At 62.7% G+C, this 54,817-nt stretch carries 55 protein-coding genes, 1 tRNA gene and 1 other RNA gene (1 of these 57 cut by a window edge); 35 read left to right on the top strand and 22 right to left on the bottom strand.

Features of this window, described 5'->3' with window-relative positions:
* Positions 1–264, top strand: partial view of an RlmE family RNA methyltransferase gene (locus AACZ65_RS07720; RefSeq protein WP_339669581.1) — the 3' portion only. Its footprint begins 453 nt before the window's first position; only the last 264 of its 717 coding nucleotides appear in the window; its start codon lies beyond the left edge, outside the window; its stop codon occupies positions 262–264.
* A 4-nt stretch (positions 265–268) separates the two neighbouring features.
* Here the strand turns inward: AACZ65_RS07720 and AACZ65_RS07715 are convergent, their stop codons facing one another.
* Entirely contained in the window at positions 269–472 is a 204-nt protein-coding gene (locus AACZ65_RS07715; protein ID WP_339669579.1) for a hypothetical protein, read from the bottom strand.
* 245 nt (positions 473–717) lie between these two features.
* Between AACZ65_RS07715 and AACZ65_RS07710 the strand changes: the two genes are divergently transcribed.
* From AACZ65_RS07710 to selD, 5 genes are all read left to right on the top strand, one after another.
* Positions 718–1,581 carry a xanthine dehydrogenase family protein subunit M gene (locus AACZ65_RS07710; RefSeq protein ID WP_339669577.1) on the top strand — a complete coding sequence of 288 codons (864 nt, stop codon included), beginning with the start codon at positions 718–720 and terminating at the stop codon, positions 1,579–1,581.
* Positions 1,578–2,057, top strand: a complete 480-nt coding sequence (locus tag AACZ65_RS07705; protein ID WP_037274807.1) for a (2Fe-2S)-binding protein — start codon at positions 1,578–1,580, stop codon at positions 2,055–2,057. The genes AACZ65_RS07710 and AACZ65_RS07705 overlap by 4 nt, the downstream gene beginning before the upstream one ends.
* Entirely contained in the window at positions 2,057–4,303 is a 2,247-nt protein-coding gene (locus tag AACZ65_RS07700; protein ID WP_339669575.1) for a xanthine dehydrogenase family protein molybdopterin-binding subunit, read from the top strand. The genes AACZ65_RS07705 and AACZ65_RS07700 overlap by 1 nt, the downstream gene beginning before the upstream one ends.
* Positions 4,303–4,548, top strand: coding sequence for a MoaD/ThiS family protein (locus AACZ65_RS07695; protein ID WP_339669573.1), 246 nt, complete (start codon positions 4,303–4,305; stop codon positions 4,546–4,548). Before AACZ65_RS07700 ends, AACZ65_RS07695 begins: the two co-directional genes overlap by 1 nt.
* A gap of 73 nt (positions 4,549–4,621) precedes the next feature.
* Positions 4,622–6,799, top strand: a complete 2,178-nt coding sequence (selD, locus tag AACZ65_RS07690) for a selenide, water dikinase SelD (protein WP_339669571.1) — start codon at positions 4,622–4,624, stop codon at positions 6,797–6,799.
* Positions 6,800–7,003: 204 nt separating this feature from the next.
* Here the strand turns inward: selD and mnmH are convergent, their stop codons facing one another.
* Together mnmH and AACZ65_RS07680 are read right to left on the bottom strand one after the other, a co-directional pair.
* Positions 7,004–8,038 (bottom strand): tRNA 2-selenouridine(34) synthase MnmH, encoded by a 1,035-nt coding sequence (gene mnmH / locus AACZ65_RS07685; protein ID WP_339669569.1) that lies wholly within the window; start codon positions 8,036–8,038, stop codon positions 7,004–7,006.
* 134 nt (positions 8,039–8,172) lie between these two features.
* Positions 8,173–9,510: an NAD(P)/FAD-dependent oxidoreductase gene (locus AACZ65_RS07680; protein ID WP_037274818.1), complete on the bottom strand. Its 1,338-nt coding sequence runs from the start codon at positions 9,508–9,510 to the stop codon at positions 8,173–8,175.
* A 163-nt stretch (positions 9,511–9,673) separates the two neighbouring features.
* Here AACZ65_RS07680 and AACZ65_RS07675 point away from each other — a divergent pair, with 163 nt between their 5' ends.
* Positions 9,674–10,975 (top strand): ABC transporter substrate-binding protein, encoded by a 1,302-nt coding sequence (locus AACZ65_RS07675; RefSeq protein ID WP_339669566.1) that lies wholly within the window; start codon positions 9,674–9,676, stop codon positions 10,973–10,975.
* A 21-nt stretch (positions 10,976–10,996) separates the two neighbouring features.
* On the opposite strand, the gene AACZ65_RS07670 is transcribed toward AACZ65_RS07675, so the two are convergent.
* Positions 10,997–11,719, bottom strand: coding sequence for an FCD domain-containing protein (locus AACZ65_RS07670; RefSeq protein ID WP_037274824.1), 723 nt, complete (start codon positions 11,717–11,719; stop codon positions 10,997–10,999).
* A 399-nt stretch (positions 11,720–12,118) separates the two neighbouring features.
* Here AACZ65_RS07670 and AACZ65_RS07665 point away from each other — a divergent pair, with 399 nt between their 5' ends.
* The 6 genes from AACZ65_RS07665 (at position 12,119) to AACZ65_RS07640 (ending at position 17,339) form a co-directional block, all read left to right on the top strand.
* Positions 12,119–13,408 (top strand): ABC transporter substrate-binding protein, encoded by a 1,290-nt coding sequence (locus AACZ65_RS07665; protein WP_339669563.1) that lies wholly within the window; start codon positions 12,119–12,121, stop codon positions 13,406–13,408.
* Positions 13,409–13,476: 68 nt separating this feature from the next.
* Positions 13,477–14,346: a branched-chain amino acid ABC transporter permease gene (locus AACZ65_RS07660; protein ID WP_037274831.1), complete on the top strand. Its 870-nt coding sequence runs from the start codon at positions 13,477–13,479 to the stop codon at positions 14,344–14,346.
* Entirely contained in the window at positions 14,339–15,316 is a 978-nt protein-coding gene (locus AACZ65_RS07655) for a branched-chain amino acid ABC transporter permease (protein ID WP_339669560.1), read from the top strand. Before AACZ65_RS07660 ends, AACZ65_RS07655 begins: the two co-directional genes overlap by 8 nt.
* Positions 15,313–16,080 (top strand): ABC transporter ATP-binding protein, encoded by a 768-nt coding sequence (locus AACZ65_RS07650; protein WP_339669558.1) that lies wholly within the window; start codon positions 15,313–15,315, stop codon positions 16,078–16,080. Before AACZ65_RS07655 ends, AACZ65_RS07650 begins: the two co-directional genes overlap by 4 nt.
* The gene (locus AACZ65_RS07645) at positions 16,073–16,777 is read left to right on the top strand and encodes an ABC transporter ATP-binding protein (protein WP_339669894.1); all 705 of its coding nucleotides are present in this window, start codon (positions 16,073–16,075) and stop codon (positions 16,775–16,777) included. The genes AACZ65_RS07650 and AACZ65_RS07645 overlap by 8 nt, the downstream gene beginning before the upstream one ends.
* Complete coding sequence (locus AACZ65_RS07640; RefSeq protein WP_339669556.1) at positions 16,728–17,339, top strand: tetratricopeptide repeat protein; 612 nt, start codon at positions 16,728–16,730, stop codon at positions 17,337–17,339. The genes AACZ65_RS07645 and AACZ65_RS07640 overlap by 50 nt, the downstream gene beginning before the upstream one ends.
* A gap of 78 nt (positions 17,340–17,417) precedes the next feature.
* Here the strand turns inward: AACZ65_RS07640 and AACZ65_RS07635 are convergent, their stop codons facing one another.
* The gene (locus AACZ65_RS07635) at positions 17,418–18,272 is read right to left on the bottom strand and encodes a DMT family transporter (RefSeq protein ID WP_339669554.1); all 855 of its coding nucleotides are present in this window, start codon (positions 18,270–18,272) and stop codon (positions 17,418–17,420) included.
* Between the two features lie 145 nt (positions 18,273–18,417).
* Between AACZ65_RS07635 and tdm the strand changes: the two genes are divergently transcribed.
* Both tdm and AACZ65_RS07625 read left to right on the top strand, forming a co-directional pair.
* On the top strand, positions 18,418–20,787 hold the full coding sequence (gene tdm, locus AACZ65_RS07630) for a trimethylamine-oxide aldolase Tdm (RefSeq protein WP_339669552.1): 2,370 nt from the start codon (positions 18,418–18,420) through the stop codon (positions 20,785–20,787).
* Positions 20,788–20,832: 45 nt separating this feature from the next.
* The gene (locus AACZ65_RS07625) at positions 20,833–21,273 is read left to right on the top strand and encodes a cyanoglobin (protein ID WP_339669550.1); all 441 of its coding nucleotides are present in this window, start codon (positions 20,833–20,835) and stop codon (positions 21,271–21,273) included.
* A gap of 308 nt (positions 21,274–21,581) precedes the next feature.
* Here AACZ65_RS07625 and glnT read toward each other — a convergent pair whose 3' ends face one another.
* From glnT to AACZ65_RS07590, 7 genes are all read right to left on the bottom strand, one after another.
* Positions 21,582–22,910, bottom strand: coding sequence for a type III glutamate--ammonia ligase (gene glnT / locus AACZ65_RS07620; protein WP_339669548.1), 1,329 nt, complete (start codon positions 22,908–22,910; stop codon positions 21,582–21,584).
* A 73-nt stretch (positions 22,911–22,983) separates the two neighbouring features.
* Positions 22,984–24,327, bottom strand: coding sequence for an FMN-binding glutamate synthase family protein (locus AACZ65_RS07615; RefSeq protein ID WP_297537753.1), 1,344 nt, complete (start codon positions 24,325–24,327; stop codon positions 22,984–22,986).
* An 11-nt stretch (positions 24,328–24,338) separates the two neighbouring features.
* Positions 24,339–25,016 (bottom strand): protein GlxC, encoded by a 678-nt coding sequence (locus AACZ65_RS07610; RefSeq protein ID WP_339669546.1) that lies wholly within the window; start codon positions 25,014–25,016, stop codon positions 24,339–24,341.
* 1 nt (position 25,017) lies between these two features.
* Positions 25,018–25,914, bottom strand: coding sequence for a glutamine amidotransferase family protein (locus AACZ65_RS07605; RefSeq protein ID WP_297537748.1), 897 nt, complete (start codon positions 25,912–25,914; stop codon positions 25,018–25,020).
* Between the two features lie 150 nt (positions 25,915–26,064).
* Positions 26,065–26,280 (bottom strand): hypothetical protein, encoded by a 216-nt coding sequence (locus AACZ65_RS07600; protein ID WP_037274857.1) that lies wholly within the window; start codon positions 26,278–26,280, stop codon positions 26,065–26,067.
* A gap of 11 nt (positions 26,281–26,291) precedes the next feature.
* Complete coding sequence (locus AACZ65_RS07595; protein ID WP_339669543.1) at positions 26,292–27,665, bottom strand: ammonium transporter; 1,374 nt, start codon at positions 27,663–27,665, stop codon at positions 26,292–26,294.
* Between the two features lie 81 nt (positions 27,666–27,746).
* On the bottom strand, positions 27,747–27,890 hold the full coding sequence (locus AACZ65_RS07590) for a hypothetical protein (RefSeq protein ID WP_206018464.1): 144 nt from the start codon (positions 27,888–27,890) through the stop codon (positions 27,747–27,749).
* 21 nt (positions 27,891–27,911) lie between these two features.
* Here AACZ65_RS07590 and AACZ65_RS07585 point away from each other — a divergent pair, with 21 nt between their 5' ends.
* From AACZ65_RS07585 to AACZ65_RS07570, 4 genes are read left to right on the top strand one after another with little or no spacing between them, the layout of a single operon-like run.
* Entirely contained in the window at positions 27,912–29,057 is a 1,146-nt protein-coding gene (locus AACZ65_RS07585) for an aminomethyltransferase family protein (RefSeq protein ID WP_339669539.1), read from the top strand.
* A gap of 54 nt (positions 29,058–29,111) precedes the next feature.
* Positions 29,112–29,720, top strand: coding sequence for a dimethylamine monooxygenase subunit DmmA (dmmA, locus tag AACZ65_RS07580; RefSeq protein ID WP_037274866.1), 609 nt, complete (start codon positions 29,112–29,114; stop codon positions 29,718–29,720).
* Entirely contained in the window at positions 29,717–30,703 is a 987-nt protein-coding gene (locus tag AACZ65_RS07575; RefSeq protein ID WP_339669537.1) for a PDR/VanB family oxidoreductase, read from the top strand. Before dmmA ends, AACZ65_RS07575 begins: the two co-directional genes overlap by 4 nt.
* Before the next feature lie 13 nt (positions 30,704–30,716).
* Positions 30,717–31,784: a DUF3445 domain-containing protein gene (locus AACZ65_RS07570; protein WP_339669535.1), complete on the top strand. Its 1,068-nt coding sequence runs from the start codon at positions 30,717–30,719 to the stop codon at positions 31,782–31,784.
* A 90-nt stretch (positions 31,785–31,874) separates the two neighbouring features.
* On the opposite strand, the gene AACZ65_RS07565 is transcribed toward AACZ65_RS07570, so the two are convergent.
* Positions 31,875–32,522: a helix-turn-helix domain-containing protein gene (locus AACZ65_RS07565; RefSeq protein WP_339669534.1), complete on the bottom strand. Its 648-nt coding sequence runs from the start codon at positions 32,520–32,522 to the stop codon at positions 31,875–31,877.
* 146 nt (positions 32,523–32,668) lie between these two features.
* Between AACZ65_RS07565 and AACZ65_RS07560 the strand changes: the two genes are divergently transcribed.
* Positions 32,669–33,667 (top strand): helix-turn-helix domain-containing protein, encoded by a 999-nt coding sequence (locus AACZ65_RS07560; RefSeq protein ID WP_297537733.1) that lies wholly within the window; start codon positions 32,669–32,671, stop codon positions 33,665–33,667.
* A gap of 40 nt (positions 33,668–33,707) precedes the next feature.
* Here the strand turns inward: AACZ65_RS07560 and AACZ65_RS07555 are convergent, their stop codons facing one another.
* Together AACZ65_RS07555 and AACZ65_RS07550 are read right to left on the bottom strand one after the other, a co-directional pair.
* Positions 33,708–34,046, bottom strand: coding sequence for a TfoX/Sxy family protein (locus AACZ65_RS07555; protein ID WP_037275011.1), 339 nt, complete (start codon positions 34,044–34,046; stop codon positions 33,708–33,710).
* A 19-nt stretch (positions 34,047–34,065) separates the two neighbouring features.
* Positions 34,066–34,142: transfer RNA gene (locus tag AACZ65_RS07550), tRNA-Ile, on the bottom strand.
* Positions 34,143–34,254: 112 nt separating this feature from the next.
* Here AACZ65_RS07550 and purM point away from each other — a divergent pair.
* The 3 genes from purM (at position 34,255) to rnd (ending at position 37,142) form a co-directional block, all read left to right on the top strand.
* Positions 34,255–35,301: a phosphoribosylformylglycinamidine cyclo-ligase gene (purM, locus tag AACZ65_RS07545; protein WP_339669530.1), complete on the top strand. Its 1,047-nt coding sequence runs from the start codon at positions 34,255–34,257 to the stop codon at positions 35,299–35,301.
* On the top strand, positions 35,298–35,891 hold the full coding sequence (gene purN, locus AACZ65_RS07540) for a phosphoribosylglycinamide formyltransferase (RefSeq protein ID WP_339669528.1): 594 nt from the start codon (positions 35,298–35,300) through the stop codon (positions 35,889–35,891). The genes purM and purN overlap by 4 nt, the downstream gene beginning before the upstream one ends.
* A 90-nt stretch (positions 35,892–35,981) precedes the next feature.
* Entirely contained in the window at positions 35,982–37,142 is a 1,161-nt protein-coding gene (gene rnd, locus AACZ65_RS07535) for a ribonuclease D (protein WP_339669526.1), read from the top strand.
* Positions 37,143–37,162: 20 nt separating this feature from the next.
* On the opposite strand, the gene AACZ65_RS07530 is transcribed toward rnd, so the two are convergent.
* A complete protein-coding gene (locus AACZ65_RS07530) occupies positions 37,163–37,699 on the bottom strand; it encodes a hypothetical protein (RefSeq protein ID WP_339669525.1) in 537 nt (178 codons plus the stop codon).
* Positions 37,700–37,807: 108 nt separating this feature from the next.
* Here AACZ65_RS07530 and AACZ65_RS07525 point away from each other — a divergent pair, with 108 nt between their 5' ends.
* Positions 37,808–38,218, top strand: a complete 411-nt coding sequence (locus AACZ65_RS07525; protein WP_037274885.1) for a SufE family protein — start codon at positions 37,808–37,810, stop codon at positions 38,216–38,218.
* A gap of 63 nt (positions 38,219–38,281) precedes the next feature.
* Here the strand turns inward: AACZ65_RS07525 and AACZ65_RS07520 are convergent, their stop codons facing one another.
* Both AACZ65_RS07520 and AACZ65_RS07515 read right to left on the bottom strand, forming a co-directional pair.
* Positions 38,282–38,923 (bottom strand): DUF1638 domain-containing protein, encoded by a 642-nt coding sequence (locus AACZ65_RS07520; RefSeq protein WP_339669523.1) that lies wholly within the window; start codon positions 38,921–38,923, stop codon positions 38,282–38,284.
* Between the two features lie 64 nt (positions 38,924–38,987).
* Entirely contained in the window at positions 38,988–39,692 is a 705-nt protein-coding gene (locus AACZ65_RS07515) for a corrinoid protein (protein ID WP_037274891.1), read from the bottom strand.
* Positions 39,693–39,901: 209 nt separating this feature from the next.
* On the opposite strand from AACZ65_RS07515, the gene AACZ65_RS07510 reads away from it, so the two are divergent.
* On the top strand, positions 39,902–40,981 hold the full coding sequence (locus tag AACZ65_RS07510; RefSeq protein ID WP_339669520.1) for a PA0069 family radical SAM protein: 1,080 nt from the start codon (positions 39,902–39,904) through the stop codon (positions 40,979–40,981).
* On the opposite strand, the gene AACZ65_RS07505 is transcribed toward AACZ65_RS07510, so the two are convergent.
* The 3 genes from AACZ65_RS07505 to AACZ65_RS07495 all read right to left on the bottom strand — a co-directional run bounded on the left by AACZ65_RS07505 (position 40,963) and on the right by AACZ65_RS07495 (position 42,716).
* The gene (locus AACZ65_RS07505; RefSeq protein WP_339669518.1) at positions 40,963–41,208 is read right to left on the bottom strand and encodes a methionine synthase; all 246 of its coding nucleotides are present in this window, start codon (positions 41,206–41,208) and stop codon (positions 40,963–40,965) included. The genes AACZ65_RS07510 and AACZ65_RS07505 overlap by 19 nt on opposite strands.
* Before the next feature lie 16 nt (positions 41,209–41,224).
* Positions 41,225–42,235 carry a betaine--homocysteine S-methyltransferase gene (gene bmt / locus AACZ65_RS07500; protein WP_037275021.1) on the bottom strand — a complete coding sequence of 337 codons (1,011 nt, stop codon included), beginning with the start codon at positions 42,233–42,235 and terminating at the stop codon, positions 41,225–41,227.
* A 166-nt stretch (positions 42,236–42,401) separates the two neighbouring features.
* Positions 42,402–42,716 carry a DUF1476 domain-containing protein gene (locus AACZ65_RS07495; RefSeq protein ID WP_339669515.1) on the bottom strand — a complete coding sequence of 105 codons (315 nt, stop codon included), beginning with the start codon at positions 42,714–42,716 and terminating at the stop codon, positions 42,402–42,404.
* A gap of 162 nt (positions 42,717–42,878) precedes the next feature.
* Between AACZ65_RS07495 and purC the strand changes: the two genes are divergently transcribed.
* The 6 genes from purC (at position 42,879) to AACZ65_RS07465 (ending at position 50,827) form a co-directional block, all read left to right on the top strand.
* Positions 42,879–43,640: a phosphoribosylaminoimidazolesuccinocarboxamide synthase gene (gene purC / locus AACZ65_RS07490; protein WP_037274904.1), complete on the top strand. Its 762-nt coding sequence runs from the start codon at positions 42,879–42,881 to the stop codon at positions 43,638–43,640.
* A gap of 11 nt (positions 43,641–43,651) precedes the next feature.
* Complete coding sequence (gene purS / locus AACZ65_RS07485) at positions 43,652–43,891, top strand: phosphoribosylformylglycinamidine synthase subunit PurS (RefSeq protein WP_008280818.1); 240 nt, start codon at positions 43,652–43,654, stop codon at positions 43,889–43,891.
* Positions 43,891–44,559: a phosphoribosylformylglycinamidine synthase subunit PurQ gene (gene purQ, locus AACZ65_RS07480; RefSeq protein ID WP_037274909.1), complete on the top strand. Its 669-nt coding sequence runs from the start codon at positions 43,891–43,893 to the stop codon at positions 44,557–44,559. The genes purS and purQ overlap by 1 nt, the downstream gene beginning before the upstream one ends.
* A gap of 45 nt (positions 44,560–44,604) precedes the next feature.
* A complete protein-coding gene (locus tag AACZ65_RS07475; RefSeq protein WP_339669510.1) occupies positions 44,605–46,365 on the top strand; it encodes an ATP-binding protein in 1,761 nt (586 codons plus the stop codon).
* 6 nt (positions 46,366–46,371) lie between these two features.
* Positions 46,372–47,706 (top strand): sigma-54 dependent transcriptional regulator, encoded by a 1,335-nt coding sequence (locus AACZ65_RS07470; RefSeq protein WP_339669508.1) that lies wholly within the window; start codon positions 46,372–46,374, stop codon positions 47,704–47,706.
* 403 nt (positions 47,707–48,109) lie between these two features.
* A complete protein-coding gene (locus AACZ65_RS07465) occupies positions 48,110–50,827 on the top strand; it encodes an Rne/Rng family ribonuclease (RefSeq protein WP_339669506.1) in 2,718 nt (905 codons plus the stop codon).
* A gap of 186 nt (positions 50,828–51,013) precedes the next feature.
* Here the strand turns inward: AACZ65_RS07465 and AACZ65_RS07460 are convergent, their stop codons facing one another.
* Positions 51,014–51,244 (bottom strand): sulfurtransferase TusA family protein, encoded by a 231-nt coding sequence (locus AACZ65_RS07460; RefSeq protein WP_339669504.1) that lies wholly within the window; start codon positions 51,242–51,244, stop codon positions 51,014–51,016.
* Positions 51,245–51,337: 93 nt separating this feature from the next.
* On the opposite strand from AACZ65_RS07460, the gene AACZ65_RS07455 reads away from it, so the two are divergent.
* The 4 genes from AACZ65_RS07455 to ssrA form a co-directional block, all read left to right on the top strand.
* On the top strand, positions 51,338–52,090 hold the full coding sequence (locus AACZ65_RS07455; protein WP_339669503.1) for a cytochrome c biogenesis protein CcdA: 753 nt from the start codon (positions 51,338–51,340) through the stop codon (positions 52,088–52,090).
* Positions 52,091–52,144: 54 nt separating this feature from the next.
* On the top strand, positions 52,145–53,347 hold the full coding sequence (locus tag AACZ65_RS07450; protein WP_339669502.1) for a hypothetical protein: 1,203 nt from the start codon (positions 52,145–52,147) through the stop codon (positions 53,345–53,347).
* Positions 53,344–54,705 (top strand): cytochrome P450, encoded by a 1,362-nt coding sequence (locus tag AACZ65_RS07445; protein WP_339669501.1) that lies wholly within the window; start codon positions 53,344–53,346, stop codon positions 54,703–54,705. Before AACZ65_RS07450 ends, AACZ65_RS07445 begins: the two co-directional genes overlap by 4 nt.
* 7 nt (positions 54,706–54,712) lie before the next feature.
* Positions 54,713–54,817: a transfer-messenger RNA gene (gene ssrA / locus AACZ65_RS07440) on the top strand; the annotation flags it as partial.

Raw genomic sequence — 54,817 nt, 5'->3', positions numbered from 1 at the left:
TCGGATATGGCGGCCTCAAGCTCTGGTCACAAGCAGACGGACCATTTGCGGATCATCGCGCTCTGCGAAGCGGCGGCCTATCTGGCGTTTGACGTGCTGGAAGTGGGCGGCACCTTCGTGTCCAAGGTGCTGGCGGGCGGGGCCGAGGGCGAGTTGCAAAAGCTCTTGAAGCAACGGTTCGAGAAGGTGGCCAACGTCAAGCCGCCTGCGTCGCGCGCCGACAGCTCGGAGAAATTCGTGGTGGCCACTGGCTTTCGCGGCTGACGCCTCAGCGGGGTGCGCGCTCATCCGGGGCGATGGAGCGGGCGGCGGCGGCGGCAAAGAGATGCAGGTCGGCGGGATCGGTTTCGGCGAGGTCCGCAACCCTGCGCGAGACGTGGTGCGCCATGCTGCGCTGCCGGATCAATTCGAACAAGAGTGCGTGGCGCGCGCGGTCGAGTTTGGGGCGGGGCCGCGGATCGGACTGGGACATGAATTACCTCGTGAGAACGCTCGAACACGTGAATGCAAATGTCTTGCCAAAGGATTGCGGCGATTTTAGCGCCATATCGGTGCGGCGGTAAGGCGTTTTGCGCAAGTGATCACGCGTGGCGCGGGCAGGCGGCGAGGCGTCGGCAAGCGATTTGCGTCTGGGCGCGAGTTGCGGGATAGTCGGCGCAAACAGGGCCGAGTCAGGCAGAGGTCTGGCCGGTGCAGCAACAGGAAAGGATGGCCGGAATGCGATATGAGGCACCTCAGGATGTCGAGGCCGCAGTGCGGATCCTCGCGGCGGAGCAGGGGGCGTATGTGCTGGCGGGGGGCACCGACCTCTTGGTCAAACTGCGCTCTGAGATGGTCGAGCCGGAGGTGGTGGTCGACATCAAGCGCATCGCAGGCATGAAAGCGATCACCGCCGAGGATGGTGGCTGGCGGATCGGGGCTGCGGTTTCCGGCGCCGAGATGGGCGAGCATGCGGGGCTGGTCGCGGATTGGCCCGGTGTGGTTGAGGCGGCGGGTCTCATTGGCTCGACGCAGGTGCAGGGGCGGGCGACCTTGGCGGGCAATCTCTGCAACGCCTCGCCTGCGGCGGATTCGGTGCCGGCGATGGTGGCGGCGGGGGCCGTGGCGCGCGTGGTTGGCCCCCAGGGCACGCGCGACGTGGCAGTGATTGATATTCCCAAGGGGCCGGGCAAGACGACGCTGGCGGCGGGCGAGTTCATTGCCTCGGTATTTTTGCCGGCGCGGGGCGCGCGGTCGGGCGATGCCTATCTGCGGTTCATCCCGCGCACCGAGATGGATATTGCGGTGGTGGGGTGCGGGATTTCACTGAGCCTGGATGCGGAGGGCCGGGTGACGGCGGCGCGTGTGGCGCTTGGCGCGGTCGGGCCCAAGGTCATTCTGGTCGAGGCGGCGGCGGCGGCGATCAAGCGCCGGGTTCTGGACGAGGCCACATTGAGCGATCTGGCCGAAGCCTGTTCGGCGGCGGCGACGCCAATCGAGGACAAGCGCGGCACGGTCGATTTCCGCCGCCATGTGGCGGGCGTTTTGGCCCGTCGCGCGGCGGTGATCGCAGAGGCGCGGGCGAAAGGAGAAAAAGCATGAGCCGGATTCATGTGACGACCAAGATCAACGGCGACGAGACAGAGTTTCTCTGCGATGCCGAGGCGACGCTGCTGGATGTGCTGCGCGACGAACTGGGCTTGACGGGCACCAAGGAGGGCTGCGGCACCGGCGATTGCGGGGCGTGTTCGGTGACGGTCGATGGGCGGCTGGTCTGCTCTTGTCTGATGCTGGGAGCCGAGGCCGAGGGTCGTGAGATTGCCACGATCGAGGGCATGGCGGCGGGCGAGGTGCTGCATCCGCTCCAGCAGAAGTTTATCGAGATGGCGGCGCTGCAATGTGGCATTTGCACGCCGGGCATCCTTGTGGCGGCAAAATCGCTGCTCGAGCGCAACCCGGACCCGTCCGAGGAAGAAGTGCGCTATTGGCTGGCGGGTAATCTCTGCCGCTGCACCGGCTATGACAAGATCATCCGCGCTGTGATGGAAACGGCGGCGGACATGCGGAGGGCGTCGTGATGGCACTGGATGACACCAAGAAAATCAAGGATTTCAAGGTTGTGGGCACCCGGCCTAACCGCCCTGACGGCATCGACAAGGTGACGGGGCGCGCGCGTTTCGGGGCCGACATGGTGGCGCCGGGGATGCTCACGGGCCGTATCCTGCGCAGCCCCCATGCCCATGCGCGCATCCTGCGGATCGACACGAGCAAGGCCGAGGCATTGCCGGGGGTCAAGGCCGTGGTCACGCGCGCCGATTTCGACGATGTGCCGGATCACGTGGCCGATGTGATCGACAATTGCATGGCGGGCGACAAGGCGCTCTACGACGGGCATGCGGTGGCGGCGATTGCCGCCACTTCGGCGGCAGTGGCGCGCAAGGCGCTGAAGCTCATCGAGGTGGAATATGAGGTTCTGCCGCATGTGACGGATGTGGACGCGGCCATGCGGCCCGGCGCGCCGGTGCTGCATGAGGGTGCACAGCAGGAAACGGTGCCCGAAGGGTATTCCGGCAACGTGATCTCGCGCGTCGAGTTCGGGCACGGCGATATTGAGGCGGGATTGGCCAAGGCCGACCGCGTGGTCGAGCGGACCTATCGCACCGGGGCCACGCATCAGGGCTATATCGAGCCGCATGCCTGTCTTGCGACGATGAGCGCCGATGGTCAGGGCGATCTCTGGGTTTGCACCCAAGGGCACTACATGGTGCGCAACGTCTGTGCGGCGATCCTCGGACTGGAGCAGGGGCAATTGCGGGTCACGGCCAGCGAAATCGGCGGTGGCTTTGGTGGCAAGACAGTGGTTTTCCTTGAGCCGGTCGCGTTGATGCTGGCCAAGAAATCGGGCCGCCCGGTCAAGATGGTGATGAGCCGGTCCGAAGTGCTGCGCGCCACGGGGCCAACGGCCTCGACCTCGATTGATGTGCGTATCGGGATGAAGAAGGATGGCCGGATCACGGCGGCCTTTGCCGAGTTGCGCTATCAGGGCGGCGCCTATACGGGCTCGCCGGTCGATATGGGCGCGATGTCGGCCTTTGCGCCCTATGATCTGGAGAACGTCAAGACCGTGGGCTGGGACGTGGTGACGAACCGGCCCAAGGCGGCCGCCTATCGCGCCCCCGGCGCGCCGATGGCGGCCTTTGCCGTGGAGAGTGCGATTGACGAATTGGCCAAGGGCTTTGGCCTAGATCCGCTGGCGGTGCGGTTGATGAACGGGGCAAAGGAGGGCACGCGCGCCTCTTATGGACCGACCTATCCGGCGATTGGTCTGATGGCCACGCTCGAGGCGGCGCATACGCATCCGCATTGGACGGCCCCCTTGGGCGAAAACCAGGGGCGCGGTGTGGCCTGTGGGTTCTGGTTCAACTTTGGCGGCGATACCTGCGTCAGCCTCAATGTGACGCCGGACGGGACGGTGACGGTATCCGAGGGCAATCCCGATATCGGCGGCTCGCGCGCGTCGATGACGATGATGGCCGCCGAAGAGCTGGGTATTCCCTATGATCAGGTGCGGACGATTATTGCCGATACCGGATCGCTGGGCCAGAACGAGGTGACGGACGGTAGCCGCGTGACCTTTGCCGTGGGTCTGGCGACGATCGAGGCGGCGCGCGCCGCCAAGCGCGAGATGTGCCGCCGCGCCGCGATGATCTGGGGTATCGACGAAGAGGCGGTGGAATGGGAAGACGGGGCCGCGCGTCCTGCTGGCCCCAATGCCGGGAAATTCCCCCCCATGACCATCAAGGAAATCGCCGCCGTCGCCAGCAACACGGGCGGGCCGATTGCCGGGCACCATGAGGTGACAGCCGAGGGGGCGGGTGTCAGCTTTGGCACGCATATGGTGGATGTCGAGGTGGATCCCGATACCGGCGCCACCAAGATCCTGCGCTACACGGTGTTTCAGGATGCCGGGCGCGCGGTGCATCCGGCCTATGTCGAGGGGCAGTTTCAGGGGGGTGCCGTGCAGGGTATCGGCTGGGCGCTCAACGAGGAATATATCTATGGTGAGGATGGCATCCTGCAAAACGCAGGATTCCTTGATTACCGGATTCCCGTGGCCTCTGACCTGCCGATGATCGACACGGTGATTTTGGAAATCCCCAATCCCGGCCATCCCTACGGGGTGCGCGGTGTGGGCGAAACGCCGATTGTGCCGCCCTTGGCGGCGGTGGCCAATGCGGTATCGGCGGCGGCGGGCGTGCGAATGACGCAGCTTCCGATGTCGCCGCCGCGTGTTCTGGCCGCGATTCAGGCGGCGAAGGGCTGATGGTCAAGGTCGTGCTCTGGGGGTCTCTGGCCGAGAGCGCGGAAGGCCAACGCGAGGTGGCGGTCGAGGCCGCCACCTTGCGCGAATTACTTGACGGGCTGGTTGAGACTTTCCCCGGCCTGCGCGCGGAGTTGGAGCGTGGCGTGTCGGTGTCGATCGACGGGCGCGTCTACAATGACAGTTGGTTCACGCCGATTCAGCCAGATAGCGAAGTTGTGTTGCTCAAGCGGCTTAAGGGTGGCTGAGGCGCGCGCATTCGCCGCTTTTCCTGTGCGGTGGCTTGGCCTATGCCGGTAGCCGAAAACCGGAGAATTTCCCATGATGCCTGCCTCTGTTCCCCTGACCCGTGATCTGGTGCTGATCGGGGGCGGCCATGCGCATGCGCTGGTGCTGCGGATGTGGGGGATGGACCCGCTGCCGGGGGCGCGATTGACGGTGATCGACCCCAATCCGGTGGCGCCCTATACGGGCATGTTGCCGGGATTGGCCGCAGGGCATTACCGGCGTGAAGACCTGGAGATAGATCTGGTGCGACTGGCGCGGTTCGCGGGGGCGCGGCTGATCGTGGGCGCAGTGACGGGGATTGATGCCGGCGCGGGCCGTGTGACGGTCGCGGGGCGGGGCGAGATCGGATTTGACGTGGCCTCGGTCGATGTGGGGATTCATTCGGGGATGCCACGGGTGCCGGGGTTCGCTGAACATGGCGTTGCAGCGAAACCGCTTGGTCCCTTTGCCGGGGCGTGGGAGAGGTATCTCGGTCGGGTGGCGCAGGGGGCTGTGCCACAGGCGGCGGTGATCGGCGGCGGCATTGCCGGGATCGAATTGGCGATGGCGATGGCCTATCGGTTGAAGGCTGTTGCTGGGCAGGCAGAGGTCACGCTGATCGAGCGGGCGGGGGAGATTGCGCCGGGGGCACCAGTCATTCGCCCGCGTCTGATCCGCGCCTGCGCGGCCGCGGGGGTGCGGATTGTGACGGGTGTCGAGGTGGCTGAAGTGACGGCCGCGGGGGTGGTTCTGGGCAATGACACCAAGATTGCGGCGGGGTTTGTCGCAGGCGCAGCAGGCGCGCGGGCGCATGGCTGGTTGGCCGGGACCGGGTTGCCGGTGACGGAGGACGGGTTTTTGCGCGTGGGGGCGGATTTGCGGGTTGAGGGGCAAGAGGCGATATTTGCCGCCGGGGATTGCGCCCATCTGACCCATGCACCGCGCCCCAAGGCCGGGGTCTATGCCGTGCGCGCCGCGCCTGTGCTGCGTGACAACCTGCGCGCGGTGTTGAGCGGGGGCAAGACACGGGTGTTTCATCCGCAGCGCGATTACCTCAAGCTGATTTCGCTGGGCGAAAAGTCGGCCCTGGCCGAGAAGCTGGGCATGGCGTTTGGTGGGCCGCTGCTCTGGCGGTTGAAGGATCGGATCGACCGGAAATTCATGCTGCAATTTGGCGATTTGCCTGCGATGGCGGCGGCGGAGGCACCACGCCTGCGCGCCTTGGGCGGCCTCGGGCAAGAGCCGCTCTGTGGCGGGTGCGGGGCCAAGGTGGCACCGGGGGTGTTGTCGGCGGTCTTGGCGCAAGAACGGCACCCCGCGCGTGCGGATATAATGACCGGGCCGGGGGATGATGCCGCGGTGATCCGGGTGGGCGGTGTGCAGCAGGTGCTGACCACGGATCACTTGCGGGGGTTCACCGAGGATCTGGGCGTTATGGCGCGGATTGCGGCGCTGCATGCCTTGGGCGATGTCTGGGCGATGGGGGCCAAGCCGCAAGCGGCGCTGGTCTCTGTCACCTTGCCGCGCATGGCCGAGGCGTTGCAGGCGCGCACCATGGCCGAGATCATGGTGCAGGCGGGCGACGCCTTGCGCGCGGCGGGGGCCGAGATCGTAGGCGGGCATTCGACCATGGGCGCGGAGGCCAGTATCGGCTTTACGGTGATGGGGATATTGGAGCGCGAGGCGATTTCGGTCGCGGGCGCGCGGGGTGGCGATGCGCTGATCCTGACGCGGCCTATCGGGTCGGGCGTTCTCTTGGCGGCGGAGATGCGCGGGCAGGCCGATGGGCGCGATATTGCGGCCTTGATGGCGGCGTTGCAGGTGCAGCAGGTGGATGTGGCAGAGATACTGGGCGAGGCACACGCGATGACGGATGTCACGGGCTTTGGTCTGGCGGGGCATCTGATGGCCATGTGCCGGGCCTCGGGTGTTGGGGCCGAGGTCGATCTGGCGGCGGTGCCGGTTTACGATGGCGCCGAGGCGCTGGCGGAGGCGGGCGTGCGCTCGACGATCTGGGCGGCGAATGTTGCGGCAGCGCCGGTTGAGGGGGGCACGGGCGCGCGGCTGGCGTTGTTGCACGATCCGCAGACGGCGGGCGGGATGCTGGCGGCTGTTGGGTCCAAGGAGGCGGAAGGCTTGGTGCAGCGGTTGCGTGCGGCGGGGCATGAGGCGGCGGTGATCGGGCGGGTTGTGGCAGGGCCGGTGGGGATCAGGGTGAGCCAAAAGCGCTGAGCCGCGCGGATCGCTGGGCCGGGGACTAGCGAAGCAACGGAAATGGCTGCCACTTTATGCCAGCAAAGTCCGTATGACCCATCAGATTTGCGCTCCCTCTCGAAATCGCTAGGCCGCGGGACGGCCCAGCGATCCGCGCGGCGGCGCGTGCCGCGCCTTGATTCCGCGCGGGGAACTGGGGCCGATGTTTGCAATAATCCAAGCCTACGCGCTGTGGATCAAATCCTGTGCTGCCGCGTCCAATGTGGCCTCTGACAGATCAGGCAACTCCAGAGGCGTCGTTCCTTGGGGGCGGGGTTTGCGGATATAGCGCGGATCGTAATGGGTTTCGATCAACTGCGTCACGAGGGTGGGAAAATCGCCCGATGCGGCAAGGGCGCGCCACTGGTCCACTTGGGCGTGGCCGTGATACTGGACGAGGCGCGAGAGGATCGCGTCGAGCCGGTCAGGATCGGCGATCAGGTCGGCATAATCGGCGCAGACGTTGGACACACGCGCAGCAAGCGGCACTTCGAGCCGGATCACAGGCGCGCTGCGCATGGCGCGGGTGAGCATCGGGGGCAGGGTGATGCGGCCGATGCGACTGCTCTCGGCCTCGATATAGACCGGGCGGGTGGGATCGAGCCGGGCCATTTGCGCCGCCAGAGCGCTTTCAAAGGATTTTTGCGAAGGCTGACCGCCGAGCATGGGGCCAAAGACCGAGCCACGATGGGCGGCGAGCCCCTCAAGGTCGATCACCTGTGCCCCGAGGGCTGCAAGATGGGTCAGAAGATGGGTCTTGCCGGTGCCGGTGCCGCCGTCGATAAGGCGGATGGGGGCGGGAAACGCTTCTTCATAAAGCGCGCGGGCGACGAGGCGGCGGTAGGATTGATAGCCGCCCTGGATGGTGTCGGCCTTCCAGCCGATCTGTTGCAGGATGACGGTGAAGGAGCCCGAACGCTGACCGCCGCGCCAGCAATAGACCAGAGGACGCCAGCCGCCGTGACGATCCGCAAGCGGGCCCTCAAGATGGGCGGCGGCATTGCGCGAGACGAGGGCTGCGCCGATCTTGCGCGCGAGAAAACGGTCCTGTTGCACATAGATCGTGCCCACGCGGGCGCGTTCCTCGTTCGAGAGGACGGGAAGATTGAGCGCGCCGGGGATGTGATCCTCTGCGAATTCGGCGGGGGATCGGACGTCGATCACCTCGTCAAAGGGCAGAGCGGCGAGCGCCGCGAGACTATCGAGGGCAATGGGCATCAGGGAAAAACGGGATAAGGGCAGGGATGAGACATGGCCCTGTGCATGCGCCGACCCGCGGGCAAGATCAAGCCCTGTTGCACCGGCAAAAAAAGGGTGGGCAGCACGGGGCCGCCCACCACAGGTAGGGAAAGTCAGTTCTGGAGGTAAACTTCGAGGCTGTCGTCGAGCGCATCTTTCCATGGCGTGTGGTGCAGGGGGGCCATGGTGCCGGTGATGACAGATTTATAGGAATTGTTGCGGAAGCCCATGATGTCTTTCTTCTTGTGGCCCTTCCATTCCTTGAAGGCTTGGCAGGCCCCTTCGACATCGAAGCTGGGATAGTCGGTCTCGTCGATCAGTTCCTTGACGTAATCGCCCTGATACCAGATCGCGTCATAGTCATCCTGACCGGCATCCTCGCGGGCGACACGGTCGGCAACATCTGCCTCCATCGTGGCGCGGTCGGGAAGGGAGATGCGGCCCATGATGGCGTCGCGCACCCACCATGCCTGGGCGTCGAACATGTTGAAGGTGAACCACTGGTCCTGCATGCCGAGGTAGAAGAGCGCGGGTTCGCGCACAAAGGCCACGCCTTTGTAGAGATCGGCGGTGGCGAGGCGATTGGCGGTCTTGAGGCGCAGATCGTCAGGCAGGAAGGGGAAGTGGTGCTTGTAGCCGGTGCAGAGGATCACGGCATCCACGTCCTTGGTGGTGCCATCCTTGAAGTACGCGGTGTTGCCCTCGACCTTTTGCAGGAGCGGCACCTCTTGCCAGTTGTCCGGCCAATTGAACCCCATGGGCGCGGTGCGGTGGCTGACGGTCACGGACTTGCAGCCGTATTTCCAGCACTGCGAGCCGATGTCTTCGGCGGAATAGCTGGTGCCGACGATGAGGATGTCCTTGTCCTTGAATTCCAGCGCGTCGCGGAAATCATGGGCGTGCAGGACGCGGCCCTTGAAATTCTCGAAGCCGGGGAAATAGGGGACGTTGGGCGTGCTGAAATGGCCCGAACAGACGATGACGTGATCGAATTGCTCCGTATAGGTGTGGTCCTCGGGGAGGTGACATACGGTGACGTTGAACTTGTCGCCGTCTTTCTCGACCCAGCGGACGGCGGTGGAAAAGCGGATGAGATCCCGTACACCAGCCTTTTTCACGCGGCCTTCGATATAGTCGAAGAGCACGGCGCGGGGCGGGTAAGAGGCGATCTGCTTGCCGAAATGTTCCTCGAAGGAATAGTCGGCGAATTCCAGACCTTCCTTGGGGCCGTTCGACCAGAGATAGCGATACATCGAGCCATGGACCGGCTCGCCATATTCATCGAGGCCGGTGCGCCATGTGTAGTTCCACAGGCCACCCCAGTTGTCCTGCTTCTCAAAACAGACGATTTCGGGGATCTCCGCGCCCTTGGCGGCGGCGGATTGAAAAGCCCGCAATTGGGCCAAGCCCGACGGTCCCGCGCCGATGATCGCAATTCGTTTTTTGGTCATGTAGCCCTCCAAGCTGGTATGGACCAATATTCAGGTATTGGTGCCTTTGGTTCATGCCAGATTGGAGTCGGTGTGGCGGGCTTGTCAATAAATATTCTTTCCAAGAATAATATTTTCCCACGAGACGGCTGGTGCTGCGCCGGGAACCTGTTAGGAATTGATCATGTCCAATTCGAGTTTTGCCCAACGTCTGGCCATCAGAAGCGCACTACCACGGTTTTCCGTGGGTATGCGCAAGACGCTGACCATCGGATTTCTTGCCCCGCTGAGTGGCCCGGTCGAATCATGGGGCTTGCCGGGATTGCAGGGGTGTCGGCTGTGGGTGGATTGGCTGAACCGTGCGGGGGGCGTCCTGATGGGGGGGCGGCGATTCCCTGTGCGGCTTGAGGCCTATGATTGCGGGTATGACGGGGCGGATGCGCTGGCGGGGGCGCGGCATCTGGTGCAAGAGCATGACGCGGCGCTGGTGATGATGCTGGGGGGCGATTCGTTCACCGAAGTGCGCGATTACCTGATGGGGCATAAGGTGCTGACCTCATCCTTGCTGACCAGCGACCTGTCGCCGGACACGCCCTATCTCATTGCGCCGGGCGAATCGCTGCCCATCTACACGGTGACGGCGGTGGAATGGATTGCCAAGCACCGGTCCGAGATCAAGACCGTGGCACTTTGTGCGCAGACCGATGCGCTTGGGCTGCCGGCGCTGGCCGCCTATCGCGCGGCCTTCAAGGCGGTGGGCATCGAGATTGTCGCGGAAATCCGGTATGATCCGGGCACCGCCACGGCACCCGAGGTGGTGACCCCGATGCTGGCCGCGGCACCGGATATGCTGTGCTGGTGTACGAGCTATACGCCGATGGTCCATGCGATGACGGAATATGCCTATCATCAGGGCTATGCGGGCCAGATCCTGAGTTGCACGGCGGATTGCTATGAACAATTGATCGCGCTCACCTCGCCCGAGTTCATGGAAGGGTTCCTGTTCCAGTTCCCCGATTTCGACGATCCGGCGCTGGCGGAAAAAGCGTTCTTCTTTAACCAGCCTCAGGCGTTCTACGAGGAATACAACGCACGCTTTCCGGGCAGTTGGACAGCGGTGAGTTGGGAATATGCGGCCATTCTCGACATCTGGCAATCGGCGGTCGAGCGGGCGGGCACGGTCAATTCGGTGTCGGTTCTGGCGGCGATGCGGCAATTGGGCGAGGTCAACCATGCCTTTGGCCCGGCGCAGTGGTGGGGGCAGGATATGTTTGGCCTCGATCATACGCTGATCGGCGATTGGCCGGTCGTGCAGATCCAAGGCGGCAAGGCGCGGATCGTCGATTTCGGGTCGATCCCCGACTGGCTGGCGCAGCATGAGGCGCTGTTGCGGGTGGAAATGGCGGCACTTGGCCAGCTTTGGCACCAGAGGCATGGGCAGGGGGCTGGCAAGGCCTGTCTCGAGGCACGCCTGGTGGTGAGCTAAGGCGGCTCAGCCGTCTTGCCCTCAATCTTCTTGCAGCAGGGTCTTTTGCTCTTCGATCAGGTGCAGCTTGATGTATTCAACGGCCGTTTCGACATCGCGTGAGGATATGGCGTTGAAGAGCGCGTTATAGCGTTTCTGGTAATCCTCGATGCGTTTGGGCGTCAGATGCCGCCGCATCATGGTGGAGCGGTGGGTCTGCAGGCAGGCCTCGATCGCCAGATCGTAACAGGAGGCGAGTAGGGGATTGCCAGTGCCCGCCGCGATCTTGCGATAGAAATCCTCTTCGCAGGCGACGAATTCCGCGGCGTCGGTGCTGATGCCTTCCATCCGGGTGAGGATGTCGTCGAGTTCCATGATGTCGCGCGGGGTCATGTTGATGACCGCAAGGCGGATCATCTCGGGCTCGAGAATACCGCGCACGACGAGATGATCGAGCGGGCTGGTGTTTTCGGCCAAGGCACTGCGGCTGGAAGTGCGGGTGAGTTCGCTCTTGTAGGTGACAAAGCTGCCGGACCCGGCGCGACGGCGGATGATGTTGCGTGCTTCGAGCACGTCGAGCGCGTCTCGCACGGTATTGCGGGCGACACCTAGCTCCGACGACAGGGTGCGCTCGGACGGCAGGCGCGCGCCCTCGGGATATTCTTCGGATTTGATCCGGGCAAAGAGGCTGTCGATCACCACCTGCACGGTGGCCCCGACCGAGTGGCTGGTGACAAGCTGGGCTGTGGTGCTCTGGTTGGCCATCGTAGCGGGGTCCTTGGTGTGGCGCGGGGGCCGTTTACGGTAAATCTAGGCGGAACCGAACACTGGCACAAGCCGCAGCTCAGGGCCAGAGAACCAATTTCGATCCCCTTTCGGACCAGTTTTGCGGACAAAAAGAGGGGTTTTGCGAGGTGCCTCTAAAATGAACTTTTAGAAATTGTATTTAAATTTAGTATCTTGGTCGATTGGTCTGGCTAAATTATAACTCTAAGAAACAAATTTTCTTGTGAGTTTCAAATCGCTTTGCTAGCCTTTGCTCGTGGGCCGAAACCAATTTCGGAAACTGGTATAGTCTCTGGGGTTGTCAATGAACCAAAACAGGTCGTCCTTGGCTCCGATCTGCTGCGCGAGATCGCGCGGTGCCAACAGTTGGAGGAATGCATGCTTTCCAAATATATCTCTAAGGGGTTCACACGTCGGACCTTTCTGAAAACCTCCGCGGCGGCGACTGCCGCGCTTGGCCTGCCGAAAGTGGCGCTGGCGGCGGGTGAACCGATCAAGATCGGATTTCTGGCCCCTCTGACGGGCGCCGTGGCGGCCTGGGGTAAACCCGGTCTCGATGGCTGTATGATCTGGGCCGAGCGGGTCAATGCCGCAGGCGGCATCATGCTGGCGGATGGGGCGCATCCGGTCGAATTCGTGGCCTATGACGAGGAATACGATCCCGCCAAGGCGCGCACCGGGGCCACCAAGCTGATCCGCGAGGATGGCGTGAGCTTTATCATGATGCTGGGCGGCGATCCCTGGCCGGGTGTGCAGCCGGTGGCGGAACGCACGGGGATGCTCTTTTCCACGCTGCTGCCCTCGGATCTCTCGCCCGATACCAAGACGCTGTTGGCCCCGGCCGAGGTGCACCCCATCTATAACGTGACCGGGGTCGAGTGGCTGGCGCAGAACAAGCCGGAGCTGAAAACCGCCGTGATGTGCGCGCAGGACGATGCGCTTGGCCTGCCGTCGGTGGCAACCTATCTGGCGGCCTTCGAGGCGGCGGGGATCGAGATGCTGGACGAGCCGCTGCTCTTTGACCCGGCCACCACGGATTTCGCCCCCGTCGTAACACGGTTGATGGCCAAGAACCCCGACATCATCTGTCTGGACACCTGCTATTCGGATTATGTGCACCCGATTGCCGAGCAGCTCTTTCAGCAGAATTTCAAGGGTCAGATCATCAGCTGCACGGCGGATTTCTATGACCAGATGATCGCCAAGACCTCGAAGGAATTCATGGAAGGGTTCATCTTCCAGTTCCCGGATTTCGACGATCCGGCGCTGAATGCCGAGAACGTCAATTTCCAGGACCCCAACGGGTTCTATGCCGAATACAACACGCGGCATCCCGGTCAGTGGGGCGCGGTGAGCTGGGAATATGCCTCGATCATGGACCTGTGGAAGGTTGCGGCCGAAAAGGCAGGCTCTGCCGACCCCGAAGCGGTGCTGGCGGCAATGAAGGACGGCCCCGGCAACCATGCCTTTGGCGAGGCGGAATGGTGGGGCGAGGAACTCTTTGGTATCGACAACGCGCTGGTGGGCGATTGGCCCGTGGTCGCCATCGAGAACGGCAAGGCCGTGATCAAGGAATTCCGTTCGATCCCCGACTGGTATAGCCGGCATGGCGATCTCTTGATCAAGCATATGCAGGCCTATGGCCAGATGTGGGATCAGCGCGGCTGACCCAGTCTCATGACAGCGCCCGGTTGGCGGGCGCTGTTATCCTGTCTCTCTAAAATTCGAGCATTCCGATGATGGAACTCCTGGCGCAGACCGGCCTGAACGCCGTCTATGCAGCAAGCTATATTTCTTTGGTCGCGGTTGGCCTTGTGCTTATCTTTGGCGTGATGGGCGTGATCAATTTCGCCCATGGCGAATTGTTCATGGCCGGGGCCTATGCGGTGGTCGCCCTCTATGCCGACATGCATCTGCCGTTCTTTGTGGCGGTGCCGATTGGCATGGTCTTTGTGGGCGTTTTGGGCCTGGTGATGGAGCGGGGGCTGTTTCGACCGCTCAAGGGCAATCCACTGGGCGGTTTGGTGGCCTCGATCGGCTTTCTGATGATCTTGCAATCCCTGGCGGTGATGGGATTTGGCGTGCGGATGGAGCATATCCCCCCCGTTACGCAAGAGGTTTGGCGTATCTCTGACAAGGTGGGTCTGCCGGTGGCACGGATCTATGTGATCGTGGCGGCGGTCGTTTTGTTGAGCGCGCTGTGGTATTTCCTCAAGCGGACGCGGTTCGGCTGGGCGCTGCGCGCGTCGGCGCAAGACCCGGAGGCGGCGGCCTTGCAGGGGATTTCGATCACCCAGACGGCGCGGATCGCCATGTTCATCGGTGCCGCATTGGCGGGTGTGGCGGGGGCGCTGACCGCGCCGCTGGTATCGGTCAACCCGCATATGGGCCATTCGGTGATTGTCACGGCCTTTATCGTCATCATCGTGGGCGGGGTCGGATCGCTGGAGGGGGCAATCATCGCCTCGGTGGTCTATGCCTTTGTCCACACCTTCGTCACCACATTCTCGGATGGGGTGTTGGCCGATATTGTGGGTCTGATGCTGATGCTGGTGGTGCTGATCGTCAAGCCCACGGGTCTGTTCGGGAGTGCGGATCGTGCTTAAGCCATTGATGTTCCTATTGGGTGCTGCGGCGCTGATCGCGTTGCCGCATGGGCTGAGTTTCTCGCAACAGGAAATTCTGGTCTTTATGGTGATCAATATCCTGTTGGTCATGTCCTACCGCTTGCTCACGCTGACCGGCGAATGGTCCCTCGGTCATGTGGTGATCATGGGGGTGGGGGCCTATGCCTCGGCTTTGATGACGAAAAACCTCGGCGTGCCGGTGCCGGTCGGGTTGATCCTGGGCGGGGTCACGGCGGCGCTTTTGGCGGTGCTCTTGTCCTTTCCGCTGTTCCGGATGAAGGGGTTTTACTTTCTCATCGGGTCCTTTGCGGCCGGTGAGATCATCCGCCTGATCTGGAAGCGGTTCCGCGAGCCCTTTGGCGGGGTGCGGGGGATTTCGGGGATTGATCCGATGCCGGACTTTTCCATTGGCTTTTACAGTTTCGATTTCTTCGAGCCGGTATCCTACTACTATTTCGCCGGGGCCATCGTCGCCTTTTGTCTCTGGGTGCTGTGGCGGATCGAGAAATCTCCGGTAGGCCTGACCTTTCACGCGGTGCATTGGCAGGACAAGCTGGCACAGGCCTCGGGGGTCAATCTGCGGGCCTATCGGACGCTGGCCTTTGCCATCGCTTCGGGCTTTGCCGGGATCGCAGGGGCGTTGCAGGCGCATTACGTGGGCACGGTGAATCCCAATTCCTTTGACATCGAGGTGATGGTGTTCGTGCTGACATGGGCCATCGTGGGGGGCACGACGACATTCTACGGGCCAATTCTGGGCTGTGTTCTGCTGACTGTGATCAATGAGATCGTGCTGCGCGGGATGGGGTTCGAGCAGGCGCGGCCATTGTTCTACGGGGCCATCATGATCCTGTCTATTCTCTTTCTTCCCAATGGGTTGGAGAGCATTGTTCAGAAGTTTATACCGCGCAAATCCGCCGCAAAATCCGACAGAAAGGCCGAAGCATGACCGATTTTCTCGAAATGCGGAACCTGACCATGCGGTTTGGCGGGCTGATGGCGGTCGATGGGCTGTCCTTCAAGGTGGCGCATGGCAGCATCCATGGGCTGATCGGGCCGAATGGCGCGGGCAAGACCACGACGTTCAACATGATCTCGGGGTTCTATACGCCGACGTCTGGTCAAATCCTGCTCAGGGGCGAGGATATATCCGGCCTTGCCATGCATGAGGTGGCGCGGCGCGGTGTGGTGCGGACATTCCAGCACTCGACACTCTTTGCCGAATTGACGGTGTTGGAAAACGCGCTGGTGGGCACGCATATGCCCTTCCGGCCCAATATCTTTGCCGCGATCATCGGCTGGGACCGTGAGGACCGGCGCGGTGCCGAGGCGCGGGCGCGCGAGGCGCTGGAATTCTTCGGGCTGGATGATCTGGTGGACGAGCGCGCCGGGGATCTGTCGCACGGGCACCAACGCGCGCTCGGGCTGGCAGTGGCCTATGCCAGCCATCCCGATGTGATGCTGCTCGACGAGCCGTTTACCGGCATGAACCCCGAGGAAACCCGGCAGATGATGGAGCTGATGCGCCGCCTCAAGGCGGATGGGATCACCATCCTGCTGGTCGAGCATGACATGCAGGCGATCATGGGTCTTTGTGATACCATCACCTGCATGAGTTTCGGCAAGTTCCTGGCCGAAGGGGGACCGGCGGAAATCCGGCATCACCCGGCGGTGATCGAGGCCTATCTGGGAGGCGCACGCCATGTTGCTTGAGATGCGCAAGATTGCCGTGAACTATGGCAAGATCAACGCGATCCGCGACATTTCCATTGCCGTGCCCGAGGGCAAGATCGTCACGATCATCGGTGGCAATGGCGCGGGCAAGACCACGACGCTGCGCGCGATGTCGGGAATGATTTCGATTTCGGCGGGGGAGATCCTGTTCGAGGGCCAGCGGATTGATCATCTGCCCGCGCATAAGGTGGTGGCCCACGGCATCGCGCATGTGCCCGAGGGGCGGCGCATCTTCAAGGATATGACGGTCGAGGAAAATCTGCGCACCGGCGCGTTCCTGCGGCGTGACAAGCCCGAGATCGAGCGCGATCTGGAGCAGGTCTATGATCGTTTTCCGCGTTTGCGGGAACGACGGGTGCAGCGGGCGCAGACCATGTCGGGCGGCGAGCAACAGATGCTGGCGATTGGCCGCGCGCTGATGTCCAAGCCGCGCCTCCTGCTTATGGACGAGCCTTCAATGGGGCTCGCGCCAGTGATCGTCGAGGAAATCGCGCGGATCATCGAGGAGATCAACGCGCAGGGCCTGTCGGTGGTGCTGGTGGAGCAGAATGCCGAACTGGCGCTGGAACTGGCGCATCACGCCTATGTCCTGGAAACCGGAAACACCGCAATGGAGGGGCCTGCCCATGAGCTACGTGGAAATGAACATGTTCGCGCCGCGTATCTGGGGCTTTGATCGCGGCGACACCGAAATGCGGGTGGCGCGCGAGGCCGGGTGGTCGCGGGCCGATCTGGTCTGGGAACGTCTGACCGAGGCGGGCTGTGCGGCCTATGTGGCGGGCGACCGGGCAGGGGCCGCGCGGATGCTGCGGCGCGCGGGATGGGTGGCACGGCTGTTTTTCGGCGCGCAGGATATGCGGCGGGCCACCAGCCTTGCCAATCTTGCGGTTCAGGCGCGTGACGCCGGGCAGGGCGCGCGGGCGGAGGCCTTGCAAAAGCAGGCGCTGAACCTCTGGCGGCGCGCCCCCGAGATGGTGGGCGGGATCGTGTTCAAGCCGCGCAGCCGCTCGTCGCTGTTTCATCTGCGGATGGAGGCGCTGCACCGCGACACGTTTCACGACAACATGCGCAAACGCTATCGCGCCATTGCCGCCGAGAGCGATCAGGCGCTGCGGCGATTGCTGGTCGGGGCGCGGCCCGAGCGGCCGATCTGTGCGCGCTGGCGGGGGGAAAAGCCGCCCGTGTTCGATGACGGGCGCAAGTTTCTGGCCGCAGCGCTCCTGATCGCCGAGGGCTGAGATTTTTCGAGTATTTGAAGAACGATGAAAGGCGGGGCTTCGGCGAGGTCCCGGATCAAGTCCGGGACGGGACGCGCCCTAGTGCCCGCCGCCCAAAATGCCGATGGCGGTAAAGACGCCCAGCACCGCCAGCCATTGCGTGCCGCGCAGGCGTTCACGAAGGAAAATCGCGGCAAAGAGCACGGTAATGACGCCAAAGGTCGAGGCCCCGATGGCGGCGAATTCGGGGCGCGCGGTCTGGCCGGCGCCGATCACGCAGCCGATGGCCAGCGCGTCCAGCGTGCCCATCAACAGCAGAAGCGGCGCGTGACGGCGGCTGAGCGAAAGGGGCGCGCGCAGGGCCAGAGCAAAGCCTACCACCACCGCCAGAGCGGCAGCGCGCGTGGGAGCCAGGAGCAGCAATTCGCCGCCCGTCGCCGTGGCCTGATGCCCGATAGCGAAGGTGAGCGCAAAGCCCGCAGCGGCGAGCAGCGACCAGCCGATGGCGGGCAGGGGGCTGGCCGGGGCCTCGGCGGTATCATGGCCTGCATCGCTCTGGGCGATATAGGCCACGCCGCAGATGATGTGACCGACCATGATCCATTCGAGCGCCGTGGTGGGCGCGCCATTGAGGCTGGCCCAGCCGACCGAGAGAATCGGATAGGCCCCGATCACCGGAGCCACGAGCCGCACCGGGCCGATGGAAAAGGCGCGGTAGAGCGCCGTGCCGCCGATACCGAAGAAAACGCCCGCGAGCAGGGCGAGGCCGATGTCGCCGCCTTGGGGCGCGTGAAGCCCCGCATAGGCGCTGATCGGGGTCACGATCATGAGGCCAAAGGCCAGAACCCACACCAAAGGCGCAAAAATCCCGTTATTCTGGCTGACATAGCGGACGCAGACATCATGGGTGCCCCAGGCGAGTGCCGCGACAAGGCCAAGGATGAGAGCGGTCATGCGGGGTTTTCTCCAGTGGTCTGTGCCGAGAATTCCGGGCTTGGTTCGGGTTTGATGTTGCTGGCGAGGCAGGGTTGCGATATTCTTATTGTTAAATAAATATTCCGCTTATGCAAATATCTTGCAGGGAAAGAGGAGGTCCGCAGTGTTGGAGATGCGCTATCCCGAGGTCAAGGCCGGGCCGCCCCGGCCCAGTGTGATTGTCGAGCCGCGGGTGTTTTCCCTGCCGCCCGGAACCGAACGCTATGTGGTCGAAGGCGCGGGCGCAATCCTCATTCGCGTCGAGGCGGGAGATCGCTTGCGGGTGGTGAATACCGAAGGCGGGCAGCGCTGCGAGATCGTGACGGCGCGACCGGACGGGGCGATTGATCCGGGCATTCTGGGTGAAGCGGGCACGGGCGAGGCGACGGGGCTCAGGGCGCTCTTGGCGGGGTCAGAGACCTCGTTGCGCGGATTGCGCATGGGGCTGGAGGCGCGGGGGATCGATCTGGCGCGGGCGCGGTCGGTGGATGTTTTCGATTCGGGCAGCCCGGCGGGGGACGAGGCGGAATTCACCGTGCAGCGCGACGGGGTGGCGGTGGTTGCCGCGCCGGGGGGCATCATGGATTTCACGGCGCAGGATACCGCGACGCCGCTCACGGTCTGGGTCACGCGTGCCACGCTCAAATCCGCCGCGCGGTTCGAATTGCCCGATCCGCTGGCCGATCCGGTGACGGATTTGCGCGTCCATTCGGCGACGGCCGAGTCCTATTTCGTCAAGGCGGGGGATTATATCCAGATCCTCGACGTGGATGGGCGGCAATGCACGGATTTCCAGTGTTTCGCCGCGCGCAAGCTGGACAAGGGGATCGAGCATGCGCTGGATGTGACCACGACGCGCACGCTGATGGGCCATGCCTATCCGATGCCCGGTCTGCATGCGAAATACTATGATCAGGACATGCTGCCGCTGGTCGAGGTGGTGCAGGATACGGTCGGGCGGCACGATGCCTTTGCGCTGGCCTGTGCCGCGAAATATTACGACGACATCGGCTATCCGGGGCATGTGAACTGTTCCGACAATTTCAACGCCGCCCTTGCCCCGCATGGGGTGACGGCGCGCGCGGGCTGGATGGCGATCAATTTCTTCTTCAACACCGGCATAGATGCGCATGGGGTGATGTATACAGACGAGCCCTGGACGCGACCGGGGGACTATGTGCTCTTGCGGGCGCTGACGGATCTGGTCTGTGTGAGTTCGGCCTGCCCGGATGACACCACCGCCGCAAATGGCTGGAACCCCACGGATATTCACGTTCGCACCTATAGCGGCAAGGAAACCTTTCAAAGATCGGTGGCCTATCGGCCCACCCCCGACGCGGAGCCAAAGATGACCAAACAGACAGGATTTCACCCGTGTTTCGCGCGGTTTACCGAGAATTTCATCGAGTATAACGGTTTCTGGCTGGCCAGTGCCATGTCAAGCGCGGGGCCGATTGTGGAGTATCACGCCTGCCGTAAGAAATCCGTGGTGCTGGACCTGAGTGCGCTGCGCAAGTTCGAGATCACAGGGCCGGATAGCGAGGCGCTCTGCCAGTATGTCTTTACCCGCGACATCAAGAAACTGCCGGTGGGCGGCGTGGTCTATACCGCGATGTGCTATCCGCATGGCGGCATGATCGACGACGGCACGGTGTTCCGCCTGGGGCAGGACAATTTCCGCTGGATCGGCGGGAGTGATTACGGCGGCGAATGGCTGCGCGAGAAGGCCGAGGAACTGGGGCTCAAGGTGCTGGTGCGGTCCTCGACCGATATGCAGCACAATATCGCCGTGCAGGGACCGGAGAGCCGCGATCTGCTGAAAAAGGTGATCTGGACCGCGCCGCATCAGCCCAAGTTTGAAGAGCTGGGCTGGTTCCGGTTCACGCCCGCGCGCATCGGCGATCACGACGGAATTCCGGTGGTGGTGTCGCGCACCGGCTACACCGGCGAGTTGGGTTATGAGATTTTCTGTCACCCCAAGCACGCGGTCGAGGTGTTCGATGCGGTCTGGGCGGCGGGCAAGGATCACGGGCTGACGCCCATGGGCCTTGAGGCGCTGGATATGGTGCGGATCGAGGCGGGGCTGATCTTTGCGGGCTATGATTTCAGCGATCAAACCGATCCGTTCGAGGCCGGGATTGGCTTTACCGTGCCCTTGAAGTCGAAGCCGGATGATTTTATCGGGCGAGAGGCGCTCATCCGGCGCAAGGAGCATCCGGCGCGGGTGTTGGTGGGCCTCGACATCGACAGCAACGTGGCCGTTGGCCATGGCGACTGTGTCCATATCGGGCGCGCGCAGATTGGTGAGGTGACATCCTCGATGCGCTCGCCGCTCTTGGGCAAGAATATCGCGCTGGCACGGGTTGATGTGGCGCATCATGCGGTGGGCACCGCCGTTGAGATCGGCAAGCTCGACGGGCAGCAAAAGCGCCTGCCCGCGACGATCGTGCCCTTTGCCCATTACGATCCGCAAAAGACCAAGCCGCGCTCTTGACTTGCGTCAAGGCGAGGGCTGTGTCCGGCTGAGAAACTGGCAGGTATGAGCACGGCACTCGAAGATATGGGCGGCGAAGAGCGGCTGCGGGACCTGGTTCGGACGTTCTACGACCGGATGGAAGGGGACCCCGCCGTCTATCCGCTGCACCGGCTGCATTTTCGCGGTCATGGGCTGGAGCATACGCGCCAGACGCAGTTTGAATTCCTGTCCGGGTTTCTGGGCGGGCGCGCCTATTATCGCGAGCGGTTCGGGCATATGGACCTGCGCGAGATCCATGCGCATGTGCCCATCCGCCAGGCGGATGTGACCATGTGGCTCGAGACCTTCGACGCGGCCCTGCGCGATGAGGGGATGGAGGGGCCGGTGGTGGAGCGGTTTCGCGCGGTGCTGAACCGGGCAGCGCATATGCTGATCAACGAGGTGCCGGATTGGCGCGTCGAGGCGGACCGGACGGGGCAGGGGTGCCCGGTGTCGGAGGGGTGAGAGCCGACGTTGGGTATATCCCCGCGCGGAACAAGGCGCGGCACGCGCCGCCGCGCGGATCGCTGGGCCGTCCCGCGGCCTAGCGATTTGGAGAGGGATCGCTATTCTGTCGGGTCACACGGGCTTGGCAGGCATAAACTGCCAGACAGTGCCGTTGCTTCGCTAGTCCCCGGCCCAGCGTTCCGCGCGGCTCATGCCTCGGGTTCAACGATCCGATAGAACCCAGTGATAAACGCACCCTTACCTATCTTAAAAAAGAAAGCCCGCGCGAATGCTCGCACGGGCCAATTGTCCGATATGATGCACACTCAGATGTCGAGCGTGTTGTCGCGTTCCCATTTGGTGAAATGGCTGACAAAGGAATTCCATTCCTGCCGTTTCAGCTTGAGATAGGCGGCCGAGAAATCATCGCCCATCGTGGCCTTGAGTTCCTTGTCCTTGTCGTATTCGCGCAGGGCGTCGAGCATGTTGAGCGGCAGCTTGGGCGCGCCGCGCACCTTGTGGCCCTCGGCGTACATGTCGATGTCGTGACGCTTGCCCGGATCGGCCTTGGAGCGGATGCCCGAGAGACCCGCCGCGATGATCACGGCCTGCAGGAGATAGGGGTTGACCGCGCCATCGGGCAGGCGCAGCTCGAACCGGCCGGGGCCGGGGACGCGCACCATGTGGGTGCGGTTATTGCCTGTCCATGTCACCGAGTTGGGCGCCCATGTGGCACCCGAGATGGTGCGGGGCGCGTTGATGCGCTTGTAGCTGTTGACGGTCGGGTTGGTGATGGCCGCAAGCGCGCTTGCGTGCTTCATGATGCCGCCGAGGAAGTGCTTGCCGCGCTCCGACAGGCCCACTTCGCCGGTCTGGCCTTCGCCCTTGCCGGCAAAGACGTTGGTCTTGGCCTTGGCACCGGGGCCATCCCAGACCGAAATATGCGCGTGACACCCGTTGCCGGTCAGGCCTTCGATCGGTTTGGGCATGAAGGTGGCGCGGAAGCCATGCTTTTCCGCGACGGATTTTGTCATGAACTTGAAGAACGAATGCTTGTCAGCGGTGACCAGCGCGTCGTCGTATTTCCAGTTCATCTCGAACTGGCCATTCGCGTCCTCGTGGTCGTTCTGATAGGGTTCCCAGCCCAGTTCGAGCATGTAGTCGCAAATCTCGCGCACCACGTCATAGCGGCGCATCACGGCCTGCTGGTCATAGCAGGGCTTGCCACTGGTGTCATGAGGATCGCTGATCTTGTCGCCCTCGGGGGTCAGCAGGAAGAACTCGGCCTCGATGCCGGTCTTGACATGCAACCCTTCGGCGGCGGCCTCGCCGATGAGGCGGCGCAGCACGTTGCGCGGGGCCTGAGCCAGATCCTGGCCATCCATCACGCAATTGGCCGCGACCCAGGCGACATCGCGCTGCCAGGGCAGCTGGATCACCGATGCGGGATCCGGCACGGCCAGCATGTCGGGATGCGCGGGCGTCAGATCAAGCCAAGTGGCAAAGCCCGCGAAACCGGCGCCGTCCTCTTGCATGTCGGCAATCGCCTCTGCCGGCACCAGCTTGGCGCGCTGTCCACCGAACAGGTCGGTGTAGGAAATCATGAAGTATTTTACGCCCTTGTCCTTGGCAAATTTCGCCAGATCACTGGTCATTTTCTCGGTCCCTGTTGTCATGTGTTTTCGGAAAGTGGTGGGCGTGGCCCAAGAGGCCACGCCGGATCGGGGATCAGAAGCCGGTGCCGGGTTTGCCGGGCCACCAATCGGTTCCGGCAAGCGGAACCTTGGCCATGGCGGCGGCCTCCATCGTCACGGCGCAGAGATCCTCTGGTTCGAGATTGTGCAGGTGGCTCTTGCCGCAGGCGCGCGCTATGGTCTGCGCTTCGAGCGTCATCACCTTGAGGTAGTTGTTGAGGCGACGACCCCCTTCGATGGGGTCAAACCGCTTCATCAGCTCGGGATCCTGGGTGGTGATGCCCGCGGGGTCTTTGCCCTCATGCCAGTCGTCATAGGCGCCCGCGGTGGTGCCAAGCTTGTTATACTCGGATTCCCACTTGGGGTCATTGTCGCCAAGGGCGATCAGGGCTGCCGTGCCGATGGCCACCGCATCCGCGCCAAGCGCCATGCATTTGGCCACGTCCGCGCCGGTGCGGATGCCGCCCGAGACAATGAGTTGCACTTCGCGGTGCATGCCCAGATCCTGAAGCGCGCGCACTGCTTCGCGGATACAGGCGAGGATGGGCTGGCCCACGTGTTCGATGAACACGTCCTGTGTCGCGGCCGTGCCGCCCTGCATCCCGTCGAGCACGACCACATCGGCCCCGGCCTTGACCGCCAGCGTGGTGTCGAAATAGGGGCGTGCGCCGCCAACCTTGATATAGATCGGAACCCGCCAACCGGTGATTTCGCGCAGCTCCAGCAGTTTGATTTCCAGATCGTCGGGGCCGGTCCAGTCGGGGTGACGGCAGGCCGAACGCTGGTCAATCCCCTTGGGCAGGTTGCGCATCTGCGCCACGCGGTCCGAGATCTTCTGACCCAGAAGCATGCCGCCGCCGCCGGGCTTGGCGCCCTGACCGACCACCACTTCGATGGCGTCAGCGCGGCGCAGGTCATCGGGGTTCATGCCATAGCGCGAGGGCAGATATTGATAGACCAGTTTCTTGGAATGGCCGCGTTCCTCGGGGGTCATGCCGCCGTCACCGGTCGTGGTCGAGGTGCCCGCCAGCGTGGCACCGCGCCCCAGCGCCTCTTTGGCGGGGCCAGAGAGCGCGCCAAAGCTCATGCCCGCGATGGTGATCGGGATGTCGAGCTGGATCGGGTTCTTGGCAAACCGGGTGCCCAGCGTCACCGAGGTGTCGCAGCGCTCGCGGTAGCCTTCGAGCGGGTAGCGCGAGATCGACGCGCCAAGAAACAGCAGGTCGTCGAAATGCGGCACCTTGCGTTTGGCCCCGCCACCGCGAATGTCATAGATGCCGGTGGCCGCCGCGCGGCGGATTTCCGCGTTGATCGACTGCGAGAAGGTTGCCGACTGGATCGGCATGGTGCGCGGAGCGCCGTGGGTCTCGTCTTTCATGGTCTGAGCCCTCAGTATGCGTTGTCAGGTTTGAAGTTATAAAGCTGGCGCGCCGAGCCATAGCGGCGGAACTCTTCGGGTTTGGCGTCACAGCCGCCACGTTCGAGCAACTCGGCAAGGAGCTCCAGATGTTCGGGGCGCATCTCTTTTTCGATGCAATCGGCCCCGAGGGATTTCACGCTGCCGCGCACGAAGAGCCGCGCCTCGTAGAGGCTGTCGCCGAGGGCGTCCCCGGCGTTGCCACAGACAACAAGGTTGCCCGATTGCGCCATGAAGGCGGACATATGGCCGATGTTGCCATGCACGATGATGTCGATGCCCTTCATCGAGATGCCGCAGCGCGACGAGGCATTGCCCTTGATGATGAGCGTGCCGCCATTGCCGGTTGCCCCGGCGTATTGGCTGGCGTCGCCTTCGACGATCACGGTGCCGCTCATCATGTTCTCGGCGACGCCGGGGCCGGCGGAGCCGTGCACATGCACGGTGGCCTGTTTGTTCATGCCGGCGCAGTAATAGCCGGTCGAGCCCATGACATGCACCTCGATGGGAGCGTCGAGCCCGACGGCGATGGCATGGCTGCCGCGCGGATTGATGATGTCCCAACCGGTTTGGTTGGTCTCATTAGCCTGTGCCTGAAGGGTGGCATTGAGGCTGCGCAGCCCTTCGGCGGCGAGGTCAAATGTCTGCATATCAGTGCTTCCAGAAATAGACGGTTGCGGGCTCGGGTTCCCAGACGCGGGCCTGTTCGATGCCCGGCAGGTTGACGAGGGCGCGGTATTCGCTGCCGAAGGCCACGTATTGATCGGTTTCGGCCATGACGGCGGGTTTGCAGGCGATGGGATCGCGCACCACGCCAAAGCCGTCCTCGGTGCCGACAACGAAGGTGAAGAAACCGTCGAGATCGACCAGCGAGCTTTCGAGTGCCTCGCCCAGGGTGGCGCCTTCGCGCATCTTCCAGGTGAGGTAGGCGGCGGCCACTTCGGTATCGTTCTGGGTTTCGATGCGCACGCCTTCACGCAGCAGCTTGCGGCGCAAGGAGTTGTGGTTGGAGAGCGAGCCATTGTGCACGAGGCACTGGTCGGAACCCGTGTTGAACGGATGCGCGCCCATGGTGGTCACGGCCGATTCGGTGGCCATGCGGGTATGGCCGATGCCATGGGTGCCGCTCATCTTGGAAATCTCGAACCGGGCGGCCACGTCCTTGGGCAGGCCCACTTCCTTGTAAATCTCGATGCTCTCGCCTGCGGACATGACGCGAACGCCGGGGGCGATTCGCTCGAGCGTGGCGCGGGTCTCGGAGGCCTTGTCGGCGGGGAAATCCAGCACCGCGTGGGTATCCTTGCGGGTGAGGGTGACGGGTGCGCCCAGTTCGGACGAGAGGCGCTCGGCCAGACCGTCGAAGTCCTGGGCGGCGTTATCTGACTGGATCGTCAGTTTGGCATGGCCCGCCTGTGGTGCGCCGTAAACGGCGATCCCGGCACTGTCGGGGCCACGGTCGGTCATCGTGATCAGCATATCGGTCAGCAAGCTGCCAAGCTGGGGTTCAAGTGCTTTGTCTTTCAGGAAAAGTCCGACAATCCCGCACATTCGCGTTTGCTCCACTTTGGTGATTCTGCCCCGGGGGGCTCCCTGAGTCCGAGCCTAGCATCGGACTGAAGGTGCTGCAACTCAAATGAATAAAAGTTTCCTGTGGGTAATTTGCGCGGACCGGTGTGGCCCGCGCAAATCACGGCAGGATCAGTAGCGTTCGAGATGCTTGCGCACCTTTTCGGGATCGCCCATCCGGCGCGCCTGTTCCAGGTGCTCGCCCTCGCGGACGAACTGGATGCGGTGCCACGCGAGCCAGAAGATCACACCGACCACGGTCATGGCCATTTCCCAGCCTTGGAAGGGATAGACGGCGCCGACTTCGGCCAGATCAACGGCCCAGGATTCGTATCCGATTGTAGACATGTGCCTTTTCCTTATTCTGCTGGGGTTGCTTTGGCTGCGAGATAGGCCTTGTCGGCCTCGATGACCTGAACGATGGCATCCTCGTAGGCATGGTGTTCTGCGTAATCGAGACCCTGCAATTCCACCTCGACCGGGATGCGCAGCACGCCGGCGGCGGCCTGCATCTTGGACACGATGAAGGCGGGCAGGAAGCCCAGGACGAAGAACATGATCACCGCACCAAGGGTCTGACCCAGCGGGTTGATCGTGGCATAGCCCTCGAAGGGTGAGGAGGGCGCGCCCCAGAGCATGAAGCCTGCGATGATGAGGCCGACCACGCCGGAATAGCCATGCACCGCAACTGCGCCCACGGCATCGTCCAGTTTGAACCGGCGCTCGACCCAGTAGTGGAGCTTGTAGACGATCACGACACCGACCGCGCCGACCAACATGGCCTGAATCGGGTGGTAGAGGTCATTGCCCGCTGACGCGGTGATCACCCCGGCAAGACCGCCGGAGAATGTCCAGAAGGCATCGCCCTTGGACACGACATAGGCCGCCATGAGACCGCCCGAGAGCGACATCAGGAAGTTGAAGGTGATGGCCGACAACGAGGTGGGCGCGAGATAGATGTTTGTGGCCGTCCAGGTGGTGCCGGTGATCTGACCGCCGATAACCTCGGGCGCGATGAGCGGCACGTTGCAGGCGGCATAAAAGCCCCAGAAGCCGGTATAGATCAGGAAAATCCCGATGGTGAGCATCCAGGGGTTATGCGGCGGGATGTCCCGCGGGGTGCCGTCAGCGGCGAATTTGCCGATCCGCGGCCCCAGAACCATGATCACGCCGAGGGCGTAACCACCCGCGATGGCGTGGATCACGCCAGAGGCATAGGCATCGTGGTAGCCCAGGAACTTGACCATCCAGCCGTCATAGTGCCAGCCCCAGGCGGCGTCGATGATCCACCAGACCGATCCGATCAGCACCGCATGAACCCAGAGGGCGGAGGAGCGAATCCGCTCGATCACGGAGCCGGAAACGATCGAGGCTGCCGTCCACGAGAAGAGCAGGAAGGCCGCCCAGAACACGCCGGTGATCCGGTCGCCAAGATTGGTACCCATGGTCGGGGACCAAGGCAGGTTGGCATCGCCCAATTCGTGATTGAGTCCGCCAAAGAAGGGGAACATTGGGAAGGCCCAATAGATCCACCAGCCGAAGAAGAAGAAGGTCACGGTGACAAGAGGAATCACCATCACGTTTTTCATCAGCGTGTGCATGTGGTTGCGGCGGCGGCTCGCGCCCACCTCATACATGCAAAAGCCGACATGGATCAGAAACATGAAGACGACCGTCACCCAGTAGTAAAATTCGGTGAATATGGTCGTCAACGCATCAAGGTTGCCGTTCATCGCACTCTCCCTGTTGTGCTGTGTTGTTTTATTGGTGGTAAAAACTTTTTCTTCTAAGGGGGGCAAAGATTTTCCTGCCTGTCAAGAAATTTGAATCGAAACGGTGATCATTTCTGTTGCTGCCCGGATTTCGGGCGGGAGGAATGGCGATATTCCCATCAGGAAAAAAATCTGCATGAAAGTATTGATTTTTGCTGCGATCTGCGTCTGAATATCGTCAAACATAACACCGACAGGGAGGCTTACATGGCCATTATCTACAGAACTTCTGCCCTTGCACCGCGGCATGCCGAAATCGGCGGTGAGCTGACCGATTGGAATGGCATGGGCACGGCATGGTTCTATGACCATACCGACGAACGCGCCGAGGCGGATTATCTGGCGGTCCGCACCAAGGCGGGCCTGATGGATGTGTCCGGCCTCAAGAAAATTCACATTGTGGGCCCGCATGCCGCCGCCGTGATCGACCGCGCCACCACGCGCAATGTGGACAAGATCATGCCGGGCCGCGCCGTCTATGCCTGCATGTTGAATGACGCGGGCAAGTTCATCGACGATTGCGTGATCTACCGCCTCTCGGTCAATCACTGGATGGTGGTGCATGGCACCGGCACCGGCCACGAATCGCTGGCGATGGCCGCCTATGGCAAGAACGTCGCGATGATCTTTGATGACGATCTGCACGATATGTCGCTGCAAGGGCCGGTGGCCGTGGATTTCCTCGAAAAGCATGTGCCGGGGATTCGTAATCTGGCCTATTTCGGCATCCTGCAAACCAAGCTCTTTGATTTGCCGGTGATGATCTCTCGTACCGGATACACCGGCGAGCGCGGCTATGAGATTTTCTGTCAGGGTCGCCACGCGATCCAGATCTGGGATCGCATCCTGGAGGACGGCAAGGACATGGGCATCGTGCCGGTGCAGTTCTCGACGCTCGATCTCTTGCGCACCGAAAGCTATCTGCTGTTCTATCCCGGCGACAATTCCGAAACCTTCCCGTTCAAGGACGATCTGTGCGGCGATACGCTCTGGGAATTGGGCCTGGATTTCACCGTGTCGCCTGGCAAGACCGGGTTCCGCGGCTCGGAGAACCACTATGCGCTCAAGGGCAAGGAACGGTTCAAGATCTACGGCGTGCGGCTTGAGGGCAAGCGCGCGGCCGATATGGGCGCGCCGCTGCTCAAGGATGGCGAGGTCGTGGGCGTCGTGACCTTTGGTCTGAATTCCAACCTCAACGGCTATAACGTCGGCATCGCGCGGATGCCGGTTGACTGCGCGGTGCCGGGCACCAAGATGAGCGTGCGCTATGCGGATGGCACCGAGGTCGCTTGCGTGGCCGAAGAGATGCCATTCTATGACAAGGACAAACTGATCCGGGCGGCCAAGGGGTAACCCTTGGCCTTCGGGCCTTTGGCCCTAATGACGCGAAAGGGAGCAGACGCGAAGATGTCGAAATTCCAGTTTCCGGAGAGTATCGCCAGCCGCCCGGTCTATGGCACATTGGCCCCGCGACCGGGCAAGGCGCATCTGATGATCGCCGATGCCGAGGGGGCCGAGGCGCTGTTGGATCTGGCCGCGCAGGATGCGGGGCTGATGGCCAAGGCCCATATCCTCTATATCCCCAAGGGGACCGGCGAGACCTATGTGGAGAAGCTGCGCGCGGCGGGTCCGGCGCAGCTCTATATCGGGCCGAGTTATGCGGCCTCGGTGCAGCGGCTGCGGCGGGTGCTGTCGGATGCGCATATGGGCTTGCAGGTCTATCTTGCGGGGACCGAAGGGCTGATGGGGCAGGCGATGAACGAGGCGGTGAGCGCGGGCATTCCGCATAGCGCCATCCAGACCGAGCATCGCGGTTCGACTGCGCGTCGGATGCAATGCGTGCATTGCAAGGGGATCACCGAGGATGTGACCACCGATCCCTTTGTCTGTTCGCATTGCGGCCTGAACCTATTCGTGCGTGACCACTATTCGCGCCGTCTGGCGGCGTTTCAGGGGGTTTGCATCGACGCGGAGGACCCCGGAAATGTCCCCCCTGCGAAGGAGATATATTCATGAGCGCCGCCCCCCAGAAGGCCCGCGCCGGGGCTGAAAAGATCGAGGTGGTTGTGGCTGCCGTTGTGCCGGTGAACGAATTGGTGACACGGTTCGAATTCCGCCGCCCGGATGGGGCGGAGTTTCCGCCGTTTTCGGCGGGTGCGCATACGGTTGTGGAGATGCACGACGACGGGCGCACGCGGCTCAACCCCTATTCGTTGATGTCGGACCCCGGTGATCGCTCGCTCTATGCCATTTCCGTGCGGCGCGATGACGAAGGGCGGGGTGGATCGCTCTATATGCATCGCCATGTGAAACCGGGCGATGCGATGACCATCACCTATCCGGTCAACCTATTTCCGCTGGATTTGCGGGCGCGCAAGCATGTGTTCTTTGCCGGCGGGATCGGCATTACGCCCTTTATGGCGATGATCGCGCAGTTGGAGCAATCCAACGGCAATTGGGAATTGCATTACGCCTGCCGGAGTGCAGCGCTTGGTTCCTATGCGGATGAGCTGCGGGGCAAGTATCCCAACAAGGCGCATATCTATTATGACGATCAAGAGCAGGCGATCCCGCTCGATGATCTCTTGAGCGGGCAACCTCTGGGCACGCATATCTATGTCTGCGGTCCCAAGGGGATGATCGGATGGGTCAAGGCCCGCGCCGCATCGCTTGGCTGGCCGGATGAGGCGGTGCATTCCGAAGAGTTCCTTGCACCTCAACCCGGCGCGCCGTTCGAAGTGCGGCTCTGCAAATCCGACCTGGTGATCCAGGTGGGCGAGCATGAGAGCCTGCTGGAAGCCATTGAGCGGGCCGGGGTCGATGCGCCCTTCCTCTGTCGGGGCGGTGCCTGCGGGCAATGCGAGACCGACGTGGTCGAGTTGGACGGTGAGATCGTCCACCGCGATCACTGGCTGGACGAGGCCGAACATGCCAGCGGCAAGAAAATAATGCCCTGCGTCAGCCGCTTTATCGGCAAGACGCTGGTTCTGGACCGGTAAGGAGCCATCTGCGATGACCATTCAGTTCAATAACGAGACCTTCCGCGACGATTACTCGTTCCGCAACTCGCCTTGGGCGATCAAGCGGTTCCCGTTCCCGTTCCACGAAGACAGCTATATGTATTCGGTGAATATGGAGCAGCATCGTGGCGGGCCAGAGGGCTCGGTCTATGAAAAGCGGTTCGATGTAGACGAGCATTACCTGTCGGAAATGCGCGACCGGGCGCTGGTGCTGGCCGATGATCCGCTGCGGTGCCAATCCTTGCCGCATATGACGCTGGCGGGGTGGGATACACTCGAGCTGATCATGACCTGCAAGGCCGAGGATTACCCCGACCTCTTTGAATTGCACCGCGATGGCAACCGCTGGCGGTGGATCAACAAGCCGATGGGGATCGACCAGAGTTTCACCTTTCTCGATCCGACCACGCTGCCTTGTGGGCCGTTGGAATATATCACGCGGCAGACGCAGGGCGATTTCGCCGTGCTCGATCAGCGCGACGAGATGCTGTGGATGGATGCGGGGATGGTCACGACGCAGGCGGACTGGTCGCTCGACTTCGACATCGGCATGAACTTCTTTGAGTGGCACGCGCCGGTGCCTCTGGCGCATGAGATGGGGATTTTCCAGCGCGCGCTGAAATTCCTGCTCAATGTGCAGCAGGGCGCGCCGGCGCGGCGGCTGAACTGGACCATGACGGTCAATCCGCTCTTGGACACCAGCCCCGAGAACTACCACAAATGGGGCGTGCAAAAGACCACGCTCACGCCCGAGAATATCGGCGCAAAACAGCATCTGCGGGTAGAGTTGCAGACCTTTTTCCGGTTGCCGCGCTCGAATGCGCTGCTTTTCCCGATCCGCTGCTATCTGATCGCGTTTCAGGATGTGGTGAGCGTGCCGAAATGGGGCCGCCGGTTGCACCGAGTGGTGCGCGATCTGCCTGAGGAACTGGCGACGTATAAAGGGTTTATCGCCAATCGCCCGTTGATGATCGAGTATCTGAGCCGGTTTGACGACGGGCTGCCCACCAGCCCCGGTGTTTGGCCCGATCTGGAGACGGAACCGCCGTTGCAGAAGTGAAGCACGAGGGGGCCTATCGTTGAGGGTGGCCCAAGCGTGCTTGAATGTCCTGTGGTTAGGGGGAGCGGGCGCGACCGTTCCCCCTAAACATCAGCTCTTTTGCGGATAGCTGATGATCGACAGGTAGCGGATCGGGAAGCGGATCAATTGATCCGGCCCATGCGGGGCGTCGGCATCGAAAAACAGCGTGTCACCGGGAGTGAGGTGATAGGTCTCGTTGCCGTGGCGATAGCCGACCTCACCGTCGAGCATGTAGATCATTTCGATCCCTTCATGCTGAAAGGTCTGGAACGTGTCGGATTCTGAGTTGAGCACGATGAGATAGGGTTCGACCATGACGCCGCTGCTGTTCGATCCGATATGGCCGAGGAGATTGTATTGATGGCCCGCACGGGTGCCGGCGCGCTCGATCTCGACCCCTTGGCCGGCCTTGGTATGCACGGCTTCGCGGCGTTCTTCGTATTCCTTGAAAAAGGCGGTCAGCGGCACCGAGAGTGCGCGCGCCAAGGTTTGCAAGGTGGTCAGTGAGGGTGAGGTATTGCCGTTTTCGATCTTGGAGAGCATGCCGATGGACAGATCCGTCATGTTCGACAGTTCGGCCACGGTGATATTCTGTTTCTTGCGATAGGCGCGCACTTCGCGACCGATCGCGACTTCAAGCACTTTCTCGCGTTCTTCGCGCAGCTTGTGAGGGTCCTGAGTCAGTTTGACCAATTTTGCGGCTTCCATGATGCTCATTGTTTTCCTCTCAGCTTTAGGGCGAATGCGTCGAAAAGGCCAGAATGTCTGTTCAGACTTATCGTCTTCACCATATTGCATAAATTTTTCCCAAGTGGAAAATGTTACGTAGAGGCACAGGCAGTTCCGACAAGAGGCCGACCGAGATGACACAGCGCGTGATCCGAATAGGGTTCCTGATCTTTCCGGGATTTCCGATGTCATGCCTGACCTCGGTGATCGAGCCGCTGCGCGCGGCCAACGAGATTTCAGGGCATCGCACCTTCGCCTGGGATCTGGTGGCCGAAGGGGCGGAGCGGGTGATGTCGAGCGCGGGCATCGGGTTTGAACCGGGCCGGCGTCTGTCAGAGACCGACGATTGCGATTACCTGCTGCTCTTGTCGGCCCCCACCAGCCGCTTTGCCGATGCGCGTTCTGCCGCACATTTGCGGCGCGTTGCGCGGCATGGCACGGTTCTGGGCGCGATCAGCGGCGGGGTATTCCCGCTCTTGCGCAGCGGGGCGGTGGCGGATGTGGCGCTATCGGTGCATTGGTGCTATCAGGCGGCGTTTCTGGCCGAGTTTCCGGGCGTGCCCGCGTCCGATCAGGTGATCGAGATCGACCCGCGCTGCGTGACCGCATCGGGGGCGGCGGCGGCCTTTGATCTGGCGCTGCATATGGTCGAGACAGCACTTGGCGCGGGAATCGCAACCGAGGTCGCCTGTTGGTTCCAGCATCCGATGATGCGCAAGGCTGGCGTGCAGCAAATGGTGCCCGTGCTGGGCGAGGGGGCGCGGGCGACCGATCTGCCACCAATGGTTGCAAAGGCGATTGACCTGATGGCGCGGCATATGTCGGCGCCCTTGTCGATGGCGGAGGTGGCCGAGGAGCTGGGCATCACCCCTCGGCATCTGGAGCGCAGCTTCAAGCGGGCGACAGGGCAGAACCCGACCAATTATTTCCGTGCCATGCGGATGAAGGCAGCGCGGCAGATCGTGATGTATTCCAACGACACCATGGCGCAGATTGCCGAAGCGGTGGGCTATGCCAGTTCCAAGGTGCTGGTGCGGCATTACCGCGATGCATTCGGCATTTCGCCGCGTGAGGATCGGCAGCGGATCAACCTGACGCGGGTCAAGGGCAATCTGCCGGTACCCTCGGTCTGAGGTCCGGGGCGGTGTCACTTCCGATGAGACGCACTGTGCCCTAGCGGCGCAAGCCTGTGCCGATCTGGTTCAGGATGGCCTCGATGGCGGCGTCAGGTGCGTCACCTTCCCCTGCCACCCGCGCCTTGATCGCATCGAACCGGGCGCGGAGGGCTGTTTTCTCAGCCCCTTGGCAATCGTTCCAGGGCCGCCCCTGCAAGCCCATGACAAGGGCATAGTAGCCGATGAAATGCGGGGACGTGCCGTTGCGCAAGAGCGCCTCATAGGCGGCATCGGCCCCCATGGCGCGCAGGCTGTCGGCGTCGTGAATGCCGGCGCGCGCAAAGCCTGCGTCCGAGGCCGGGCCGAGATTGCGGATCGAGGAAACGGGGGCAGGCATGGGTAGCAATCCGTTGATCTGGTAGGCCCGGAGGGACTCGAACCCCCAACCAAAGCGTTATGAGCGCTCTGCTCTAACCAATTGAGCTACAGGCCCCACCTGCGGCAACTGGTAAGCCGGGGGCGGGGCGGGGTCAAGGCTTTGAGATTGCGCAGCGGCGGTCAATCGGCTAACGGGTGGCGCATTCTAGCGATGGGGACTTGAGGCCATGACCGAGCGACAGAACGGGATCACCTATGCCGATGCAGGCGTCGATATTGACGCGGGCAATGCGCTGGTCGAGCGGATTAAACCCGCGGCCAAGCGGACCAACCGTTCGGGCGTCATGTCGGGGCTGGGCGGCTTTGGCGGGCTCTTTGATCTCAAGGCGGCAGGCTTTAGCGATCCGGTGCTGGTGGCGGCGACCGATGGGGTGGGCACCAAGCTGCGCATCGCGATTGACACGGGCCATGTCGATGGCGTGGGGGTCGACCTGGTGGCGATGTGCGTCAATGACCTGATCTGTCAGGGGGCGGAGCCGCTGTTTTTCCTCGACTATTTCGCCACGGGCAAGTTGGAGCTGGAGCAGGCGACGCGGATCATAGAAGGGATCGCGCGGGGCTGTGAAGGATCGGGCTGTGCGCTCATCGGTGGCGAGACAGCGGAAATGCCGGGCATGTATCCCAAGGGCGATTTCGATCTGGCGGGGTTTGCCGTGGGGGCCATGGAGCGGGGCACGGAGCTGCCTGCGCATGTGGCTGAGGGCGATGTGCTGCTTGGCCTTGCCTCGGACGGGGTGCATTCCAACGGCTATAGCCTCGTGCGGCGGATTGTCGAGATGTCGGGGCTGACATGGGAGGATGCCTGCCCCTGGGCCGAGGGCAGTCTGGGAGAGGTTCTGCTCATGCCCACGCGGCTCTATGTGCGCCCCGTGCTGGCGGCACTGCGGGCGGGGGGCATCCACGGCCTGGCGCATATCACCGGCGGCGGTTTGACCGAGAACCTGCCGCGCGTCTTGCCCGAAGGGCTGGGGGCGGAGATCGACCTTGGCGCGTGGGAGTTGCCGGGCGTGTTCCGCTGGCTCGCCGAGACCGGAAACATGGCAGAGCCGGAATTGCTCAAGACATTCAATTCCGGCATCGGGATGATCGCAGTGGTGGCGGCCGATGAGGCCGACGCGGTGAGCGCGGCGCTCAGCAAGGCCGGTGAAACGGTTTGCCGGCTGGGACAGGTGGTGGCGGGCAAGGGCGTGGCCTATCGGGGCCGTCTTTTGTGAGCAAGCGGGTCGCGATCCTGCTCTCGGGGGGCGGTTCGAACATGCGCGCGCTTGTCGCGTGCATGACCGGCGACCATCCGGCGCGTCCGGCGGTGGTGCTGTCGAACCGGGCCGATGCGGGAGGTATCGCCTGGGCCGGCGAGCGCGGGATTTCGACCGAGGTGGTGGATCACCGCCCCTACGGGGCCAATCGCGCTGCGTTCGAGGCCGAGTTGACCGAGCGGCTGGTGCCCTATGGCATCGACATCATCTGTCTGGCCGGGTTCATGCGCGTGCTCACGGCCGGGTTCGTAACGCCTTGGCAAGGGCGGATGATCAATATCCACCCCTCGCTCTTGCCGAAGTACCGTGGTTTGCACACCCATGCCCGCGCGCTGGAGGCAGGCGAACAGGAGGCGGGCTGCACCGTGCATGAGGTAACGGCGGAACTGGACGAGGGACCCGTTCTGGGACAGGCGCGGGTGCCGGTTCTGGCAGGCGATACGCCAGACAGCCTCGCGGCGCGGGTGCTGGCGCAGGAACATATCCTTTACCCCATGGTGCTGCGGCGCTTTGCCGAGGGCAATCGCGCGCCGCTCTATCTGCCCTGAGCGCGGCGGTTGCATTTCCGCCGTTCTTCACTATAGCTTGGGGTGGGGGATAGAACCGGGCACCTGAGACAAGAGCAAAGATCACCCCATATGAAAACCATCACCACGACTGAAGAACTGGCGGCGTTTTGCGCCATGGCGCGCAAGCATCCTTATGTGACCCTCGACACCGAGTTTCTGCGCGAGCGCACCTATTATTCCAAGCTCTGCCTCTTGCAAATGGCCGTGCCCGGCGGGGATGACGAGAGCGCCGTTCTGGTCGATCCGATCGAGGGGTCGGAGATGTCAATGGAGCCGCTCTACGAGCTGTTTCGCGATACATCGGTGGTCAAGGTGTTCCATGCCGCACGGCAGGATCTGGAAATTTTCCACGTTGACGCCGGGGTGATTCCCGATCCGCTGTTCGATACGCAGGTGGCGGCCATGGTCTGTGGCTTTGGCGAGCAGGTGGGCTATGAGACGCTCGTCAAGCGGATCGCCAAGCAGAGCGTCGACAAAAGCTCTCGGTTCACCGATTGGTCGCGGCGTCCTCTGACCGAGGCGCAAAAGCATTATGCGCTGGCGGATGTGACGCATCTGCGGGTGATTTACGAATATCTGGCCAAGAAGCTGGCGAGTTCCGGGCGCGACAAATGGGTGGCCGAGGAATTGAGCGTGCTGACCGATCCCGCGACCTATCGCACCGATCCGGCCGACGCGTGGCAGCGGGTCAAGACGCGCAACACCTCGCCCAAGTTTCTGGCGATTCTGCGCGAACTGGCGCGGTTTCGTGAAGAGTATGCGCAATCGCACGACGTGCCGCGCAGCCGTGTCTACAAGGATGATGCGCTGGTCGAACTGGCCTCGACCAAACCGGTGACGCCGCAGGATCTGGGGCGGTCGCGGCTCTTGCTGCGCGAGGCGCGCAAGGGGGACATTGCCGACGGGATTCTGGCGGCGGTCAAGGCGGGGCTGGAGTGCCCGGCGGACCGCATGCCACGTGCGGAGGCCTTGGACGACCGCGCGCAAGTCAACCCGGCGTTGGCCGATCTCTTGCGGGTGCTGCTCAAGGCCAAAAGCGAGAGTTACGGCGTTGCGGCCAAGCTGATTGCCAGTGCGAGTGATCTTGACGCCATCGCGGCGGGTGCGCGCGATCTGCCGGCGCTGCGTGGCTGGCGGCTTGATGTTTTCGGCACTGATGCGCTGCGGCTCTGCAGGGGCGAGGTGGCGCTGGCGGTCAAGGGCAGCAGCGTAGAGACAGTGGATCTCTGAGCCAAGGCAGTGCCCCGCCTTTAGCGGCGGCTGACCTGCTCGTTGCGGGCACCGATCACGCGGATTTCATCTGAGCGCTCAAGCACCTGGTTTGAAACAAACACCGCGGCCATCACAGTGCGCGCGCGCTCTGGGCCCTCGGGTTGATCCTCGGGCTGAATGGCCATCAGGCGATAGTCCAGCCGGCCGTTCACGGGTTTGTCGTCTGTTTCGGAAACCAGTCGCACGTCGAAGGCCCCCTGTTGCAGGGTCACGCCCTCGACCCTGATGATGCCGCCGTCGCTGGTGCGTTCGATCACCATGCGCGTGATCTGATCCACGGGCGTGCCCTCATAGACCTTGTCGCGGCGACGACGAAAAATCGTGTCTTCGCGTTCGGGGATGAGGGGGTTGGTGTTCGCGGGGGCCGGTTCTGCGGCACGGCGGCGCGGTGTGCTGCGCCCGAACCAATTGCGCGGATTGGCGCGCGACTGGCGATATCCGCCGCAACCCGCCAGAACCGACATTGCCACCAATGATAGAAAGACCCGCCGTTGCATGCCATCCGCCCCTGTCATCTTTTCCTTTCGACTATCCTATCGCGTCCGGCTTGAAAAGGTGCAAGCGAGGTCTGGACCTTTTTCCGACCCGGCCCTAGGTCTGAGGCAAAGCGCAAGGAGAGTGTCATGGCCGCTGCCGCCTTTGAAGAGATTGTCGATGATTTCGAGTTTCTGGAAGATTGGGAGGATCGCTATCGCTATGTGATCGACCGGGGCCGGGCGATGGACCCTCTGGATGACGCGCTCAAGGTGCCCACGACCAAGGTCGAGGGCTGTGCAAGTCAGGTCTGGCTGCATCCACGGATCGAGGCGGGTGTCTTCAGCTTTGATGGCGATAGTGACGCGATGATCGTGCGTGGCCTGATCGCGGTGCTGCGCGCGCTTTATAACGGCGTGCCGGTGGGAGAGGTGGCGCGGGTGGATGCGCCTGCGGAACTGGCGCGGTTGGGGCTGGATGCCCATCTGTCGGCGCAACGCTCGAACGGGGTGCGGGCGATGATCGAGCGGATCAGGCTGGTGGCGGCGGAGGCCGCGTAAGGCAGCCGCGTGGGGGCTCTGCCCCCGCACCCCCGAGGTATTTAAGACCATATGATATTTAAATCAGTGCCTTGCGGCTTGAATCTCAAGTGATACCTTAAGATCACCATAGCCCGTGAAGCGGTATTCATAGGCGAGGCCAAGGCGCGCGGCGCAGTCCTCTGCCTTGGCACGCAGGGCGGGATCGTCAGTTTGCGCCTGATAGACCAGCTTGGTGTAATTGCCAAAGATCATGTCGCGCAGCTGCGGGTGGCGGTCGAGCCCCATGGGTTTCCAGACAAAGGCATCGAATTGCCGCACGAGGAAATCGGTGAGGTAGAAGGCGCTGATTTCATCCTCATGGGCGGCAAAACGGTCGAGACCTTCGTAAAAGGCATAGCAATGCGGGCCTGCCACCATCTCTACGCCCAGTTCGGTGCATTTTGCCTGGAGCAAGCCGCCGGTGCCGCAATCGGCATAGACCACGAAAATGCGGTCATAATCGTGGCGATGGGCGAGGACGGATTTTTCCACCTCTTCGGTGATCTGGTCGGGGTAGAGGTGCAGCTTGGCCGGAAGGCATTGCAGATCCATGTGATCCCAGCCGTTCAGGCGTTTCAGCGCCAGGATCTCATGCGCCAAGGCCCCGCAGGCAATGAGCAGAAGGCGGCCTCGTCCCTCGGCCTCAAGCCCCTGTGTGGTCAGGTGATCGTCGCTCGGATCCATTGCCGGTCCTCTCAAATGCAAACGGCCCGCGCGGGGGCGGGCCGTTCTTGAGCGTTTCCGTTGCTCAGCCTGCGGCCAGCCGATTGTGCTTGCGCGCCATGAAATCCTTGGCGGTTTCCACGGCCACGGCGGCATCGCGGCAATAGGCATCGGCACCGATGGCCTTGCCGAATTCCTCGTTGAGCGGCGCGCCGCCCACCAACACGATATATTCATCGCGCTTGCCCTGTTCCACCAGCGTGTCGATCACGACCTTCATGTAGGGCATGGTGGTTGTCAGCAGCGCCGACATGCCGAGGATGTCAGGCTGTTCGGCTTCCAGCGCTTCGAGATACTTTTCGACGGCGTTGTTGATGCCGAGATCGACAACTTCAAAGCCTGCGCCTTCCATCATCATGCCGACGAGGTTCTTGCCGATGTCGTGGATGTCGCCCTTGACGGTGCCGATCACCATCTTGCCCACGCGCGGGGCGCCGGTTTCGGCCAGAAGCGGCTTGAGGATGGCCATGCCGCCCTTCATGGCGTTGGCCGCCAGCAGCACCTCGGGAACAAAGAGGATGCCATCGCGGAAATCCTTGCCGACGATGGTCATGCCACCAACCAGCGCCTCGGTCAGGATGCGATAGGGTGCCCAGCCGCGCTCGAGCAGGATGTGCACGCTCTCTTCGATCTCTTCCTTGAGGCCGTCGTAGAGGTCGTCGAACATCTGTTGGACAAGCTCGTCATCGTCGAGGTCGGCGAGGATGATGTCGTCGTCTTGATCGGACATTGGGGGAATCCTTGAGTTCTCTGCGCGCGCGCATCTGGGTTGACTGGGCGCAGCTTTCGTCAATTTGCGGCGCGGCCACTTTCCGAATTGCGACGCTGCCCGCGCCGCAACCGACCTATAGCTTGGAATCGCGGGGGATGTGACTGAATTATCGGCATGATGATTATCGGTTTCTTGCAAATGTTCACTTTATGTTCCATTTGTGGGGCATGAAACCGGATCAAACCCTTTCCCCTGATGTGCGTCTGCGGGCGCGGGGCGCGCTGAGCAATGCGGCGGGCCGGTTCGAGGCATATGGCGTGCAGTACGACGCAGAGGCGAGCGCGGAGGAGGCGCGGCTCTTGCGCACGCAGGTCACGACAGAGCACCCGCGCCGGGTGATCACCTACAACCGCTCGCCCGACCTGCCGTTTGACCGCTCGATCAACCCGTATCGCGGCTGTGAGCATGGGTGCATCTATTGTTTCGCGCGGCCAAGCCATGCCTATCTGGGGCTGTCACCGGGGCTTGATTTCGAGACACGGCTAATTGCACGGCCTGAGGCCCCTGCGCGGCTGGAGGCGGAATTGCGGGCGCGCAGCTATGGCGTGGCGCCGATGGCAATCGGCACCAATACCGACCCCTATCAACCGATCGAGGCGGAATTCGGCATTACCCGTGCCTGCCTCGAAGTCTTGCAGCGGTTTCACCATCCGGTGGCGGTTGTGACCAAGGGGGCGCTGATCGAGCGGGATATTGATATTCTGGGCGAAATGGCCGCGCGCGGGCTGGCGCGGGTGGGGATTTCCGTGACAACGCTCGACGAGGTTTTGGCGCGGCGGTTGGAGCCGCGCGCGCCCACACCTGCGCGGCGGTTGGAGGTGATCCGGCGATTGGCAGCGGCAGGCATCCCTGTGCGCCTTATGGTGTCGCCGGTTATTCCGGGCCTGACCGACCCGGAGATCGAGGCGATTCTGGCCGCGGGGCGCGACGCCGGGGCAGGGGCCGCAAGCTGGATCATGCTGCGCCTGCCACGTGAGGTGTCACCGCTCTTTCAGGAGTGGTTGGCGACGCATTATCCCGACAGGGCGCGCAAGGTGATGAACCGGCTGCGCGAAATGCACGGTGGCCAAGAGTATAGCGCCGAGTGGCATAAACGGATGCGCGGCGAGGGGGTGCATGCGCGCATGATCGCGCGCCGGTTCGATCTGGCGGCGCGGCGGCTGGGGTTGGATCAAGCGCAGGCAGCGTTACGCACGGACCTGTTCGAGGTGCCGCTGGAGCGGGGGAATCAGCTCTCGCTTTTTTGAGCGCGTCGCCCGCTGAGCCAGGCCAGCGCCAAAAGGCTCGCGACCACGCCACCGGGCATGAGGACAAGGAGCGTTAGATCCTCGCCGCGCAGGGACCAGGGGAGCGGGATGGAACAGTTTCCGCTGGGCGACCCAAAGGCGCAGGCGAGGCCGGAAATCCAGACATAACCTATGCCCCATGCGAGGGTGGTTAGCAGGGCCGCAGCGAGGAAGATGACGCGCAGCATCTTCCTGCCCCTTTGCTCAGGCGCGCCTGCGGCGGGGGCGGCGAGGGGCCGCGGTATCGTCGCCGGTGCCATCCCCACCTGAGGAAAAACCGCCGAGCGCCTCGGTGATCTGGTCCAGCGTGGGGCGGGGGCCGCGTGGGCGGCTTTCCAGTGCCGCGCGCATTTTTGAGAGGTGTTCGGGCATGGTGCCGCAGCACCCGCCGATGATGGTGGCCCCTGCGTCGCGGGCAAGCACGGCATAATCGGCCATGAGGTCCGGGGTGCCGTCATAATGGATATGGCCGTCATGGTATTTCGGGATGCCGGCATTGCCCTTGGCGATGATGGGCCGCTCCGAGCCTTGGGCCACGAAACCGAGAATGGTGCGCAGAAGGTCCGACGCCCCGACGCCACAATTGGCCCCATAGGCGAGCGGCGGATTGCCCAGCTTTTCGACCATGGCGGCCATGTCGGAAGAGGTGACACCCATCATGGTGCGCCCGGCGGTGTCAAAGCTCATGGTGCCGCACCACGGCATGTCGGCCAGCTTGAACGCTTCGGCGGCGGCCTTGTATTCCTCGGGGGCGGAGATGGTTTCGAGCCAGAGCACATCGGCCCCGCCTTCCTTGAGCCCCTCGGCCTGTTCATGGAAAATCTCGACCGCCAATTCATGGGTGAGCGCGCCCATCGGCGCCATGATCTCGCCCGTCGGGCCGACAGAACCGGCCACGATCACAGGCCGGTCATAGCGGTCGGCCACGTCGCGGCCAATCTCGGCGGAGATGCGGGACAACTCACGTGCGCGCCCCTGTGCGCCGTGCAGTTTCAGACGTGCCGCATTGCCGCCAAAGGAGTTGGTCAGGAACAGGTCGCTGCCCGCATCCACCGCCTCGGTATAAAGGCGTTTGATCCGGTCGGGATGCTGATCGTTCCACATTTCGGGGGCATCGCCCGATTGCAGGCCCATGTTGAAGAGATTGGTGCCGGTGGCCCCATCGGCGAGAATCCAATCGCGGGTGGCAAGCATCTTGGTGAAGGCGTTTGTCATCTGGGCTGTCCAATTCTTCGTGAGCACGCAGATGTGCCACCAAACGGGCTCTGCGCGCAAATGCATTTATTTCATGTAAATGGTGAGGCGCGTTTGTATTGCCTGACCAAGCACAAGGGGCGCGCCATGGTATGACACGCCCCTTGGTGGTGTCGGGTGGGTCTGCTCAGGCCTCTTTGGCCAGTTGGCCCTTGGCGATCTTGAGCAGCTCGTCCATCTTGGCGCGGATGGTGTCGACATCGGCGATGTCGCCCAGATCGGCCGCGACCTTGCGCACCACGTCTTCGTGGCCTGCCTCTTCGAAATCGGCCTTGACCACTTCGAGGGCGTAAGCATTGGCGTCATCGCCAGTCTTGCCCATCAGTTCCGCGGCCCAGAGGCCCAGAAGCTTGTTGCGGCGGGCCACGGCACGAAAGGCCATTTCCTCGTCATGGGCGAATTTGTTTTCGAATGCGCTTTCGCGATCGTCAAAGGTGGTCATTGGGCCGGTCCCCTTGCATGCGTTGCTGTTGCCCCCGATATGCAATCTGGCACGCAAAAGGGCAAGGGGCCAACGCCATCTTGCGACGTGTTGGCCCATGCACTATGAGAGCGCATCGGCATGAGGGGACTCACGCCCCCCACCCTCAACGATGGAGTTCCCATGGCGCGGCGCAAGAAAATCTATGAAGGCAAGGCCAAGACCCTTTATGAAGGGCCGGAGCCGGGCACGATCATCCAGTATTTCAAGGATGACGCCACAGCCTTTAACGCCGAGAAAAAGGCCGTGATCGAGGGCAAGGGCGTGCTTAACAACATGCTGTCCGAGTATTTCATGACCGGCCTGAACACCATCGGCGTGCCCACGCATTTCATCAAGCGGTTGAACATGCGCGAACAACTGGTGCGCGCGGTTGAGATCATCCCGCTGGAAGTGATCGTTCGCAACTATGCCGCCGGCACCATGGCCAAGCGTTTGGGCATCGAAGAGGGCACGCAATTGCCGCGCCCCATCGTGGAATATTGCCTCAAGGATGACAAGCTGGGCGATCCGCTGGTCACCGAGGAACATATCGCCGCCTTTGGCTGGGCCAGCCAGCAGGATATGGACGACATCCTCAGCCTCGCGCTGCGCGTCAACGATTTCATGGCGGGCGTGATGTATGGCGTCGGAATCAAGCTGATTGATTTCAAGATCGAGATCGGTCGCGTCTATGACGGCGATTTCCAGCGGCTGATCGTGGCCGATGAAATCAGCCCCGACAGTTGCCGGTTGTGGGATATCGCCACGGGCCGCAAGCTGGACAAGGACGTGTTCCGCCGTGATCTGGGCAGCCTGACGGATGCCTATACCGAGGTAGCCACCCGTCTGGGGGTCATGCCCAAGGGCAGCACGCCGATGGCGCGGCCAAAACTGATCAACTGAAGAGGTATCCCATGAAAGCGCGCGTGCATGTCATGCTGAAATCCGGCGTTCTTGATCCGCAGGGCGAGGCGGTGCGCCATGCCCTCGGCTCGATGGGGTTCGACGGGGTCGAAGCGGTGCGGCAGGGCAAGGTGATCGAGCTTGATCTGGCCGAGACCGACGCGGCCAAGGCCAAGGCGACTGTGACCGAGATGTGCGAAAAGCTGCTCGCGAACACCGTGATCGAGAGCTATTCGGTGGAGTTGGCCTGATGCATGCCGCCGTCATCGTCTTTCCCGGCTCTAACTGCGACCGCGATCTGGCGGTGGCCTTTGAGCGCGCGGGCGCGCGGGTGTCGATGGTCTGGCACAAGGACACGGACCTGCCGCAGGGTGTCGATGTGGTCGGCGTGCCGGGCGGGTTTTCCTATGGCGATTACCTGCGCTGCGGCGCGATTGCCGCCAATTCGCCCATTTGCCGGTCGGTCATCGCCCATGCGGACAAGGGCGGTTATGTGCTGGGTGTCTGCAACGGTTTCCAGATCCTGACCGAGACCGGAATTCTGCCGGGTGCCTTGTTGCGGAATGCAGGGCTGAAATATGTTTGCAAGCCCGTTGGCCTGCGGGTTGCGACCTCGGACAGCGCCTTTACCCATGGCTATGCGGCGGGCAGCACGATCACCGTGCCGATTGCCCATCACGACGGCAATTACTATGCCGATGCCGCCACGCTGGACCGGCTGCACGCCGAGGATCGGGTGGCATTTACCTATACCGAGAACCCCAACGGGTCGGCGCGCGACATCGCGGGTATCCTGTCCGAGAATCGTAGGGTTCTGGGAATGATGCCGCATCCTGAGCGCATGGCAGAGCCCTTGCAGGGGGGCACCGATGGGGCCGCTCTCTTCACCGGCGTGATGGGAGCGCTGGAGCGCGCCTGAACGCTTGCGCTTGAGAAGCGGCGCCGCGCGGCATAATCTGAGAGCATGAGCAAAGCCGCCTCTTCGACCGCACGTCATCGGATGCGTACCATTTCCTGGCGCGCACGCGCGGTGCTTTTTGCACTTTTCATCGTTGCAGTGGCGGTGGTGCTGACCACGAACCGGCTGTTGACGGATCGCTTTACCGAGAACACGCGCAACCGTGCCGAGCTACGCCTTGTCCTCTATTCCGGCAACCTGCTGTCGGAGTTGCGCCAGAATGCGATTGTTCCACAGCTTTTGGCGCGGGATCCGGCGCTGATTGCGGCGCTGAATACGCAGGACTATGCGCAATCCACGCAACGCCTGATTTCGTTTCTTGAGGAAATCGGCGCGGCAAGCCTGACCCTGCTCGACAAGGACGGGCGCGCGGTGGCGGCAACCGACCGCCTGCGATTGGGAGAGAGCCACAAGTCGGCGGCCTATTTCGTGGATGCGATGCGCTCGCGCGATACGATTTTCCATGTTTTGCGCCAGGAAACCGGGCAATTCAACTTTTACTACTCGCGTCGGATCGAGACCCAGAATGGCACATTGGGCGTGATCGTGGTCGAGGTGGATCTGCGCAAATACGAGCGCGCCTGGGCGGGGATTTCCGATGCCGTGATGGTGACGGATACCGAGGGGCGGATCATTCTGGCGACCGAACCACGCTGGCGCGGGTTGACAGAGGCCGAGGCGTTGCGCCGCGAGCCGGTCAACAGCGCCATTCAGCGCGCCATTCAGGCGACCTCGGATTGGACCGCTTTGCCGGCGGATGCCTATGTGCGCGGCGAGGCGGTGATGCGGGTCGAGGGGCGCGTGGCCTTTCGTGGCTGGAGGATCGCCGGGTTCACCACCTACACGGCGGTGCGCGACAAGGTGAACGGCTATCTCGCGCTCGAGATCATGGGATTCGCGATTCTCCTGGCGCTCGCGTTCTACTTTCTGAACCGCAAGGCGGCGCTGCGGATGGCGCTGTTTCAGCGGGAATCGGCAGAGCTTCGCGCATTGAATGCCCGCCTACAGCGGGAAATCGCCGAGCGCAGGCGAGCGCAAGAGAACCTTGCACAGGCCGAACAGACCATCCAGCAAAGCTCGAAACTGGCGGTGCTGGGTGAGATGTCGGCGGCGGTCAGCCACGAGTTGAACCAACCTCTTGCGGCGATGAAAACCTATCTTGCGGGCGCGCGGCTCTTGCTGTCGCGCAACCGGCCTGACGAGGCGCTCTCGGCCTTTCAGCGGATTGACGATCTGATCGAGCGGATGGGGGCGATCACCAAGCAGCTCAAATCCTATGCACGCCAGTCGGGAACGCAGTTTTCCCCTGTAAATATGGCGGATGCCGTGGCCTCGGCGCTCTCGATGATGGAGCCGCAGTTGCGCCAGCGCAAGATCACCATCACCCGCACCCTGCCGGATCAGCCGGTCATAATCATGGGTGACCGGGTGCGGGTGGAGCAGGTGATCATCAACCTCTTGCGCAACGCCATCGATGCGACCAACGCGGTGCCTGATGCCACCATCGACATTCTGCTCGCGGCGGGAGAAACGGCGGTGCTGACGGTGCGTGACAACGGCGAGGGGATCGGTGATTTCAAGAACCTTTTCGAGCCGTTCTACACCACCAAGCAACCCGGCGATGGGGTCGGGCTTGGGCTTGCTATTTCCTCGGGGATCGTCAACGACCTTGGCGGACGTCTTGTGGCGCGCAATGCGCCCGACGGAGGGGCTGTATTCGAGATGCAGCTACCCATATTGGCGGATGAGACCCGAGCAGCGGAGTGATGTGAAATGCCAGCAGCCATGAAAATCGCCATCGTCGATGATGAAAAGGACATGCGCCAGTCCATTAGCCAGTGGCTTGCCTTGTCGGGTTATGACACCGAGGCCTTTGCCTCGGCGGAAGAGGCACTGAAATCGCTGGGGCCGGATTATCCGGGGATCGTAGTGACCGATGTGCGGATGCCCGGCATGGACGGGATGCAGTTTCTCAAGAAGCTGATGGGATCCGACAGTTCGCTGCCGGTGATCATGATCACCGGGCATGGCGATGTGCCGATGGCGGTTGAGGCGATGCGCATCGGTGCGTTCGATTTTCTGGAAAAGCCCTTCAACCCGGACCGCATGACCGAACTGGCCAAGAAGGCCACCAATGCCCGCCGCATGACGCTGGACGCGCGCGCGCTGCGCAAGGATCTGTCGGATGGTGGCCAGTTGATGAAAAAGCTGATCGGCACCAGCAATGCCATGGAGCGTCTGCGTGAGGATATTCTGGATCTGGGGCAGGCGGATGGCCATGTGCTGATCGAAGGCGAAACCGGCACGGGCAAGACGCTGGTGGCGCATGCGCTGCATGCGGTGGGCGCGCGCGCGGGGCGCAAGTTTGTCTCGGTGGCCTGTGCCGCGTTTGACGATGAGGGGCTGATCAAGCGCCTCTTTGGTCCGGTGCAGCCCGAGGATGCACGGCTTCCGGCCTTTGAAGAGGCGCGCGGTGGCACCCTGGTGCTGGAGGATATCGAGGCGTTGAGCGAGGCGGCGCAGGCCAAGCTGCTGACCCATATCAACGCGGAAGGCACCCCACCCGAAACGCGCGTCGTCGCCATTTCGAACATGCAGGACGAGGGGCATACCTGCGAGGACGCGTTGCGGCCCGATCTCTTTTACCGGCTCGCGAGCCTGCGGATCACCGTGCCGCCGCTGCGGCAGCGGGGCGAGGATATTCTGACGCTGTTCACGCGTTTTGCCGAGCAATTCGCCGAAGATTACGGCTGTGACGCGCCGCAGGTCAGTGCGCAGGAGGCCACGCAGCTCTTGCAGGCACCCTGGCCCGGAAACGTGCGCCAGCTCTTCAACGTGGCCGAGCGTGCGGTGTTGCAGGCGCGGCGCGGGTCGGGGACGATCACCTCGCTGCTCATGTCGGATCATCAGGACATGCAGCCGGTGATGACCACCGAGGGCAAGCCGCTCAAGGAATATGTCGAAGCCTTCGAACGCATGTTGATCGACAACACGATGCGCCGCCACAAGGGCAGTATCGCGGCTGTGATGGACGAACTTTGCCTGCCGCGCCGCACTTTGAATGAAAAAATGGCCAAGTATAATCTGCAACGGTCCGACTATCTTTGAGGCCGGTCGGCGCTGCTTTTCATTTTGTCCATTGTCATTGGCGTGTGGGTCGCTTTACTGTGACACTATGGTGACGGGCGTAATCCGCCCCGCCGCCACGAGAGATTCGCTGTTTCAGTCCTCCGTCCGGATCAGTCCGACATGATTGAGCAGACCGATTGGGCCCCGTTCACGGGGGCCACATACAAGCCTGACCCTTGAAAACGGTGGACAGGCCCTGAATTGGCTCCGCAAGGGGCCGGAGAAGAAGAACCGCGATGAAGCGCGCGAGACATCACTTTGTCAGTGTAGGGGCCGATACCGGCACCCTTGGCTGCGCGTCCGCCATCGCCCTTATCAGACATCTGCCGCAACGCGCCGCCCCACCGGGGCAGGCGGCCGCGCCGCGATGCAAACGGAAAACATGGCTACGAAAATGCTCATTGATGCCACCCACGCCGAGGAAACTCGGGTTGTGGTGGTCGACGGAAACAAGGTCGAGGAATTCGATTTTGAGTCTGAAAACAAGCGCCAGCTAGCTGGCAATATCTATCTGGCCAAGGTGACGCGGGTTGAACCCTCGCTGCAGGCGGCTTTTGTCGATTACGGCGGAAATCGGCACGGATTTCTGGCGTTCTCTGAAATTCATCCCGATTACTATCAGATCCCGGTCGCCGACCGCGAGGCCTTGATGGCCGAGGAAGAGGCGCTGGCCAACGCGCAGAATGACGAGGACGAAGATCGTCCGCGTCGCAGCAGCGGTGGGGACGGGCGCAGTGACGGGCGAAATAGCCGCTCGCGGTCGCGGTCCCGGTCGCGTTCGCGTGCCGAAAAGACCCAATCCGACGATGCTGTCGCGACCTCTGAAATCTCGGGGATGGAGACCATCGATCTAGAGGACGAGACCACCGCCACCAGCGATGTGCCTGAGGCGACATCGCCTATGGAGCGCGTGGCCGAGACCCCGGTCGAAGAGCCCGAGGATAACGGCACCGACGAGGCGGCCGAGGATGAGCCCGAGACCGACACCCGCGATCATGCGGCACAGGATGACGAGATCGAATCCGTTGCCGAAGAGGATGACAGTGAGGATATTCGCCCGGTGCGCAAGCCCCGCGCACGGCGCTACAAGATCCAGGAGGTCGTCAAGGTCCGCCAGATCATGCTGGTGCAGGTCGTCAAGGAAGAGCGCGGCAACAAGGGTGCGGCGCTGACCACCTATCTGAGCCTTGCAGGTCGCTACTGCGTGCTCATGCCCAATACCGCGCGCGGGGGTGGTATCAGCCGCAAGATCACCAATGCCGTGGACCGCAAGAAGCTCAAGGAAATCGCGACCGAAATCGACGTGCCGCGCGGCGCGGGCCTGATCGTGCGCACCGCCGGGGCGAAACGCACCAAGGCCGAGATCAAGCGCGATTACGAATATCTGCAGCGCCTCTGGGAGCAGATCCGCGAATTGACCCTGCGCTCGATGGCGCCGGCGAAAATCTATGAAGAGGGCGATCTGATCAAACGTTCGATCCGCGACCTCTACAATCGCGACATCGACGAGGTTCTGGTCGAGGGCGAGCGCGGCTATCGTATAGCCAAGGACTTCATGAAGATGATCATGCCGTCCCATGCCAAGAACGTGAAGCATTACGTCGATCAACAGCCGCTCTTTGCGCGGTTCCAGGTCGAAAGCTATCTCTCGGGCATGTTCAATCCCACGGTGCAGCTCAAATCCGGCGGCTATATCGTGATCGGCGTGACCGAGGCGCTGGTTGCCATCGACGTCAACTCCGGCCGCGCCACCAAGGAAGGCTCGATCGAAGAAACCGCACTCAAGACCAATCTTGAGGCTGCCGAAGAAGTGGCGCGCCAGTTGCGCTTGCGCGACCTTGCCGGTCTGATCGTGATCGACTTTATCGACATGGACGAGCGGCGCAACAACGCCTCGGTGGAAAAGCGGCTCAAGGACAAGCTCAAGACCGACCGCGCGCGGATTCAGGTGGGCCGGATTTCCGGCTTTGGCCTGTTGGAAATGTCGCGCCAGCGTCTGCGTCCGGGCATGATCGAGGCCACGACCCAGCCCTGTCAGGCCTGCCATGGCACCGGCCTTATCCGATCGGATGACAGCCTTGCGCTGTCGATCCTGCGCCAGATCGAGGAAGAGGGCGTGCGCCGCCGCTCGCGTGAGGTATTGGTGAAATGCCCGGTGGGCATCGCCAACTATCTGATGAACCAGAAGCGGGACCATGTGGCTCAGATCGAAGGGCGCTATGGCCTGTCGGTGCGGATCGAAGGCGATCCGCGTCTGGTCAGCCCCGATTTCACGATGGAAAAGTTCAAGACCGCGACCCGCAATGTGCCCGAAGTGCCGATGGCGCAGTTCGTTTCAGGCACATCGGCGCTGATGGATGACATCGACGACGAGGTTGAGGACGAGATCGAAGAGGAGGCCGAAACCGAAACCGGTGACGAGGCCAAGAGCGCGCCGGGCACGGGCGGCGAGGGGGGCGACAAGCCCAAGAAGAGCCGCCGTCGCCGCAGCCGCCGCCGCAAGCCCAAGAATGGCAACGGGGCGGAGCGCAATGGCGAGGGGTCCGAAGAGGGCCACGAGGACGACGAGGCGGAGGGCGCCGATGCGGCCGAGCAGACGCGCGAGGGCTCTGTCGCAGAGGTCGTGACCGCGCCCGCAACCGAAACAGCAACCCAGGTGTCTGTTGATGCGGGAGAAGAGGCTGTCTCGGAGGAGAAGCCCAAGCCCAAGCGCACCCGTGCGCCGCGCAAGAAGAAAGAGCCAGCGGCGGCAGAGGAAGCGACCTCTGACGAGGCCGCCAAACCCAAAGCGGCAGAAAAGCCCAAGCGCACCCCAACCCCGCGCAAGAAGAAAGCGCCCGAAGCCGTGGCTGTGGATGAAACCAGTATGCCGACGGAGCCAGAGGCGGCAGCGGCTGTGGTAGAGGCTGAACCCGTTGCAGAGGCGGCACCGGAGCCTGTGGCAGAGGTGACACCAGAGCCGGTGGTAGAGGTAACACCAGAGCCGGTGGCAGACGCAGAAACCCCGGAAGCCGAGCCTGCGCCGGAACCTGTGGCCGAAACTCCGGCACCCCAGGAAGAGCCCAAGCCGAAGCGCCGCGGCTGGTGGTCGCTGGGCTGAGCGGAGTCGAGACGAAAATCAAGGATGCCGCGCCCTCGGGTGCGGCATTTTTCGTTGTGTGGGGGCAGCGCGTCGCGTCTGATCGATTTCGCATCGCCCCGACCCCCGAGCGGGGGCCTCGACGCTGCTGCAGCGCGGTCCCGGGTCAAGCCCGGGACGAGTGTTTTGCATGGGGCGCAGGACGCCTTAGCGGGTCTTGCGGATCAGGTAGGTCTGGACGCCATTCGCATCGGTCGCGGAAATGAGATCATGCCCGGATTCGGCGCAGAAATGCGGCACGTCGATCACGGCCGCCGGATCATCCGCCTGCATCGTAATCACCGAGCCAATCGTCATGGATTTCAAGCGCTTGCGCAGCTTGAGCACGGGCAGCGGACACAGCAGGCCGCAGGCATCAAGGGTCTCATCAGGGGTCATGAAACGTGAGATAGCGGGCTTGTTACAGCCTGTCCACAGGGATGTGACCGATTGTCGGGTGACGCGGCCCACGGGGCAGGCTATGTCTGGCGCATGTTCGGAATCGAAATCATAGATGCAGCGCTGTTGCCCGCCATGTTCGTGGCCTTGGCCGCAGGGATCATATCCTTTCTCAGCCCCTGCGTGCTGCCCATCGTGCCGCCCTATCTGGCCTATATGAGCGGCGTGAGCCTGAATGATCTCTCCGAGAGCGGGCAGAGCCGGGCGCGCGCCGTTGTGCCTGCGCTCTTTTTCGTGCTGGGTCTGTCCACGGTCTTTATCTTTCTTGGGTTCACGGCCTCGGCGATTGGCACGGTATTCCTGCAATACCAGAGCTATTTCAACACGATAGCGGGCGTTCTGGTGATGGTTTTCGGCGCGCATTTCGTTGGGGTCTATCGTATCAAGTTCCTTGACCGCGAGGCGCGGATTGATGCGGGCGACCGGGGGGGGTCATCCCTTGGCGCCTATATCCTCGGGCTGGCCTTTGCCTTTGGCTGGACGCCCTGCATCGGCCCGCAACTGGGTGCGATCCTGTCTCTGGCGGCGTCCGAAGGGTCGGTTGCGCGGGGAACGACGCTCTTGGCGATTTATGCCATCGGGTTGGGCGTGCCCTTCCTGCTGGTGGCGGCGTTCCTGCCGCGCCTGCAAGGGTTGATGGGCTGGATGAAACGCCATATGGAGCAGATCGAACGGGTGATGGGCCTGTTGCTCTGGACCATCGGTCTCTTGATGCTGACAGGTGGCTTCTCTGCGTTTTCCTTCTGGCTGCTGGAAACCTTCCCCGCCCTTGCGGTGCTTGGATAACGCCTTACGCTTGCCAGATTTTCACGCTAGGTTCTGTTCAACGCGAGGTTGGACATGAGCAGCGAGCCCACAGTGCGCCGCAGGCGCGTGTTTTATATTCCAGGGTATGACCCGATCCCGCCGCGCCGGTATCGCGAGCTCTATCGCAAGGAAAGCGCGGCGCAAGCGACAATTTCAGGCTATGAAATCAAGGTATTGCAAGCCAAAGCTCAGGCGCGTTTTGGCTGGAATGTCTCCGCGCGGCTTGAGGGGGCAGAGGTCGAGAGCGCGTTCGAAGTGCTGGTCTGGTCCGATATCGTCAAGGGCAGCATGGATCAGGGGATTTGGGCCACCTATGCACAACTGATCCGCACGGCGACGATTTATATCGGCACCGGCGCGCTCTTTCGGTTGATGCGATTGCGCAAGGGGCCGGTGATCGCGGCGCTTTACCCGGTGGGGTTCTTGCTGGTGCAGCTTGGGATAGCCCTCTTGGCGGCATGGGGATTGGGGCGCGTTCTGGCCCTATGGCAGCCGTGGGCAGCCTGGGGTGGCCTGTTGGTCGTGCCCTTCATCCTCGAATGGTTCCGGCGATTGGATGGCCGGTTCTTTGCCTATTACCTGATGCATGATTATGCCTATTCGGCGCGCTATCTGGGGGCCAACCCGCCTGAGTTGGAAGCACGAATGGCAGAGTTTACCGCCGAGATTGCGCAGGCCATGCGGGGGGATTGCGACGAGGTGCTGGTGGTCGGTCATTCCTCGGGGGCGCATCTGGGGGTTTCGATTCTGGCGGATCTGATCCGGGGCGGGCAGGCGCCGGACCGTGGCCCGGTGTTGTCGTTCCTGAGCCTTGGGCAGGTGGTGCCGATGGTATCCTTTCTGCCGCGCGCGCGCCGCTTGCGGGCGGACCTGGCCTATCTGAGTGCGCGGGACGAGGTGACTTGGGTCGATGTCACCGCCCCCGGCGATGGCTGCGCCTTTGCGCTTTGTGATCCGGTGGCCGTGTCGGGCGTGGCCCCGCAGGACAAGCGTTGGCCGCTGGTGATCTCGGCGGCGTTTACCCAGACGTTGAGCCCGGAGCGCTGGCGCGCCCTGCGGTGGCGATTTTTTCGGCTGCATTTCCAATATCTCTGCGCCTTTGATCGGCCCGGTGACTATGACTATTTCCGTGTCACGGCAGGTCCGTTGACGCTGGCGGATCGGTTCCGCGGACGCACCCCTTCGAAAAGCCGGATCGTGTGCGCCACGTCGGGCTACACGAGCGTTGTGCCATGATCCCGCCCAAGCCGCCCGCGCGCCCTGATGCTGTATCGCTCTGGCGCTATCTGCGGCTGTTTCGGGCCGATATCCTCTCGGCGCAGCCTGTCCGTCTCTATCGCGCGTGGATGGCTGAATTTCGCACGCCGTTCTTTCGCTCTTACCTTTGCAATGACACGGCCTTGGTTGATTTGGTGCTGAAACAACGCCCCGATGATTTCCCGAAATCCACCCGTGTATCCGAGGGGTTGCGGCCCCTGCTGGGGCAATCAGTCTTTGTCACCAATGGCGCCACATGGAGGCGGCAGAGGCGCATCATTGACCCTGCGTTCGAGGGAGGGCGGTTGCGGGATACGTTTGGGGCGATGGTCACGGCCGGGCAGGGGGCGGTTGCACGGCTGGCCCCGCTGGCTGATGGCAGAGGGTTTGATATTGAGGGCCACACCAGCCATGCTGCCGCCGATGTGATCTTTCGCACGCTGTTTTCGCTGCCGATCGAGGATCGCACTGCCGCGCAGGTGTTTGACGCCTTCAAGGCGCATCAACGCACGCAACCGGTGCTGAACCTTGCCGCGTTCATTCCCTTGCCGCGTTGGTTTCCACGCTTTCACCGCCGTCAGACGCGGGTGACGGCGCGGACCATCCGGGGGTTGATCACGGAACTGACCGCGCGGCGGCAGGCCGAGATTGCGGCGGGGACCGCGCCGGATGATCTGGCGACCAAGATCATGACCACCGCCGATCCCGAAACCGGCGCGCGGTTCGAGACCGAGGAGATGGTCGATCAAGTCGCGATTTTCTTTCTGGCCGGGCATGAAACGAGTGCGTCTGCGCTGGCCTGGGCGCTCTACCTGCTGGCGCTTTACCCGGAGTGGCAGGACAAGGTCGCCGCAGAGGCCGAGGCAGTCTTTAGCGCCCGCGCGCCGGAATTTGCCGATATGGCGCAGTTGCGCATCACCCGCGATGTGTTCCGCGAGACGCTGCGCCTCTATCCGCCGGTGCCGATGATGGTGCGCGAGACGGCCTGTCCCGAACGGTTCCGCGACCGAGACATCGCACCCGGCGCGCAGGTGGTGATCAGCCCCTGGCATCTGCACCGGCACGAGCGGCTCTGGGACAATCCCGACGGGTTTGATCCGGCGCGTTACGGCACCGAGAATGGCAAGACCTGTCTGCGCGATGCGTTCATTCCGTTTTCTGCCGGTCAGCGGGTCTGCACCGGGGCGGGGTTTGCGATGATCGAGGGTCCGCTCTTGCTTGCGATGCTGGTGCGGGCCTATCGCCTGAGCCCGGTCGAGGGGCGCCCGCCCATGCCGGTGGCGCATCTGACGGTGCGCGGGCGCGATGGAATCTGGCTGAAACTTTTGCCGCGCTGATCCGACACCCCTTTGCAAGCAGCATCAGAGCGCCTATGTATAGGCTGTCCGCGCAAGCGGACTATGGACATAAACGCGCTCGTAATAAGCGGATCGGACCCGGGGGCGGTAC

It is taken from the genome of uncultured Roseovarius sp. (assembly GCF_963972555.1).
In the GTDB taxonomy this organism is placed as follows: domain Bacteria; phylum Pseudomonadota; class Alphaproteobacteria; order Rhodobacterales; family Rhodobacteraceae; genus Roseovarius; species Roseovarius mucosus.
Note: the sequence above shows the minus strand (reverse complement) of the source record. Positions and strands in the feature narration are given on the sequence as shown.

Excerpts from the sequence above, each read along its gene's own strand:
- AACZ65_RS07715 (WP_339669579.1), bottom strand. The coding sequence starts at position 472 with ATGTCCCAGTCCGATCCGCGGCCCCGCCCCAAACTCGACCGCGCGCGC.
- AACZ65_RS07710 (WP_339669577.1), top strand. The coding sequence starts at position 718 with ATGCGATATGAGGCACCTCAGGATGTCGAGGCCGCAGTGCGGATCCTC.
- AACZ65_RS07705 (WP_037274807.1), top strand. The coding sequence starts at position 1,578 with ATGAGCCGGATTCATGTGACGACCAAGATCAACGGCGACGAGACAGAG.
- AACZ65_RS07700 (WP_339669575.1), top strand. The coding sequence starts at position 2,057 with ATGGCACTGGATGACACCAAGAAAATCAAGGATTTCAAGGTTGTGGGC.
- AACZ65_RS07695 (WP_339669573.1), top strand. The coding sequence starts at position 4,303 with ATGGTCAAGGTCGTGCTCTGGGGGTCTCTGGCCGAGAGCGCGGAAGGC.
- selD (WP_339669571.1), top strand. The coding sequence starts at position 4,622 with ATGATGCCTGCCTCTGTTCCCCTGACCCGTGATCTGGTGCTGATCGGG.
- mnmH (WP_339669569.1), bottom strand. The coding sequence starts at position 8,038 with ATGCCCATTGCCCTCGATAGTCTCGCGGCGCTCGCCGCTCTGCCCTTT.
- AACZ65_RS07680 (WP_037274818.1), bottom strand. The coding sequence starts at position 9,510 with ATGACCAAAAAACGAATTGCGATCATCGGCGCGGGACCGTCGGGCTTG.
- AACZ65_RS07675 (WP_339669566.1), top strand. The coding sequence starts at position 9,674 with ATGTCCAATTCGAGTTTTGCCCAACGTCTGGCCATCAGAAGCGCACTA.
- AACZ65_RS07670 (WP_037274824.1), bottom strand. The coding sequence starts at position 11,719 with ATGGCCAACCAGAGCACCACAGCCCAGCTTGTCACCAGCCACTCGGTC.
- AACZ65_RS07665 (WP_339669563.1), top strand. The coding sequence starts at position 12,119 with ATGCTTTCCAAATATATCTCTAAGGGGTTCACACGTCGGACCTTTCTG.
- AACZ65_RS07660 (WP_037274831.1), top strand. The coding sequence starts at position 13,477 with ATGATGGAACTCCTGGCGCAGACCGGCCTGAACGCCGTCTATGCAGCA.
- AACZ65_RS07650 (WP_339669558.1), top strand. The coding sequence starts at position 15,313 with ATGACCGATTTTCTCGAAATGCGGAACCTGACCATGCGGTTTGGCGGG.
- AACZ65_RS07640 (WP_339669556.1), top strand. The coding sequence starts at position 16,728 with ATGAGCTACGTGGAAATGAACATGTTCGCGCCGCGTATCTGGGGCTTT.
- AACZ65_RS07635 (WP_339669554.1), bottom strand. The coding sequence starts at position 18,272 with ATGACCGCTCTCATCCTTGGCCTTGTCGCGGCACTCGCCTGGGGCACC.
- AACZ65_RS07625 (WP_339669550.1), top strand. The coding sequence starts at position 20,833 with ATGAGCACGGCACTCGAAGATATGGGCGGCGAAGAGCGGCTGCGGGAC.
- glnT (WP_339669548.1), bottom strand. The coding sequence starts at position 22,910 with ATGACCAGTGATCTGGCGAAATTTGCCAAGGACAAGGGCGTAAAATAC.
- AACZ65_RS07615 (WP_297537753.1), bottom strand. The coding sequence starts at position 24,327 with ATGAAAGACGAGACCCACGGCGCTCCGCGCACCATGCCGATCCAGTCG.
- AACZ65_RS07610 (WP_339669546.1), bottom strand. The coding sequence starts at position 25,016 with ATGCAGACATTTGACCTCGCCGCCGAAGGGCTGCGCAGCCTCAATGCC.
- AACZ65_RS07605 (WP_297537748.1), bottom strand. The coding sequence starts at position 25,914 with ATGTGCGGGATTGTCGGACTTTTCCTGAAAGACAAAGCACTTGAACCC.
- AACZ65_RS07600 (WP_037274857.1), bottom strand. The coding sequence starts at position 26,280 with ATGTCTACAATCGGATACGAATCCTGGGCCGTTGATCTGGCCGAAGTC.
- AACZ65_RS07595 (WP_339669543.1), bottom strand. The coding sequence starts at position 27,665 with ATGAACGGCAACCTTGATGCGTTGACGACCATATTCACCGAATTTTAC.
- AACZ65_RS07590 (WP_206018464.1), bottom strand. The coding sequence starts at position 27,890 with ATGTTTGACGATATTCAGACGCAGATCGCAGCAAAAATCAATACTTTC.
- AACZ65_RS07585 (WP_339669539.1), top strand. The coding sequence starts at position 27,912 with ATGGCCATTATCTACAGAACTTCTGCCCTTGCACCGCGGCATGCCGAA.
- dmmA (WP_037274866.1), top strand. The coding sequence starts at position 29,112 with ATGTCGAAATTCCAGTTTCCGGAGAGTATCGCCAGCCGCCCGGTCTAT.
- AACZ65_RS07575 (WP_339669537.1), top strand. The coding sequence starts at position 29,717 with ATGAGCGCCGCCCCCCAGAAGGCCCGCGCCGGGGCTGAAAAGATCGAG.
- AACZ65_RS07570 (WP_339669535.1), top strand. The coding sequence starts at position 30,717 with ATGACCATTCAGTTCAATAACGAGACCTTCCGCGACGATTACTCGTTC.
- AACZ65_RS07565 (WP_339669534.1), bottom strand. The coding sequence starts at position 32,522 with ATGAGCATCATGGAAGCCGCAAAATTGGTCAAACTGACTCAGGACCCT.
- AACZ65_RS07560 (WP_297537733.1), top strand. The coding sequence starts at position 32,669 with ATGACACAGCGCGTGATCCGAATAGGGTTCCTGATCTTTCCGGGATTT.
- AACZ65_RS07555 (WP_037275011.1), bottom strand. The coding sequence starts at position 34,046 with ATGCCTGCCCCCGTTTCCTCGATCCGCAATCTCGGCCCGGCCTCGGAC.
- purM (WP_339669530.1), top strand. The coding sequence starts at position 34,255 with ATGACCGAGCGACAGAACGGGATCACCTATGCCGATGCAGGCGTCGAT.
- rnd (WP_339669526.1), top strand. The coding sequence starts at position 35,982 with ATGAAAACCATCACCACGACTGAAGAACTGGCGGCGTTTTGCGCCATG.
- AACZ65_RS07530 (WP_339669525.1), bottom strand. The coding sequence starts at position 37,699 with ATGACAGGGGCGGATGGCATGCAACGGCGGGTCTTTCTATCATTGGTG.
- AACZ65_RS07525 (WP_037274885.1), top strand. The coding sequence starts at position 37,808 with ATGGCCGCTGCCGCCTTTGAAGAGATTGTCGATGATTTCGAGTTTCTG.
- AACZ65_RS07520 (WP_339669523.1), bottom strand. The coding sequence starts at position 38,923 with ATGGATCCGAGCGACGATCACCTGACCACACAGGGGCTTGAGGCCGAG.
- AACZ65_RS07515 (WP_037274891.1), bottom strand. The coding sequence starts at position 39,692 with ATGTCCGATCAAGACGACGACATCATCCTCGCCGACCTCGACGATGAC.
- AACZ65_RS07510 (WP_339669520.1), top strand. The coding sequence starts at position 39,902 with ATGAAACCGGATCAAACCCTTTCCCCTGATGTGCGTCTGCGGGCGCGG.
- AACZ65_RS07505 (WP_339669518.1), bottom strand. The coding sequence starts at position 41,208 with ATGCTGCGCGTCATCTTCCTCGCTGCGGCCCTGCTAACCACCCTCGCA.
- bmt (WP_037275021.1), bottom strand. The coding sequence starts at position 42,235 with ATGACAAACGCCTTCACCAAGATGCTTGCCACCCGCGATTGGATTCTC.
- AACZ65_RS07495 (WP_339669515.1), bottom strand. The coding sequence starts at position 42,716 with ATGACCACCTTTGACGATCGCGAAAGCGCATTCGAAAACAAATTCGCC.
- purC (WP_037274904.1), top strand. The coding sequence starts at position 42,879 with ATGGCGCGGCGCAAGAAAATCTATGAAGGCAAGGCCAAGACCCTTTAT.
- purS (WP_008280818.1), top strand. The coding sequence starts at position 43,652 with ATGAAAGCGCGCGTGCATGTCATGCTGAAATCCGGCGTTCTTGATCCG.
- purQ (WP_037274909.1), top strand. The coding sequence starts at position 43,891 with ATGCATGCCGCCGTCATCGTCTTTCCCGGCTCTAACTGCGACCGCGAT.
- AACZ65_RS07475 (WP_339669510.1), top strand. The coding sequence starts at position 44,605 with ATGAGCAAAGCCGCCTCTTCGACCGCACGTCATCGGATGCGTACCATT.
- AACZ65_RS07470 (WP_339669508.1), top strand. The coding sequence starts at position 46,372 with ATGCCAGCAGCCATGAAAATCGCCATCGTCGATGATGAAAAGGACATG.
- AACZ65_RS07465 (WP_339669506.1), top strand. The coding sequence starts at position 48,110 with ATGGCTACGAAAATGCTCATTGATGCCACCCACGCCGAGGAAACTCGG.
- AACZ65_RS07460 (WP_339669504.1), bottom strand. The coding sequence starts at position 51,244 with ATGACCCCTGATGAGACCCTTGATGCCTGCGGCCTGCTGTGTCCGCTG.
- AACZ65_RS07455 (WP_339669503.1), top strand. The coding sequence starts at position 51,338 with ATGTTCGGAATCGAAATCATAGATGCAGCGCTGTTGCCCGCCATGTTC.
- AACZ65_RS07450 (WP_339669502.1), top strand. The coding sequence starts at position 52,145 with ATGAGCAGCGAGCCCACAGTGCGCCGCAGGCGCGTGTTTTATATTCCA.
- AACZ65_RS07445 (WP_339669501.1), top strand. The coding sequence starts at position 53,344 with ATGATCCCGCCCAAGCCGCCCGCGCGCCCTGATGCTGTATCGCTCTGG.